Raw genomic sequence first — 56,391 nt, 5'->3', positions numbered from 1 at the left:
AGCCGCTCTGGCGCGGCCGACTGGAGACAGGGATGCTGCTGGTCGCCTTCGGAGCCGCGGCCAAACTCCGGCAAGACCTTTGCCTTGCGGACATGGCGGCGGAACGGTTCCTGCGTTCGGCAGCGCGATCGCTCAGAGATCGCTTGAAGACCGCATAGTCTATTTCAGTTCCGGGGCTGCCGCGGTTTCCCTGTCGCGCAATTCGCGACGGATGATCTTTCCCGTGGTGGTCATGGGCAGGGATCCCACGAACTCGATTTCGCGCGGATATTCATGGGCCGACAGGCCGTCGCGGACAAACCTCCTGATGTCATCCTCCAACGCCTGGCCTGGCTTTTCACCCGGTTTGAGGACGACATAGGCCTTGACGATTTCCGTGCGCAGGGGGTCGGGCTTGCCGATGGCGGCGGCCAGCGCGACGGCGGGATGCTTGAGAAGGCAGTCCTCGATCTCACCGGGACCGATGCGGTAGCTCGCCGAGGTGATCAGATCGTCGTCGCGGCCGACGAAGTGGACATAGCCGTCACCGTCCATCACGCCCTGGTCGCCGGTGATCATCCAGTCCCCGAGAAATTTTTCCCGGGTGCCCTCCGGCTTGTTCCAGTATTCCAGGAACATGACCGGGTCCGGCCGTGCGATGGCGATCTGGCCGAGGGTGTCCGGGGGCAGCGGATTGCCCTCGCCATCGACGATGGCGACCTCGTGGCCGGGGATGGCCTTGCCGATGGCGCCGGACCGGCTGACGCCAATCGCCGCGGCGGAGCCGAGGACCGCGTTGCATTCGGTCTGGCCGTAGAACTCGTTCACCGGAAAGCCGAATTCCTCGGCGAACCAGTCATAGGTTTCCCGTCCCAGGGCCTCGCCGGCGGAGCCGACGCTGCGCCAGTTCAGCTTGTGCCGGCTTCCAGGCGTTTCGACCGAGCGCAGCATTTTCAAGGCCGTCGGCGGTATGAAGGCGTTGCGGATGCCTTCCCGTTCCAGAAGCTGGAAGGCGAATTCCGGATCGAATTTGCGCGCCGCGTGCGAAACCACCGGCACACCGAGGGAAAGGGCGGGAAAGAGCGCGTTCAAAAGCCCGCCGGCCCAGGCCCAGTCGGCCGGCGTCCAGAGCAGGTCGCCCTCTTGGCCCAGGAAGTTCTGGGAGAGTTCAATCCCCGGCATGTGGCCCAGGAGGACCCTGTGACCGTGCAGAACGCCCTTGGGCTGGCCGGTCGTGCCGGAGGTGTAAATCATCAGCGCCGGATCGTCCGGAGAGGTTTTCAGCGTATCGAACCGGTCCGAAGCTGCGGCCAGGAGACCGTCGAAGGAGGCAACGCCCGTTTCCGGTCCGTCCACGGAAACGACGAGGCCGAGGCCTGGCAGGCTGTCACGGATTTCGCTCAGCTTTGCAAGGCCGGCGGTGTCCGTCACCAGGGCGCTGGCGCCGGAATCCTGCAGCCGGTAGCGCAGGGCTTCCAGCCCGAAGAGGGCTGCGAGCGGAACCGCGACCGCACCGATCTTGTAGGCGGCGATATGGGCAATGGCGGTTTGCGGGATCTGGGGGAGGAGAAGCGCAATCCTGTCTCCCGTTCTGACGCCCATCTCCCGGAACGCGTTGGCAAGACGGTTTGCGGCCCGGTTCACGGCCAGGAAGCTCCAGTCCTGCCGGGAGCCATCGGCCAGGATATGACGGATGGCGAGCCGTTCCGGCTCGCGGCTTGCCCAAATGTCGCTGACGGCTTCCGCGATGTTGTAGGTGTCCGGAATGTCCCAGCGGAAACGGGTTCTCAGCGTGTCGTAGTCGCCAGCAGGCAGGAGCATGTATCGGGGTCCGATGCTAAAATTTTAGGCAGCGGAGTGTAGGGCGGTGTTTGCTGCGGTGCAATAGAGCTTGTTTCAGGCCTCGTGGAGGCTTTGAAACACGGTTACTTCCGCGCCAGGGGATGGGTGCTTTCCACCAGCTCGCGTAAGCGCTCGTCCAGGACATGGGTATAGATCTGGGTGGTGGAGATATCCGCATGTCCCAGAAGCTGCTGCACCACGCGCAGGTCCGCGCCGTTTTGCAGGAGGTGCGAAGCGAAGGCATGGCGGAGCACATGCGGCGAGACCTTCGCGGCGTCAAGACCTGCCAGGATCGCCAGATCTTTCAGCTCCCGCCCGAAATGCTGCCGCGTCAGGTGGCCGCTGTCTCCGTGGGAGGGGAACAGCCACGGGCTTCTTTCAAAAGCGCCCTCGGCCTTGCGCAATCCGACATAATCCTTCATGGCGGCCTGGGCGGCAGGGGAAAGCGGAACGAGACGTTCCTTGCCGCCCTTGCCCCTGATTTCGATCAGGCGGGCGTCTCTCAGCGCGGCGGAAACGGGCAGGGACACGAGTTCGGAAACGCGCAGGCCCGTCGCGTACAAGACCTCGATCAGCGTGTACATGCGCTGGGCGCGCAATCGCGCGGCCGGCGTTTTCTGCGGCTTCTCCGACTCGTTTTGCGCGGTGGTGATCAGCCGGTCGACGTCCTCCATGGTGAGCACCTTCGGCAGGCTGCCCCGCTTTTTCGGAGCCGACAACGTTCGCGTCGGGTCGTCCTCCCGGTTGCCTTCTGCATACAGGAATTTATAGAACTGCCTGACTGCGGAGAGACGTCTTGCCTGGGAGCTTTCGGCAAAACCGCGCCGCGTCAGGTCGCTCATATAGGCGGAAATGTGCTCCGAGGTGGCTGCGGCAAGTTTCGTCTTGCCGAGAAAGCCTGAAAAGTCCTCAAGATCCCGGCGGTAGCCGGCAAGCGTGTTTTCCGCCGCGCCCCGTTCGGCGGAGAGCATTTCCAGAAAATTTTCCAGGTCGAAGCCGGTCGCCATTGCACCCTAACGCCCAAAGCCGTCCTTCTTTACGCGGATTGTGATCTCGTGCTTGCGCGGTTCGACGAGGTTCGCCAGGGCGTAGATCGCGCCATACCCGAGGCCACCCAGCAAAATGAGCACGAGCAGCAGGCGGGTCAGTGTCGGCACGGCGTATCTCCGGTCGGCGAATCGATAGCCGGATTGTTCCAATTGCATGGTTGGGGCGCAAGGTGACTCAAGGCGTTGCCTCAGGCAAAGGGTGTTTTGTTGTTGAAGACAAGCTCGACGCTGAGCATCGGCCAGCAGCCGCGATTGTACTCGATGGCGCGGCCGGTGTTGTCCTCGTTGACGGAGCGGGACCGCAGCACCGGGGCCTGGCGGGAAATGTGCAACAGGTCGGCCTCTTCCTCCGTGGCAAAATCTCCGGTGATGCGGGTTTCTGTGCGCAGATAGGACTCGATGCCGGCGGCCGCGTAAGCGCCCAGAATGGAGCCGGTCTTCTCATAGTCCCGGGCGAACTCCGGCATCACCGAGACCGGAAATTCCTTGACGGCGTAATAGTAGGGCGTCGATTGCGCGTGCTGGATGAAGCGGACTTCCGTCACTTCCTCTCCCGACTTGAGGCCGAGGGCTTCGGCGGCGTCCGCGCTGGCCGGCTTACGAACAAGCGACAGGGCGTCCATTCTGGAATCCGCGCCGTTCAAGGCCATGTTGAATGCCTCGGTCTCCCTGACCTCGTAGCGAACCGAGATCGACCTGACGAACACGCCGACACCTTTGCGGGAAACGAGGCGGCCTTCATGTTGCAGCAGGGAAAGAGCCCGCCTCAGGGTCACCCGCGTCACGCCGAACATGGACGCCAGATCGTCTTCCCCGGGCAAACGGGATCCTTCGGGCAACAGGCCGGATTCAACGGCCTCCCCCAGCCGGTCGTAGATCTGCATCCAGATGGACTGTGTGTGTTTGTCCGCATAGGGCTGGCGCGCCAGGCGAAGCAATCGTTGGTCGACGTTCACAAAGTGTCCTTTCCCATGCGCGGTCTTCCTTCGTCGGTCCGGCCCGGGAAGGCGGTCAGTCGAGCGAAGGGCAATGCCGCTTGGTATTAGGACATTCCCGGCGGCTCTCTCAAGCGCGAAGGCCGTGGGCGATCGCGGGGGGCAATCTTCATCGATCTGCCAGATCACTGACACAAATGTATCAAACGCACTTGCTAAATCAGGCGGGTCATCTGCTGTGTATACAGCAAGCCTTGTTCTCATTCCCCCTCGGAGACGACGGAAATGACCGAATTCAATATTAACCGCCGCAATTTCACCATGGGTGCCGCCGGCCTCGCCGCCGCGTCCATTCTTCCCATCCGGGCTTTCGCCAACGACGTGACGATCACGATCTCCAGCCCCTGGGGCTCGGATCGTCCGTTCCAGAAGGTTGTGGATGCCTACAACGCCAAGGGCACGGGCGTGAAGGTCGTCAACCGTTTCGACGGAAACTATGAGCAGATGGCCACAAAGGCCATGGCCTCCATCGCTTCCGGCCACCCGGTGGAAATGATGATCACCGGCTGGAAATTCGGCTATTTCGCCAAACGCACGCTTGGCGCACGCGATTTCTTCGACATCGACGAGGCCAGTGCCGAGGAGATCATTACCCAGTTCAAGCCGTCCGTCCGCTCGCTGGTGAACATCGACAATGCGCTGATCGGCCTGCCCTGGGCCATGTCCACGCCGGTAACCTGGATCAATATGGACCTGTGGCGCGAGGCGGGTCTGGACGAAAACATCCCGCTCGACATCGATCACGCCTGGCTGCTCGAGCAGGCCAACACGATCGAAAAGGCGCTCGGTGGCAAGGGCCATCCGACCTACCGTTCGGCGCTTGACCTGTCCAACAACGAATGGACCTCGCAGGCCTACGTCCAGAACGCGGGCGGCTTCATCCTGGATGGCGAAACGGTTGTCTGCGACAGCCCGGCAGCCATTCGCGGCATGAAGGCCTTCGCAGAACCGGTCAAGTCCGGCGCCTGGAAGAACCTGGACTACGGCGGGCAGGCAAAGGCAATGTTCGCCGGCAATATCGCGATTTGCGCCACGTCCTCGTCGCGTGCTTCGACGGCGGCGGCTTCCGACATCGAGTTCAAGGACGTCATGTTCCCGAGCCTCGACGGAAAGCGCAACATGAACTCCGGGGGCAACTTCCTGGCAGTCTACGCACGCGAGCAGGAACTGGCCCAGGCCTCGATGGACTTTCTCAAGTTCTGCGCGTCCCCCGAAGGTCAGCTGATCTGGTCGGAAGTCGGTTACCTGAACACGTCGGTCCATGACATTCCGCTTCAGCCGCTTCAGACGGCGGCCGTCGCCCAGCTCGAAGCCGGCCTGACGTCGGAGACCATCTGGCCCGGCAAGCGCGGTCTTGAAGGTCAAAGCGTCTGGCGCGAAAAGGTTGCCCGCGTTCTGGAAGGCGTCGACACGCCCGAGCAGGCCATGGCCCAGGCTCAATCCGAACTGTCCCAGCTGATTTCGGCAGGTTGAGCCAATTCGAATGCAGATTGCCCTGCGTGCGACGCTGAAGGTGCTGGCCCCCTATATTCTGGTGGGGCCAGCTATCCTTTTCGTGCTGGTCTTTCTTTACGCACCCGTTGTCTTTTCCGGCGTCCTTTCCGTCTCCGACTGGAACTTCATCAGTCCGGACATGAAATTCGTCGGTCTGGACAATTACCGTGTCATCCTGCGCGATCCCCAGTTTCAAACGGCGCTCCTGAACACAGTTCTTTACTGCGCGGTTCTCATTCCAGCCCAGATCGCAGTGCCTCTGGCTTTGGCGACGCTCATTCTGCGCATCCGGAAACCGTTTCTCGCCAACGCCTACAAGGCGGCGCTTTTTCTGCCGACGATGCTGGCCTATTCCACCGCCGGGATGGCATGGCTTTGGCTGTTCGACCCGACAAACGGGTTTTTCAATACGCTGCTCGGTTGGTTCGGTCTCGCCCCCAGCCGCTGGTATTCCGACCCGTCCCTGGCGTTGTGGTGCGTCGTCATCGTCAGTTTCTGGAAAAATTTCGGCTTGAACATGCTCCTGTTCGCCGCCGCACTCGCCAGCGTGCCGGGGTCGGTCATGGAAGCGGCGAAGCTCGACGGGGCAGGGTCCTGGCGGGCGTTCTGGACCGTCGAACTGCCGTTGATCTCACCCACGTTCTTTTTTGTCGCCGTAACCACGACAATGAGCGTTCTCGACGATATCGCCGCGACGATCGACGTGCTCACGGAAGGCGGTCCCTTCGGTCAGTCGACTAACGTTCTCTATTACATGTTCGAGCGGGGCCTGAGGTTTTTCCAGTTCGGGCAGGCCAGCGCCTCCGCCGTGCTGATCATTCTTCTCGTCCTGATCGTGACCTGGGCGCAAGTCCGGATGTTCGAGAGGAGGGTCCATTATGAAAGCTGACATGCCGGGCGCGGCCGGGCCGGCGCTGTTCTCGCACCTGATTCTCGCCGCCGTCGCGCTCTTTTCCGTGTTTCCGCTGTTCTGGATGGTGACCACGGCTTTCACGCCGAACGATCTCATCTTGAGCAAGGCGTTCCGGTTCTGGCCGGACGATCCCACGCTGAGCAATTTCACGGACGCTTTCCGCCGCTATCCCGTGGGCGCCTGGCTGTGGAATTCGATTGTCGTGGCCGGTCTTGTGACGCTTGGAAAGATGCTGATCGCGGTCCCCGCCGGATTTGCGTTCGCTCACATGCGGTTCAAGTTCCGAAACGTGCTGTTCTGGACCGTCGTTGCCACGCTCACGTTTCCGACAGCCATCGGCATCGTGCCGCTTTACGTCGGGATCTCCCTCATCGGCTGGTACGACACGCTCACCGCGGTCATCGTGCCGTCGATTGCCTATATCGGCTTTTATGTCTTCTTCATGCGCCAGGCGTTCCGGCAATTGCCGGGCGCGATGTTCGAGGCCGCTCGAATGGATGGCGCGGGCCCTTTCCGCCAGCTTCTGCATTTCGGCGTTCCGAATGTGCTGTCGCCGATCGCTTCGCTTTCCGTGATCAGTTTCATGGGCGCGTGGAACATCTATCTCTGGTCCCTGCTGGTGCTCGATTCCCAGGACAAACAAACGCTCGCGGTCGGGATCAAGTATTTCTCCTCGATCGACGACGTGGAGCCGCTTTGGGGGCCCGCGATGGCGGTGGCGCTGCTGTCCGCCCTGCCGACAATCGTCGTCTTCGTTTCCGCGCAGCGCTACGTGATGGCGGCATTCACGGGTCAGGCGGACAGATGAGCAGAATACTCGTCGTCGGAAACACCGGGCTCGACATCCTTTACCGGGTCCCGCGGTTGCCCGGGCCGCATGAGAAGCTTCCCACGGACGGCCTCGTCGTGTCCGGGGGCGGCTCCCCGGCGAATACCGCTCATTGGCTCGCCCGCCTCGGTCACGAGGTGCATTTCGCGACCGTTGTCGGACAGGACCCCCTGTCCCGTTTTGCTCTCGACTGCCTGGCGGGAGCCGGAGTGGATGTCTCTCTCTCTACGAGCGATCCCGAAGGCGGTCTTTCGGTCGCCTCGATCTTCAGCATCGGAGCGGACAAAAGCATGATCTGCGGCGGGCAGCCGGCGTCGGGACGGTTGTGGCATGACCTGATCGAGCGGATCGATTTTTCCCGGTTCGAACATGTCCATGTCTCCCCCGCCGTATTCCGTCTGCTGTTCGCGCAAGGCCGGCCGAACGAACTCTCCGGACGATCTGTTTCCACGGATATGAACGGAACATACGATCCGGAAATGGTCTCCGGTCTGGATTTGTGCTTCACGAATCACGATGAGCTGGCCCGGGCGACGGACAATGCGCCGGTGGAGGACCTCCTGGCGCGGGACGGAGTTGAACGGTCCTACCATCTGGTGGTGACCCGGGCGGGAACCTCCGTCACGAGCTATCGTCCGGACGCCGTGGTGCGTGTGGCGCCGAGGCCGGCGGACATCCAGGACCGGTCGGGCGGAGGCGATGCCTTCTGCGCGGGCTTTCTTCACGGCTATCTGCGAGAGACCAGCGACGAAACCGCGATCGAAACCGGTCTGGCGATGGCGCGGGCGGCGTTTTCAGGCCCCGGCTGCAGGCCGGAGACGCCGCTCGTTCAAAGAACGCTGAGCCGGCTCTCGGTCTCCGGGGCCTGATTTTCGCGGCAGGTTCCTGTCGGGTGTCGACTTGCCGGACATCCCCCGTGTCTTTTTTTGCGAATATGCTAAAACGCGCCCATGACAGGAGATGAAAACAAACGGCCCCTGCCGGAGAGTTCCGCGGGCCGGAGAGCGAAGCATGTGGATGTTGCCCGCCTGGTGCGAAGCCTCGGGGAGCGCTCGATCGTGCTGGTCGGCATCATGGGCTGCGGCAAGTCGACGATCGGCAAGCGTTTGGCGCAGCGTCTGGGGCTTGATTTCGTCGACGCGGATTCCGAGATAGAGCGGGCCGCCAACATGTCGATCGCGGAGATTTTCGCAGCGCATGGCGAACCCTATTTTCGCAGCGGCGAAGAGCGGGTGATTGCCCGGCTCTTGCGCGAGGGGCCTCTGGTTCTGGCCACGGGCGGAGGCGCCTTCATGAGCACGGCGACCCGTGCGGAAATCGCCGCGCACGGTCTGTCCATCTGGCTCAAGGTGGATTTCCAGACGGCCATGGCGCGCGTGCGCAGGCGTACGACCCGTCCCTTGCTGCAAACGCCGGATCCGGAAGGCACGATGCGCAAACTGATGGCCGACCGGGAACCGGTTTATGCCAAGGCGGAATTGACCGTGGTTTCCAAGGAGGTGCCGCATGATGTGGTGGTGGACGAGATCCTCGCCACGCTTGCGGATCATCTGCTTCAAGAGGCGGGGGACTTCGCCCCGCAGACCCTGAGTTCCTGATTCAAGAAACGACACATGACAGACACGGCCGTAACCGAAACAGCTTCCCAATTGCAGAATGTCCGGGTCGACCTGGGTGCGCGCAGCTATGACATCAAGATCGGGCGCGGACTGACCGGCGGCGCCGGCGCCGAGATCGCTTGCGTTCTGCCGGATGCGCGTCTGGCGATCGTCGCCGACGAAACCGTCGCTGCGCTGCATATGGATCGGATTTCGGCGAGCCTCGATGCGGCCGGTCTGCAACACACGGTTCTGACCGTGCCGCCGGGCGAAAGTACCAAGTGTTTCTCCGAATTCGAACGGCTGTGCAACGAGGTGCTTGGCGCAAGGCTCGAGCGGGGCGACGCGGTGGTTGCACTGGGCGGTGGGGTGACGGGCGATCTGGCCGGCTTCGTCGCGGCCAGCGTCCGCCGGGGCATGGCCTTCGTGCAAGTACCGACAACCCTGCTGGCGCAGGTTGACAGCTCGGTCGGTGGCAAGACCGGCATCAACACGCGCTACGGCAAGAACCTGATCGGCGCTTTCTACCAGCCTGCGCTGGTTCTGGCCGATACCGCCATTCTCGACACGCTCCCGCTTCGCGATTTCCGCGCGGGATACGCCGAGGTCGCGAAATACGGCCTTCTGGGCGACGCGGCGTTCTTCGCCTGGCTCGAGCAGAACTGGAAGGCGGTCTTCGACGGCGGGCCGGAGCGCGACGAAGCGGTCGCCCGTTCCTGCCAGGCCAAGGCGGATGTTGTTGCCGCCGACGAACTGGAATCGGGCAAGCGCGCGCTCCTCAATCTCGGCCATACCTTCGGACACGCGCTGGAATCGGCCGTTTCCTATGAAACCGAGCGTCTCGTTCACGGTGAGGGGGTCGCTATCGGCATGATGCTGGCGCACGAATTCTCCGAGCGTCTGGGGCTGGTTGGCGGAGAGACCGTCGAACGCGTGCACAGGCATCTGAGCGATGTCGGCCTGCCGGTCCGGATCCAGGACATTCCGGGGCAGCTGCCGCCTGCCGATACCTTCATGGACATCATCGCACAGGACAAGAAGGTCAGCCGGGGCGCGCTGACCTTCATTCTGACCCGCGGCATCGGCGAGGCCTTTGTCGAAAAGGGCGTCGATCCCGCGCTGGTCGCCGACTTCCTCAAGGAGAAACTTCAGGCATGACGGACACGGCTCTCTGGCTGGCGATCGCCGCCATCATCCTGCTCTTGTTCCTGTCGGGGTTCTTTTCCGGTTCGGAAACCGCGCTGACCGCGGCCTCGCGGGCGCGGATGCACCATCTGGAGAAAAAGGGCGACTGGCGCGCGCGCGTCGTGAGCCGCCTGATCGCCTCGCGCGAGCGGCTGATCGGCGCGCTGCTGCTTGGCAACAATCTTGTCAACATCCTGGCCTCCGCGCTGGCGACCAGCGTGTTTCTGAACCTGTTCGGCGAGGCCGGTGTCGCCCTGGCGACCCTGGTCATGACCGCGCTGGTGCTGATTTTTGCGGAAGTCCTGCCAAAAACCTGGGCGATCTCCAATCCGGAACAGTTCGCGCTGAGGGTGTCTCCGGTGGTACGCGTCGTCGTCGGCGTCTTCGGGCCGGTGGTGGTCGGTGTGGAATGGATCGTTCGAATCCTTCTGCGTCTGGTCGGCGTCAATGTGGGGGACGATACGTCCGGGCTTTCGGCCCATGAGGAATTGCGTGGCGCGGTCGATCTGCAGCACATCGAAGGCGGTCTTGAGAAAGGCGAGCGGGACAGGCTCGGCGGTCTTCTGGATCTCGCGGAGCTCGAGGTTTCCGACGTCATGGTTCACCGGACCAACATGGTCGCGCTCAATGTCGACGAGGAGCCGGCCAAGCTGGTCGACGCGGCGCTGGCCTCGCCCTACACCCGCCTGCCGTTGTGGCGCGAGAAAAGCGACAATTTCGTCGGCGTGCTTCACGCCAAGGATCTTCTGCGCGCCCTTCACGCAGCCGGTGGCGACGCGGGCAAGATCGATATTCTGGACATCGCGGCGCCGGCCTGGTTTGTGCCGGATACGACCAGCCTGCAGGATCAGCTCAATGCCTTTCTGCGGCACAAGGCCCATTTCGCGCTCGTCGTGGACGAATACGGCGAGGTGATGGGGCTGGTGACGCTGGAGGACATTCTTGAGGAGATTGTCGGCGAGATCGCCGACGAGCACGACCTGGACCTCGAAGGCCTCCGGCCGCAGGCCGACGGCTCCATGATCGTGGACGGGTCCGTGCCGATCCGGGACCTCAACAGGGCCGCCGACTGGAGCCTGCCGGACGACGAGGCGACAACGATCGCCGGGCTGGTCATTCACGAGGCGCGCATGATCCCCGAGGAGCGCCAGATCTTCACCTTTCACGGCTTTCGCTTCACGGTGCTGCGCCGGGAAAAGAACCGGATCACCAGGCTCAGGATCATGCCTCTCGGACCGACACGTCCCGTTGCAGGCGCGGAACCGGCCCGCGCGAGCGCTCCCGCGCCGTCTTGACAGCTTCAGGCCGCGCGCGGATCCGGTTCGCTGTCGGAGCGGATTTCCAGGGCAAGCGCGTGGACGCCGTTGGCCAGTTCCTCCGCAAGCAGATCGTTGATCGCCCGGTGGCGCGCCAGACGGTTCATGCCCTCGAAGGCGCTTGAAGCGATCTGCACGCGAAAGTGGGTTTCCCCGCCCTCGCGCCAGCCGCCGTGGCCGGCATGCCGGTCGGACTCGTCAATGACGTTCAGGACCGAAGGGGCGTAAGCGGCGGTCAGCTTGTCGGCGATGGTTTGTCTCATGCTCATGATTTCCACGTAGCCCCGTGTTTTGAAAGGTCAAGTCTGTTCTCGGTACTTTGTGCCTGATACTATTCCGGGCTTCCCGGTTTCAGAAGGCGATCCGGGCAAATTAACTTTGGACACCGAAACAATGCAACGCGCCTCGGCTTGCCCGCTGGCCCAGGGAATTCGATATTCGGCAGGATGAAACTGGATTCAAAAATATTCGACAGCATCCGGGTCAAACCGGACAAGGAGCGGGTTGAGCAGGACCGGCATCCGGTTTGCGATTACCCCGGATGCAATCGGCCGGGCATGCACCGGGCGCCGAAGGGGCGCGACCGGGAGGGCGAGTATTTCAATTTCTGCGTCGACCATGTGCGGGAATACAACAAGTCTTACAATTACTTCGTGGGGATGGAGGACGATGACGTCCGGTCCTACCAGAAGGACAGCCTCACAGGGCACCGGCCGACCTGGAAGATGGGTGTGAACCGGCAGGCGGCGAACGGTCCGGACGGCTTCGACGCCCGTGCGAACATGCGCTCCAACGCGCAGCGGCGGAACGAGCAGGTGCGGCGTCCGCGGCAAAGAAAGCTTCTAACGCTTGAAAAACGGTCCCTGGATGTGCTCAATCTGCCTTACACGGCGCGTGGCGACGAAATCAAAGCGCGTTATAAGGAGCTTGTAAAATTGAACCATCCGGATGCCAATGGCGGCGACAGGTCTTCCGAAGACCGCCTGCGGGAAATCATTCAGGCCTATAACGTCCTGAAGAAAGCCGGATTTCTATAGAGTTCACACCCTGAGCGGATAGATCCCTGTCCGCAGTTTCCAAACGACCCTTCCCGGCAAAGCACCGGGATAGCGGAGGACTGATGACTGAGACGACGACCGCGGCCATGGCCATGCCGGACATTGAGATTTCCGTTGAAGAGGTGTTTGGCTTCAAGTCCAACCTCAAGGTTCCGGCCTTCTCGGCCCCGTCTGAGCATGTGCCGGAACGTGACGAGGACTATCTTTTCGACCGGGCGACCACCCTGGCGATCCTTGCGGGCTTCGCGCACAACCGGCGCGTGATGGTGACCGGCTATCACGGCACGGGCAAATCGACGCACATCGAGCAGGTGGCGGCGCGTCTCAACTGGCCCTGTATCCGCGTCAACCTGGACAGCCATATTTCGCGTATCGACCTTGTCGGCAAGGATGCCATCGTTCTCAAGGACGGCAAGCAGGTCACCGAATTCAAGGACGGTATCCTGCCCTGGGCCTATCAGCACAATGTCGCGCTGGTCTTCGACGAATATGACGCCGGCCGTCCGGACGTGATGTTCGTGATCCAGCGCATTCTCGAATCCTCCGGCCGCCTGACGCTTCTCGACCAGAGCCGGGTGATCCGTCCCCATGCCGCGTTCCGGCTGTTCGCGACCGCCAACACGGTCGGCCTCGGCGATACCTCCGGGCTTTATCACGGCACGCAGCAGATCAACCAGGCCCAGATGGACCGCTGGTCGATCGTCACCACGCTGAACTACCTGCCGCATGACAACGAGGTCGACATCGTCCTGGCCAAGGCGAAACACTTCCAGACCGACGAAGGCCGCAACACCGTTTCCAAGATGGTGCGGCTCGCGGACATGACCCGGAATGCCTTCGTCAATGGCGACCTGTCCACGGTGATGAGCCCGCGCACGGTCATCACCTGGGCCGAAAACGCCGATATTTTCGGCGATGTCGGCTTCTCGTTCCGCCTGACCTTCCTGAACAAATGCGACGACATGGAGCAGTCCCTCGTGGCTGAATTCTATCAGCGCTGTTTCGGGGAAGAGCTTCCGGAATCCGCCGTCAACGTCGTCATGAGCTGAGGGTCGAACCGTGGCGCGGCCGGGCAGCAATTCACTTCCGGGCAACAAGCCCGCTCCAACCACCGAACCGTTCAAGCAGTCGGTGACCGGAACCATGCGGGCCATATCCGGAGAGCCGGAGCTGGAGGTTGTCTTTTCCGGCGATCGCCCGGGCCTGTCCGGGCAATCGGCGCGCCTGCCGGAACCGCCGCGCAAGCTCTCACCGCGCGATGTGGCGGTCACGCGCGGGCTGTCTGATTCCATGGCTCTGCGCATTGCCTGCCACGACAAGGCGGTTCACGCCCGCAACATGCCCCAGGGCCCGGATGCCCGGGCCATTTTCGAAGCCGTGGAGCAGGCCCGCTGCGAGGCCGTCGGCGCCCGGAGAATGCAGGGCGTCGCTGACAATCTGGCGGTGATGCTCGACGACCGGTTCCGCAAGTCCGGCGCGCCGGATATCTCCAGCCGGGAGGAAGCGCCGCTTCAGGACGCGCTCTCGCTGATGGTGCGCGAGCGGCTGACCGGGTCCGAACCTCCGGAAAGCGCGAAGAAGCTCGTCGACATGTGGCGCGGCTGGATCGAGGACAAGGCCGGCGCCGACCTCGACAGGCTCGAGGCGGAGGTCGAGGACCAGACCCAGTTCGCGGAACGCCTGCGGGATGTCCTGAAATCCCTCGACATGGCCGACGAACTCGGCGACCACGACGAGGACACCGATCCGGAACAGAACGAGGATCAGGGCAACAACGACGAAGCGGAAGCCGGCGACGACAACGAAGAAGATGGTGGCGACCAGGAAGCCGCGCCTCAGGAAATGGAACTGTCCGGCGAGGAGCAGGACAGCGGCGATACGGAAGCCGCCGAGGCGGACATGGAGGATTTCGCCGATCAGGACATGGACGAGGAGTCCGAGGAGCCGGGCGACCGGCAGCGTCAGGATCTGCCTTTTTCCAACCGCCCGGAAACGGATTACCGGGTCTTCACTCTCCAGTTCGACGAGACGGTCACAGCGGAAGAGCTGTGCGATACGGCGGAGCTGGACCGGCTGCGCGGCTTTCTGGACAAGCAGCTCACCCATCTGCAGGGGGCGGTCGCACGGCTTGCCAACCGGTTGCAGCGCAAGCTGATGGCGCAGCAGAACCGCTCCTGGGATTTCGATCTCGAGGAAGGGCTTCTGGACACGGCCCGCCTCACCCGGGCGGTCACCGATCCGATGTCGCCGCTGGCCTTCAAGCAGGAACGCGACACGAATTTCCGCGACACCGTGGTAACGCTGCTGCTCGACAATTCCGGGTCCATGCGCGGCAGGCCGATCACGGTCGCCGCCACCTGTGCCGATATCCTGGCCCGCACGCTGGAGCGCTGCGGGGTGAAGGTGGAGATCCTCGGGTTCACCACCAAGGCCTGGAAAGGCGGTCAGTCGCGGGAGAGCTGGATTGGCGCAGGCAAACCGCCGACGCCGGGCCGCCTGAATGACCTGCGCCACATTATCTACAAGTCCGCCGACGCGCCGTGGCGGCGCGCGCGGCGCAATCTCGGCCTGATGATGCGCGAAGGGCTCCTGAAGGAAAACATCGACGGCGAGGCCCTGCTCTGGGCGCATGAGCGCCTGCTGGCGAGACCCGAGCAGCGGCGCATCCTGATGATGATCTCCGACGGTGCGCCTGTCGACGACACGACTCTGTCGGTCAACCCGGGCAATTATCTGGAACGGCATCTGCGCTACGTGATCGAGGAGATCGAGACCCGTTCGCCGGTGGAGCTGATCGCCATAGGCATCGGTCACGACGTGACCCGCTACTACCGTCGGGCCGTCACCATCGTGGATGCGGAGGAGCTCGCGGGCGCCATGACCGATCAGCTGGCCGATCTGTTCGACGACGAAGTGGTGCAACAGCCGTTCAATACGCGCGGTCGCCGCCGCGCGGCGCACAGGTGACGATAAGATCCTGACCGTGGGACGCTCTTTCCTTTGCAGCCGTCTCGGGCGATATCTTGCGGCCGTGATCGGCGCCATCGCCCTTTTCGTGTACCCGGTGAGCGCCTTAGCCGAAAGCATCCTTGCCGACGGCAAGACGGTCCGGGTCCGGACGAGACCGATCGAGACTTTCCGCATCGGCCATGACGACACGCGGTTCGGAAAGCTGACCTTTCTCGGCGGTCTGGAGCTTCTCGCCTCCGACCGGCAGGTGGGCGGCCTCTCCGGCCTGATCAGTCTTGAGGACGGCAACGGTTTTCTCGCCGTGACAGACAACGGGCATTGGGTCGCGGGCGACGTCGAGCAAACGACGGACGGAAAGCCGCTCGGAATTTCGAACCTCAGATACGCTCCGCTCCTGGGCGCCGACGGAAAAACGCTCAAGGCGCGCTGGGGGCACGATACCGAGGCCCTGACCCTGGCGGCGTCGGGCCTTTACGTGAGCGCGGAAAAAAGAAACACGGTCTACCGCTATCCCTGGCCTCTGAAAACCGGCACCGAGAGGATGAAGGGTGAACTGGCGCTGCCTAAGGACATTCGCGATCTGCCGCTCAACAAGGGCCTGGAATCCCTTGCGGCGGCGCCCGCCGGGGGGGCTCTGGCGGGCAAGCTGCTGGCGATTGCGGAGAGCGCGCCGAGCGATCTGCACGATCTGAGCGGTTTCATTCTTGGCCCCGATGGCACGGGCCGTTTCAGGATCCGCCGTCATGACCGGTTCGATGCGACCGACGCCGCGTTTCTGCCGGACGGAGACCTCCTCGTGATGGAGCGCCGCTTCAATCTGATGGACCTGATCGGCCTCCGCCTGCGCCGTTTCGAGGCGGCGGAAATCAAGGCCGGTGCGGTGCTTGAGGGCGAACTGCTTCTGGAGGCCGATTTCGGCTACCAGATCGACAACATGGAAGCGCTTGCCGTGCACCGGACGGAGGCCGGGGAGACGATCCTCACGCTTGTCTCCGACGACAACCGGTCCCTGATGCAGCGGACGCTTTTTTTGCGGTTTCGGTTGAATGAATAGGTAATTTCATTCATCCATGGATTGTGTTCAGGAAGGTGACCCGTATTTAAAAGTTTTTGAGGCATTACTTGTTCCCTAAACAATTCAATGATTGCATTTTCTTCGGTGCGGTTGCCTGCGTTCTGGCAGCCTGTCAGACGGCTGGAGGTAGCTCCAGCAGGTACGAAGTTCTGAAATCCCAAGGTTATAAAACCGGAAGCTTGACCCAAAGCGCTTCCGGATCGGCCGGGTGGTATTTATCAGGTGATGGAAAGCGGATTTTCTGCCAGGCAAGGGGTGGAGTTACCTATGTCGGCGAAACGGGGATGGTGATTCTTATTCCGACTTCCGGCCGAATGCTGAAAGTCGACCGCGAAGCCTATCATAAGCATCAGGGCGTCACCAAAACGGATGCAGCTCAGTTAAGCGATCTCAAGGCTGGCCGTCTCCGTCCGCGCGATGTCGGGCGCTGCACATTTGTGTCGAACTGAACGTATGGTCTTCTGCTGATCGACAAGGCTGCCGATCCACCGCACGCATCATGTGCTTGCCACCGCAAGCCGGGTTGCACCGGTCTCGTCGGGAGCGTCGGTTTCGGGCGCTTTAACCGCTCGTGTGTAAACATAGGTCGACCAGCCGATATTTTCCTCTCGCCGATAATTCAGCTCGCTCAGAAAATGGTCGACCTTGGGTAGGGCCAGTCCAACCGCTCTGACGACGATTGCCGGCGAGAATTTTTCAATCGTGTCGCGAGCTCCGGCCAGGGCCTCCAGCTCGAAACCATCAGCGTCGACCTTGATAAGATCCAGGGATTCGAGGTCGAGTTCGACGGAATCCAGGGGCAGCAACCGTATCGGGCCAGCCTCATCTTTTCGCAGACGTGTCGATGTGCCGGTTTTCCTGTTCGCCGGCAGGCAGCTGGCACGTCCCGGCTCCCCTGCAACGCCGAGATTGTGCAGCTTGACGCAGTCCTGGAGCTGATTGGCCTCAACGATCTTTTCCAGGAGCCGGAACCTGTTTTCGGAAGGTTCGAAAGCATGGATGCGCAGAGCCTCGCGTTCCACGCCCCAGTAAAGACTGTGGTTTCCGATGTTCGCGCCGATGTCCAGGATGACGGCTTCGTCCGGGACATAGCGGTCCAGCGTGCGCAGTTCGTCGAAGTCGAAATAGTTCTTCGACTTGAAAATTTCCCGCTGAATGGGATCGCGCCAGAAGCCCGGCAGGTAGAACATCGCCCCGCTGCCAACAACGAGCTCGGGTGGGTTCTCCCTGAAATACTGGCCGATAAGCGAAAGCTCCTCCCGCATTTCCAAGAACGGGTCGGAATTCATGATCAGGGCATTTATTAGGTTAGAAAACAACGCCGTTTCCAATCCAATATCTTGAAAGCCATTTGGCTTTCGCATGCGCTTGCCCTGTATCCGGTAATTCTAGACCTGTAAAATTTAAGGATATCTAACGGTTGGCGCTAAAGACTGAACTAAATGTTTTACAGGCTCAGTGCGGCACGCTTGAGTGGAAAGGAAACGCTCTGTTTCATCTGGCGGTGCACTGACGGTTTCCGGAAAACTGCTTGGCAAGACGGCGGGGCCTGTTCCAGGCGGGGAGGGATCTATCCGGTTGTCTTGCCAGACCCGACTTCTGCCGGGTCGATGGGTTCCCAAGTTAACAGTCTGTAAATGCAGGGTAATCTGCCTGAAATTGCAGCAGAAGAAACTACTATTTTTGCTTTAAATTTTTTGGAGCGGCCAACATTGTTGCACGCAAGGGGGTGATTCATGGCCGATTCTCTTGCAAGTCTTCTCAGGGTCGTCTCCGGCATAAGCCAGCGTTCCCTGGATCTTCTCGTCTATTGCGGGACCAGTTTCCGCGACCTGCGCCGGCAGATCGGGGAAATCCGGGCGCGGTCGGGCAATCTCTACCGCCTGTTCGAAGTTGCGGTGACGGAGATCAACGGCGCAACGGCTAAGGTCACGGACTGTTCCGCGCAGGCCGAGACGGATATCGGCGATATCAACCGGCAAACGGCGCAGAGCCTCGAGCAGCTTCGCAAGGAGATCGACGCCGCCTCTGTCAACACCCGCGATGTGTTGAAGGCGATCATCGATATCGCTCAGGAGACCCGCTTGCTCTCCCTCAACGCCCGGATCGAGGCGGCCCGCGCCGGCGAGGCCGGCCGCGGGTTTGCCGTAGTGGCGAACGAGGTCGGGCAGTTGGCCGACCGGAGCGCGGCGGCCGCGGAAGAGGCCAACAAACGTCTCGATCTGTCGGCGGTGTCCGACGCGCTGGTCGAGACATCCGAAACCCTGTCCAATCGCCTGTCGGACCTGGGCGGCGGTATGGGCGACAGTCTTGCCGATATCGCGGCTTCGATGGAAACCGTGCGTGGACAGATCGCCGAACTCGACCGGCATCAGCTGTTGCTTGGCGAAATGTTGCAGGAGAGCGATAGGGCGATCGTCCGGGTCGACAACAAGCTGTCCCGGCTGTCCGACCTCACGAAGGCAACCGCGCAGGCCTGCGACACGCCCGCAGCGGCTTTGACCGAGATGGCCCGACTGGGCCGGAAAAGGCATATCGCATTCGACGAGGAGTTCGATCTTCTCGAAGAGATCCGCAAGCGCAAGGTTCTCCGGGTCGGCATCGAGCCGTCCTTTGTCGGCCTGTCCTTTCGGCAGAAACCGGGTGGCCGGCTGGAGGGGCTCGATGTCGACTACGCGGAGGCTTTCGCGACATGGCTCGGGGTGCGCTGCGAGTTCGTCGAGCATCCATGGAGCGATCTGACCGAACTGCTGCATCTCGGGAGAAAGGACGAGGAAGCGCCGGTCGATGTCGTCTGGAGCGCGATGCCGCCGAGCCCCAGCTTTCATCGGGTGGCCTGGTCGGAGACCTATACCTGGCTCCCCTTCGTCCTCTGCCGCCGTGCCGGCGACAGCCGTATCGGGGGCTTGCGGGATCTCGAGGGATTGTCGGTCGGGGTGATCAACGATCCAGGGGCGTTCGATGTTCTGGAGGCTGCCGGTGTGCGCTGGGAGGACAACAGGGAAAAGCCCGGCGGTCACATCCGTCTGGCAAACCTGATCGCCTTCAACGACCAGAGCCGGCTTCACGACGCCCTGGTGGAAGGGGTCGTGGACGGCTTCTGCGTAGACCGGCCGATCTTCCACTGGGCCGCGACCGCGCCCGAGAGCCGTTGGCACGGCAAGATCGACGTGCTGCCGGGGAACCTGCACGGCCAGCCCTATTACTACGCCGCCGTGGTTTCCGCGGCCTCATCCAGTCTCGGCCTGCTCACCCGGATCAATCGCTTCATAGCCGAATTCGCTCGAAAGCCGGAACGGCGCGCCATTGAACTCAAGTGGCAGGGCGAAGAGGTTCTGGGGTCCATCGGGTATAGAGACGAAGAGGGTGGCCTGATCGGTGAAGCGGAGCTCCGCGCTCGTTTGCGACAGCTGGAAACGGCGGCCTAGAAGCAAGTCGCGTTGCAAAACCTTTCCAGTTAATCGCGACTGGCTCTACGACCGGCCACCATTCACAGGGCTCGTGTTCTTGCACCCAACATGAAAAAGGCGCCATGACGGCGCCTTTGTCTGGTGTGTCGGGCGTTTCTGCCCCGGTTTTACGCGGCCGAGCCGCTCGGCGCGGGCTGAAAGAGGCCGAGGACGATCCGGTAGGGCGCCAGCAGGGCCACAGCGACGAGCATTTTCACCAGGAAGTCCCCGGCGGCCAGGGAGATCCACAGCGGGGTCTGGACGTCGCCGCCAATGCCGAGGAAAGGCACCGGGAACGCGAGAGACCCGTCTTCCATGGCGAACAACACGTCGACGAAAGCGAAGCTCGCGGCAAAGGCGATGCCGAAGAACAGGACCGTGTCGATTGCCGAGCCGACCAGAGAAGATGTGATCGGTGCCTTCCACCAGGTCAGCTGGCGCAGCCGGTTGAATATCGTAACATCCAGAAGCTGGGCCACGAGAAAGGCCGTGCCAGAGGCAATCAGAATGCGCGGCGTTGTGAATGTCCCGTCGAGCGACCAGAAGATCAGGGGAATAACGATCGCCAGCAGAAAGCCGGACAGGACCACCTTGCGCGCCGCTTGAGGTCCGAAGCGGCGATTGGTGAGGTCGGTGACCAGAAAGGCGACCGGATAGGTGAAAGCGCCCCATGTCAGCGTGTCGGCGAGGTTGACGCCGCCGATCACGTGCTCGACAGGGAACTGGACGAGGTAGTTGGAGGCCACAACGACAAGCGCCATCGCGAGGATCGCGATGGCGTAATGGCCCACGGAGAAACTCCGGGTCTCTGACATTTTCTGCCCCTGAGGCTTAAGCGGCAGCGGCTTCGGCCTGCTTGCGCTTGATGCTGATTTTGATCTTGCGGGCGGCGTCGGAGAGCTGGTCGTCGGATGCCTTCATGAGGTAGGCGTCCAGACCGCCGCGATGCTCGACGGAGCGCAGCGCATGCGCGCTGACTTTCAGTTTGAAGGTCTCGCCCAGCGTGTCGCTGATCAGGGACACGTTGCACAGGTTCGGCAGGAACCGACGGCGGGACTTGTTGTTAGCGTGCGAGACGTTGTTACCCGTCATCACGTCTTTACCGGAGAGTTCGCAACGGCGTGCCATTTTATCACCTTTTGTTTTCGCGGCTGGGCCGTTACTGTTGGAACCCAGCAAGATCAAACCGGAACCGGCGCGGACCAGGGGTCCGGCGACAACGTCTCCGGCATTTCTCGGAAAAAGTTGCTCCGCTATACTGGCAGAGCGTGCGAACGTCAAGACACCTCGGACGGATTGGCGCGATTCGATGCTTTTATGGGAACAAGCGTCATCCGTTAACCACTGAGTTACCATAATTTAGAATGATTGATGGCGTTCAGCGGCGGTGATTTGTGCTACTGTTACCATACGGAATTTGAGGCGCGGGGGCGCATTTCTCTGCCGGCCTGGCAGTGCGGAGGTTTTAGAAGTGTTTGGTTTGACGTCTTTCGGGCGGCTGATCGCCCTGCCGATGCTCGCGAGCGCCCTGCTGATTTCACCGGCGGAGGCAAAGAAATCGAGTATCGGCGGCCTTTATTCAATCTCCGTCGCCGGCTTCAAGATCGGTCGGGGAACTCTTTCCCTGGTCATGCAAGGCAATGCCTATTCCGCGAAAGTGAATGTCGAACCGGCCGGGATCGGCACGCTTTTTTCCACCGGTAAGGGCGGCGCGGAGGCATCCGGCTGGCTGGTCGGCTCGAAGGTCGTGCCATCGAAATACCGAATGGCTTCCCACGCGGCCAATCTGGACTTCTTCGTAAACCTGAGCCAGGGGTCGGGGAGTATCCGCTCGATGGAGGTGGCGCCGCAGTTCAAGCCGAACCCAGAGCGCATCAAGGTCACCAAGAGCCATACGCGCAACGCCATCGATCCCTTGAGCGCGGCCGTCATGCCGGTGCGGCGGTCGAAGGACAGCCTGGGTCCGAAGGCCTGCTCCCGCAAGCTGCCGATCTTCGACGGCTGGACCCGTTTCGATATCAAGTTGAGCTATCAGGGGACCAAAGAGGTTTCCGGCCGCGGTTACGACGGTCCCGTGGTTGTCTGCAAGGCCCAATGGGTTCCGGTCGCCGGCCATCGGCCCTCCAAGGCTTCGGTCAAATACATGGCCAAGGCCAACATGGAGGTCTGGGTTGCACCCATGGGCCGCAACAATGTGCTGATCCCCTACCGTATCGCGGTCGATACCAAGAACGGCCGGCTACTCGTGGAAGCCTCCAAACTCAACATCGAGGGCGAAGGCAGCGACCAGGCCGCCCGCCGCTAGATCGGCGGACGTCGATTTGCCTCCGATCGAACACTCTCGGCCGGTCGTTGCTTCGGGATCGTTTCCGTCCGCCGGCAGCGGCCGTCGCGCCGCCGGTGTCCGTTTCAAATCCCCAAAGCCCCGAATAGCTGTACTTGCGCCGGTCAGCTACTCTTGTTACAGCGCTGCACAGTCTTACATCCGGACACGGGTCGTGTCTGGAGGCCCCAGGTTCGGAACGTCCGCGGTTTTGGCGGAACCGGCTTGTTTCAGGTGAGCGAGTACATGCACAGCTATTTGGAATTTGAGAAATCCGTCGCGGATATCGAAGGAAAAATCCAGGAACTCCGGGCGTTGGCCGAGGACGGAGAAGCTGTAAATGTCGACGACGAAATCGAGCGGCTGAAAACAAAATCGTCCCAGACCCTGCAGGAAATCTACGCCAAGCTGACGCCCTGGCAGAAGACGCTGGTCGCGCGCCACCCGGACCGGCCGCACGCCGTCGAATACGTCGCGGGCCTCATCGAGGACTTCACGCCGCTTGCCGGTGATCGGAAATTCGCCGAGGACCATGCGCTGATCGCCGGCATCGGCCGGTTCCGAGGTCAATCGGTCGCCGTTCTGGCCCAGGAAAAGGGCCACGACACGGAAACGCGCCTTAAGCACAATTTCGGCATGGTGCGTCCGGAAGGCTACCGCAAGGCGGTCCGGGTCATGGAAATGGCGGAGCGCTTCGCCCTGCCGCTGATCAGCTTTGTCGATACGTCCGGCGCCTACCCCGGCCGTGGCGCCGAAGAACGCGGCCAGTCGGAAGCGATTGCCCGCTCCACCGATGTCGGGCTCGGCCTTGGTATTCCGTCGGTTGCCGTGGTGATCGGCGAAGGCGGCTCCGGCGGCGCGATCGCGGTCGCGACCGCCAACAAGGTCCTGATGATGGAACATGCGATCTATTCCGTCATTTCGCCCGAGGGCGCGGCGTCCATCCTGTGGCGCGACAGCGCCAAGGCGCAGGATGCGGCAACGGCGCTCAAGATCACCGCCCAGGACCTGAAACAGCTTGGTGTCATCGATCTCATCGTCAACGAGCCTGTCGGCGGTGCGCATCGGGCGCGCGAGATCGTGATCGACAACGCGGGCAAGGCAATCGAGGCCGCTCTGAAGGATCTTGAGGGGCTGGCACCCGACGCGTTGCGCAAGCACCGCAGAGAAAAATTCGTCGCGATCGGCAGAAATCTCTCCTGATCCGGGCCGAAAGGCGGCGCTGATCCGGGATTTCCCCCAGTCTTCAGTAAGATGTGGCGATTGAGGCGGCATCTTCGCCATCGTGTGGCCAGAATTGGCCGTCATGTCAGTCCGGGTCGAAATGGCTTCTGTGCCGGGGCGTGCTGCGGTCTTGCCTTTCACCAGAATGTGCTTCGCGGTGACAAGACGGTTTCGGTAACCTATCGTCAACCATCATTCCCTAGCCTTGCGCGGGGGCGATACGCAGGATGGCGAGCAGTCCGCACAAGGTGCCCCGCTCTTGGAGCGCCCCGTTTCGGGTTTGCATCGGTTTCCGTTCAGTTGGGAAAGTAACATGGTCCTCCGGCGCTTCTTGCCAATGCCAACCGGGCTGAAAGCCGCGAAAATCGGCGCCGCGCTTCTTGCCGCGAGCTTCCTTGCCGCCTGCCAGGCGGATGAATTCGGCTATGGACCGAAACACCTGCGGCCGGTCAGTGCGTCAATCAAACGCAAAATGACCGATCTCAACATGAGCTCGACCTCTCCGATCATGATCCGGATCTTCAAGGAAGAGTCGGAACTGGAGGTCTGGAAGCAAACGCGCAGCGGCAAATACAAGCTCCTGGAAGAGTTCGAAATCTGCAAGTGGTCTGGCAAGCTCGGGCCGAAGTTCAAGGAAGGCGACCGGCAGGCCCCGGAAGGCTTTTACGAGATCACGCCGTCCCTGATGAACCCGAACTCGAGCTACCACCTGGCGTTCAATCTGGGCTATCCGAATTCCTACGACCGGTCCCATGGGCGCACCGGGTCCCACCTTATGGTGCACGGCGCCTGTTCCTCGCGCGGCTGCTATGCCATGACCGACGAACAGGTGCAGGACATCTACGCGATGGCGCGCGACAGCTTCAAGGGCGGTCAGCGCTCGTTTCAGGTCCAGGCCTTTCCGTTCAAGATGACCCCGGAGAATCTGGCCCGCCACCGCGACAGTCCTCACCTCGACTTCTGGAAAATGCTCAAGGTGGGCTACGATCACTTCGAGGTTACCCAGACGCCGCCGCAGGTCTCCGTCTGCGAGAAGAAATATGTCTTCGACGCGACCACGCTCGTTGCCGGGGTACCGTTCCGGGCGAGCGCGAAATGTCCGGATTACAAGGTCAGTCCGCGGATTGCTTCGGCGGTTTCCTCCAAGCAGCGCAAGGATAACGAGAAATTCCAGCAGTTGGCCGCCCGTTTCAATGCTCGCGAGGAACGCCAGCAGCGCTGGGAAGAGCGCTCCAACCGCATCGCCGAGGCTCTCGGCGGCGGCGACGGCCTGGCCGCCAAGGCCGAGACCACCGAAACCGCGTCTTCCGGTGCGGCACCGGCCGGGACTTCGCAGGAGCCCGCGGTCGAAACCGCGTCCACGCAGGGGCAGCCACCGCAAAGGCGTCCGGGCACTGCTGTCGAGACCGCTTATGCTGCCCAGGATCAGTCCGGCGGCAGCACCGTCGGCGGATTTTTCAAGCGCTGGGTTCCGTTCGGCACCAAGGCTTCCGAGGACGAGACGCTCGTCGGCCCGATCGAGACGGATGTCGTTCCCGCGGCCAAACCCTGAAGCCTTTCGGGTCGATTGCCCGGCCGGATTGCATCACGCAAGGATCCGGCGGGGTCAGTGTATTTGTCGCTTCGCCGTCCAGGATCGTTTGAACGGTCTTGGCTCGGAGCCACAGCGGCCTGCGGAAAAGGTGCGGGCCGATAGCTTCCTGTTGACCATGGCGTCGTTTGTGGCGGTTAACCGAGCGGCGGCAGGCCCCTGGACACCCCTTCCTGGATAACCGCCGGATCATAGGCCTTGCGCGCGAAGACCTCGCGCACGAGCGGCTCGAAGCTTTCCAGCGGATCGGCCGGGTAGTCCGGATCGAAAGAGCTTTGATCCCAGCGTTCGCAGAAATCGGCGCAGGCCTGAAAGTGCATGTGGTCCTTGAAGCGGTCGCGGGCGTTTTCGTCCCAACCGTAGTGGCGTCCGTAATAGAGCATCTGGAAAATGCCGTGGTGCTCCACCACCCAGGCGACTTCGTCGCGTACGTAGGGCCTGATAACTTCTGCGGAAAAGCGGTCATGGTTTTGCGGGGCAAGGCCGTCGCCGATATCGTGCAGCAATGCTCCGACGATCCAGTCGATATCCGCGCCTTCCCGCCGGGCGCGGGTGGCGGCCTGAAGGCCGTGGTCCTTGCGCGTGATCTTGTAGCCGGACAGGGTGTCTTCTCCCTGGCGGCGCAGTTCCGCCAGAACACGGTCAGCGGTCAGGGCGATGTACGGTTTCTCGGCTTCCGCCAGAAGATCGTAATCCTCCTTGGTGCCGTCTTTCATCTGGGTAAAGGACACTGTTTTCATGGGGCTCTCCGGTTCACTCTGAATTTTGAGGCACTTTTGGGGGGCGTGTCCAGACCACGAAGCGCCCGCCCAAACAGAAAGAACGCCCTCTCCCATCGGGAGAGGTATGTGGAGCGCCTGGGCGATGCTCATTCAGGAACAGGAGGGTTCCCGGATATGCGCTATCGGCCTTATTTCGGCATCAACGCCCAATAATCGAAGTCGAGAATGACCTCGGGCAGATAGTTGCCTTCGTGGTCCTGGCCGGGAAAATCCTCGCAAGAGCGGTTCTTTGTGGCAACCAGGCGCAGGCGGAGCGCGCCGACATCGGACCGGCCTTCGATTTCCGCCTTGTCGAGAACCTCCGACCATGCATAGACCGTGTCGCCCGCGCCCAGGGGGCCGACATGGCGGCCGCCGTTGATGCCGGCGATATGGAAGGCGTTGGCAAGCCCGTTGAAGGACAGTGCGCGGGCTATGGAGATCACATGGCCGCCATAGACCAGCCGGTGACCGAACCGGCTGTTGGCTTCCGTATGCTGGTTGAAATGCACCTTGGCCGTGTTCTGGTAAAGCCGGGTCGCCAACTGGTGCTCGGCTTCTTCCACCGTCATGCCGTCCACATGGTCGATCTTCTCGCCGATCTCGTAGTCGTCGAAGCGGAAACCCGAACCGGCCAGATCGTTGTCCCAGTTGGAGGTGTCCAGGAGCGGCACGGCCGTGCCGAGGGACTGCGGGTCGAGGGCCGCGGGCAACTCGGGCACCACCGGTTCCGGGGCAGGGTTGGAGACAACCTTCTTCTTGACCATCACCCAGCGCACATAATCCAGAACTTCGGTTCCGTTCGCGGTGTAGCCGGTTGAACGGACGTAAACCACGCCGGTCTTGCCGTTGGAATTCTCCTTCTTGCCGATCACTTCCGAGACGGTGGACAGCGTATCGCCGGGATAGACGGGCGCGAGGAAGCGTCCGCCGGCGTAGCCCAGGTTGGCGACGGCGTTGAGCGAAATATCCGGCACGGTCTTGCCGAAGACAATGTGGAAGGTCAGCAGATCGTCGACAGGCGCCTGGGCATAGCCGAGTTCCCTGGCAAAGTCGTCGGAGGACTGGACCGCGAAACGGGAGCCGTAGAGAGCGGTGTAAAGCGCCTGGTCGCCGGCGGTCACTGTGCGTGGCGTCGCATGGCGGATCACTTGCCCGACCTTGAAGTCCTCGAAAAAATTGCCGCGATTGGTCTTGCTCAACGGTGCCTCCCGGTTCTCGTCTTTCAGGACGCGATTAAGCATCTTGCGGTGCACACAGGCAAGTCAGACGTTTTGCCGAGGAGCGGGAAACCGCGGCCTTTCCGGCGCTACTCCGGCAGCGCGCCGCAGAACCCGCCAGCGGGTGCCTTGCCGGAGCCGAGGGCCAGAAGCGGAGGCGCCTTGTAAGGGTTTGGCGGTGTGGCGGCGGCATCGAGGCCGATTATGACCGCAAGTCCAACCACCGCGAGGGTCGCCGTCAGCGCGCGGGTCATGTCTTTGGCTCCAGCTTGAGGAGGGGGCGTAACTTCACGCCATAGACCGATCCGGCGAAGGCGGACGCGAACCAGACCCAGCCGTGCAGGCTGCCCGTGGAAATGCCGGAGAAGAAGGCCCCGACGTTGCAGCCGAAGGCGAGCCGGGACGAATAGCCGAGCAGGAACCCCGCGACAATCGCGGCGATCCAGGCCAGCCCGGGCAGGCGGGGTAGTTTCTGGGAGAGACCGCCGGTTCGCCAGCTTGCGACCAGAAAGGCGCCGAACACGATCCCGATGTTGGTCAAGGAGGTGTAGTCGGTCAGGAGGCTTTGCTTGAGGCGCGCTACCGAGGCGGGCGCCTGCCAGAAGGCGGAGCCGGTAAAGTCGGCGCCGGCGGCGGAGGCCGCTTTCGCCACCCAGAGCCCGAGCCCGTAGACCACGCCCCAGGGCTGGCCGGCGACGATCAGGTTGAAGAGGGCCAGAGCTGCGAGCAGACCGGCGGCGACGATCAGCCGGCGGGGCAGCCTGCGGTGTTCGGGGGTGGCGAGCTTCCACAGGAGAGCCGCGACGGCGGCCAGGCCAAGCAGGGTGACGGCCACGCCCTGCCAGCCGGAAAAACGGATGACGGGCAAGGCTCCCAGGCCGGTCCACCAGAAAAGATGATAGGCGCCCGCGAAGCTGCCGAGCGCGAAAAACGGAAGAGCGACCAGAGAGACGGCGTTGCCCGAACCCGCGTTGACCAGCGTTCCGGAGCCGCAGCCGAGCACGACCTGCATGGCGGCACCGAAGACGAAGGCGCCGGCGATCATTGCGAAACCGACCGGGGCCTGCGCGCCGGAAAGGTCGCCCTGGCTCGCGGCGATGAGGGGGAGGGCGATCAGCGTGACCAGGCCGATGGATAGAAGCTGCGCCCACATGCCGGAGGGATCGCGGCGCAGGATCATTGCCCGCCAGGGGCCAGCGAAGCCGAAGCGCAGGCCTTCCAGCACGATGCCGAAGCCGAGGCCGATGGCGAGCATCAGACCGAAACGGCCGCCAACCAGAAGGGCTGTCGCGAAGACAGCGCTAAGTGCGGCCAGAACGAGAGCGCTGCGGCGCCAGACCGGCGCCGCAGCGGCAATGTGTGTTTCGGTGAGTGTCGTCAATTTAACGTGGAATGCTCTAATTGATGATCTGATTAATCAGGTTCTGCAGAAGACCCGGCGTGTTGGCCATATCGTGGCCGGATTTCGAATATTCGACCATCGAACCCGCGTAAAGCTTCGCGTTCTTGACGCCGGCCAGTTCCGACAGGGCGAACCAGTGGGTCGCCGCCCAATGTCCGGTGTTGCAGAAGGAAACCGTGTCCTTGCCGTCTTCGATCCCGAGCCGGGCCTTCAGCTTCGCGGAATCAATGGTTGTCGAAATGGCCGGAGAGCCTTTCTCGAAAAACGAGGTGTAGACGTGGTTGGCCGCCGTCGGCAGGGTCCCCGGCCGGCTGGCCGCGTCATGGGCTTTTTCACCGTTGAAAAACGCCGCCGGCCGGGCGTCCACCAGAAGCGCTTCCGCCTCGCCTTCCGTCACTGCGGCGACGTCGGCTGTGGTTGCCAGCCAGGTGGGGTCGAAGGTGAGGTCGAGTTCGCTCGGAAAGGCCGATTCCGCGGTGGCGTTCACCGGTAGACCGGCCGCTTTCCAGGACGCGAGGCCGCCATTCAGGATGGACAGATCGGTGAAACCGGTGGACTTCAGGGTCCAGTACACCCGGGCTGCCGACCCGAAATCGGTGTCGGTCTTGCCTTCCGACAGGATCACGATCGGGGTGTCCGGTTCCAGGCCGAGTTCTTCCAGTTCGGCTTCGAGCTTTTCGATATCGACGAGACCGCCCGGGTTGTCCTCAGGCCCCCGGAACATGCGGTAGGGGGCGAAAAGCGCGCCCTCCGCGTGACCGTCCTGGTAACCCGCGTTGCGGATGTCGAGCAGAACCGGTTCCACGCTGTCGAGCGTGGCGGCAAGCTCGGCAGCCTCGACCAGCGGTCCGTAGCTTTCGGCATCGGCGGCGGTCGCAAGACCCGCGACCATGGTCAGAGCGAGAGCAAGGTGTTTCATGGGTGGACCTTTCCTGAGGCGCAGCTTTTCAATTTGGCGTGAATTTTAAGCCGTTCCAGGTCCGGAGACAGGGATGACATTTCAAATTTGGCCGGGCGGCGGGTAATTTGGCCCATGAGCGAGGATGTTTCTGGCAAAGGATTGCGGAGGGGGAAAGGGATAGCACCTTGTGAGCCGGCCAACCCTTTAGTTCTGGTTCATTGCAGGGCTTGATCCACTTCTGCCTCACCGTTTGTCATCCCGGTCTTGACGCTCCGCGCCAAACCGGGACGACAACTTGGGAGCTTGGGTTCGCGATCTCGATGGCGTGCTGTTCAAAGAAAAACTTGCCGGCCAGCCACCGGTCATGCCATGCCGCGACAGCGGTAAGGGCAACAAAAAGCCCGGGACGCTGCCCGGGCTCTTCCGATCTCATGCGCAATTCCGGCTTACGCCGATTCCTTGTTCGCCGCGCGTTCGGCGCGCTTGCGCTCGTGCGGGTCGAGCATGGCCTTGCGTAGGCGGATGGACACCGGCGTCACTTCCACCAGTTCGTCGTCGGCGATGTAGGAAAGGGCGGCTTCCAGGGTCAGCTTCTTCGGCGTGGTGAGCTTGACAGCGTCGTCCTTGCCGGCGGAGCGGATGTTGGTGAGCTGCTTGCCCTTGAGCACGTTGACTTCCAGGTCGTTGCCACGGGTGTGTTCGCCGATGATCATGCCCGGATAGACCTTGGTGCCCGGGTCGATCATCATCGGGCCGCGGTCTTCCAGGTTGAAGAGCGCATAGGCCACTGCCTCGCCGGTGCCGTTGGAGAGCAGCACGCCGGTGTGGCGGCCCTGGATCGGGCCCTTGTAGGGCTCGTAGCCGGAGAACAGGCGGTTGAAGATCGCCGTGCCGCGCGTATCGGACATGAGCTCGGCCTGGTAACCGATCAGGCCACGGGTCGGGGCATGGAACACCAGGCGACTGCGGCCGCCACCGGAGGGTTTCATCTCCAGAAGATCGGCCTTGCGCTCCTGCAATTTCTGCACGACGACGCCGGAATGTTCCTCATCCACGTCAATGATGACTTCCTCGATCGGCTCCAGACGGTTGCCCGCCTCGTCGAACTGGTAGACGACGCGCGGACGGCCGACGCCGAGTTCGAAGCCTTCGCGGCGCATGTTCTCGATCAGGATGGCCAGCAGGAGCTCGCCGCGGCCGGAGACGATGAAGGCATCCGGCTCGGCGGTTTCCTCGACCTTCAGCGCCACGTTGCCTTCCGCTTCCTTCATCAGCCGTTCGCGGATGACACGGGACTGCACCTTGGAGCCTTCCGTACCCGCCAGCGGGCTGTCGTTGACGCGGAAGGTCATGGACAGGGTCGGCGGATCGATCGGCTGGGCCAGAAGCGGCTCGGTGACCGAGGGCGCACACAAGGTGTCGGCGACGGTTGCCTTGGTCAGGCCGGCGATGGCGACGATATCGCCCGCCTCGCCCGTCTCGATCGGCTGGCGCTCCAGCCCGCGGAAGGCGAGGATCTTGGACACGCGGCCGTTTTCGACAACGCTGCCGTCGCGCGACAGCGCCTTGATCGGCATGTTCGGCAGGGCGGTTCCGGAAACGATCCGGCCGGTCAGGATGCGGCCCAGGAAGGGATCGGATTCGATGGTGGTCGCCAGAATACGGAAATCGCCCGGCTCGGCTTCCGGTGGCGAGACCTTGTCGAGCACCATGTCGAACAGCGGGTCCATGTTTTCCTGCGGCCCGTCCGGCTCCAGAGCCATCCATTCCTGTTTGGCGGAGCCGTAGAGGACCGGGAAGTCGAGCTGGTCTTCATTGGCGTCCAGCGCCGCGAAAAGGTCGAACACCTCGTCCAGAACTTCGTCGGCGCGCTGTTCTGGCTTGTCGATCTTGTTGATGGCGACGATTGGCTTCAGGCCCAGCTTCAGCGCCTTGCCGAGCACGAATTTCGTCTGCGGCATCGGGCCTTCGGCGGCATCCACGAGCAGGATCACGCCGTCGACCATGTGCAGAATGCGCTCCACCTCGCCGCCGAAATCGGCGTGGCCCGGGGTGTCAACGATGTTGATGCGGGTGTCTTTCCACACCAGAGACGTAACCTTGGCGAGGATCGTGATCCCGCGTTCGCGCTCGATGTCGTTGGAGTCCATCATCCGTTCTTCTGTCCGCTGATTGTCGCGGAACGCGCCGGACTGTTTCAAAAGAACGTCAATGAGTGTGGTTTTGCCATGGTCAACGTGTGCGATAATGGCAATATTACGAAGCTTCATGAGTGTGCTCCAAACGACAGCGCGGGCCCCGGGGGACCCGCAAACTGTCTGGATCAAGAGATAAATGTCACGCCGGCATCCCGCCGGATTTGGCGCCTTTATACGTGGCGGAAGGCAATTGTGCAACGCACCGCGGCAAGTTCGCATTGACAGCAAAGGACCTGTCTCCTATTTCGTAAGGAAACCTTATGATTTGAGCCTGAAATGAGTGTTCCTCCCCCAAGCCCTGGCGTGACCATGCTGGTGGTCGATCTTGCGCGGCTCCTGCGGCGGCGGTTCGACGCCGAGCTGACAGAGGTCGATACCGGTCTTACGGTCGGCGAAGCGCGCACGCTGTTCTATGTCTGGCGTAATCCGGGACAACGACAGGCCGTGCTTGCCGATACCATGTATGTCGAACCCATGACCCTGGTCGGCTACCTGGATTCCCTGGAAAAGGCGGGCCTCATCAAGCGCCGTCCGGACCCGAACGACAAACGGGCCAAGCTGGTCGAACTCACCCCGGAGGCGGACCCGCTTCTGGAAAGGATCGGGAACGCGTTGCAGTCAGTGCGCACCAAAGCCCTTGAAGACGTCCCGGTCTCCGACAGGCAGATCCTGGAAAACCTGCTGCAGACCATGAAGGACAGTCTTCTTCTGGAGGCCTCCAAAGGACGGCATAAATGAGCGCAGACGGCGCGATCATGAACGCGAAACGCACGTCGCTTCTTGGGGCCGGGCTTGTCGCCATCGGCCCCATTTCCATGGCGATCTACACGCCGGCGATGCCGACGCTCGTGGAGGCTTTCGGCACGACCGGGTCGGCCGTCAAACTGACGTTGACAGCCTATTTCGCGGGCTTCGCGGTCACCCAGCTGATCTGCGGACCGTTTTCCGATGCCTTCGGTCGCAAGCCGGTGACGTTGTTTTTTCTGGGCATCTATCTGGTCTCGAGCGTTTTGGCGACATTCGCGCCTTCCATCGAGTTCATGGTCATCGCGCGCGCCATGCAGGGGGTCGGCGCCGCCGTCGGCGTTTCCATTTCCCGCGCGATCGTCCGCGACCAGTACACCGGGCAGGCGTCGGCGCGGATCATGAACACCATCGCCATGATGCTCGCGCTCGGGCCGGCGATCGCGCCCACCATCGGCGGCATCGTGCTGGAACTGTTCGGCTGGCGGGAAATCTTCTGGTGCATGGTGGTCTACGGTCTGCTTCTCACGGCCGCGGTCGTCGTCTATCAGCAGGAGACCAATCCGAAACCGGGCACGCACCATCTCAATCCGCGCCGGCTTCTCGGCAATTACGCGAGCCTTCTGAAAGATCCGCGCTTTCTGTCGCCGGGCCTTTTGATCGGCTTCGGGCTCGGAAATCTCTATGCCCTTGCCAGTGTCCTGCCCTTCATCCTGATCTACGAAGTCGGTCTCACTCCGTCCCAGTTCGGCATTTCGATGATCCTGCAGTCCGGGTCTTTCATTGCGGGAACGGTTCTGACGGGACGCCTGCTCAAGGTCGTCGATGCCGCCAAGCTGATGCCTTACGGCATGGCGCTCTGGGTCGTTGCTTCGTCTGTCATGTGTTATTCCGCGTTTGCTCTGGAACCGACTGTTCTGAGCATCATGGGGCCGGTGGCGCTTTTTGCCTTTGCCCTGGCCATGATCTTGCCGGCAACCTTTACCGAATCCATGGCCCCGTTCCCGCATATTGCCGGTGCGGCGTCGTCAATGCTCGGGTTCCTGCAATTCGGTGGCGGCATCGCCGGCAGCCTGATAATCGCGGTTCTCGGCGATCCGATGATCGGCTTCGCAACCGTGCTTCCGGCCATGCCGATCCTCGGGATTATCAGTTACCATGTCTTCAAGGCCCGGATTTCATCCATCGCCGCGGCGGAATAGTGCTTGCGCGGAAAAACGCTTCTCCGACGCTTTCTGCCGCTTGACGCTCGGAGGCTGAGCGGGCATCAGTGCGGGCTTCACTGAGAAGGGACCCGCGATGGCGAAAGCCGCTGAATACCGCCTGCCGACCACCCGTCCGCATGTCATGGGCATCTTGAACGTCACACCGGATTCCTTTTCCGACGGTGGCCGGTTCAACGCGGCGGATGCCGCCCTGGCGCACGCGCGGACGATGATCGCGGACGGGGCGGATATTCTTGACATCGGTGGGGAGAGCACGCGGCCGGGCTCCGAACCGGTCGCGTTGGACGAGGAATGGGCACGCCTCGATCCGGTGCTGGACGACGTTATCGATCTCGGCGTTCCTGTCTCCATCGATACCTACAAGGCGGAAATCGCGCGCCGGGCCTGTGCCGCCGGGGCCGTCATCGTCAACGACGTCTGGGGACTCCAGAAGGATCCGGCGATGGCAGGGGTGGTGGCCGACGCCGGGGTTCACGTGGTGATGATGCACAATCGCCTGGACGTGGATGCGGACCTCGACATCCTGAGCGATATCGACCGGTTTTTCGAAACGTCCATGCGGCTGGCGGACGACGCCGGCATCGCCAAAGACCGGCAGATCCTCGATCCCGGGTTCGGGTTCGGCAAGACGCTTGACCAGAACTTCAGAATCCTGAACCGCTTCGATACCTTGAAGAAACACGGATTGCCCCTGCTCGCCGGCGCGTCGCGCAAGCGCATGGTCGGCGCCATTGTCGACGGCACGGCCGGCGACCGTCTTCACGGGTCGCTGGCGGCGCATCTGATTGCTCTTTTCAAAGGGGCGGTGGTCGTCAGGACACACGATGTAGGTCCACATGCCGACAGCGTGCGTATGCTGGAGGCAACTCTCCTCGAACGGGTCCCCGTCTGATATGAACTCCGCAAAACCGTCTCTCAATGCGCCCACCCGCTGCGCGCTCGGGCTTGGATCCAATCTGGGCGACCCCAAACGAAATCTGGACGAGGCGGTCCGCCGCCTGGAAGAGTCGAACGGCATCACCGTCGTGGCGCGGTCGTCGGACTATCGAACGCCGCCCTGGGGGCCGGTTCCCCAGGACGACTACCTCAATATCTGTCTCGTCGTGGACACGACCCTTTCCGCGCACGACCTGCTGAAGCGGTGCCTGGAGGTCGAACTCGAGCTCGGCCGGGTGCGGGATATCCGCTGGGGACCGCGCATCATCGACATCGATCTCCTGATCCATGGCGTCGCGAAGGTCGAGGAGCCGGACCTGGAGGTGCCGCACCCGCGCATGGCGGAGCGGGCCTTCGTGCTGATCCCGCTTGCCGAGATCTGGCCGGACGCGCCGCTCGGCGACGGCCGCACGGCAGCGCAAGCGCTTGAAACCTGCCCTGACCGGGACGGGGTGGTGAAACTGGACGGCGACCCGGCCCTTTGAGCCGGATTGACCGGCCGCATCAGCGCGCCATCCTTTCAGCATTGCGCCGCCGCCCGGCTTCTTTGGGAAATTTCAACCAAATAAAAGTTTAATCGCTTTGAGGTGCCGTCCACGGGCGGCCTGCGATCGCCTGTGGCCCGACGGGCGGAACCGGCTCAGGGGGCGGGTTCCCCTGGATTTTTCGCCAAGGTAACGGAAGTCAGAGCGGTGAGTGTAATTTATGCAGTTTTTTCAGTCGCTTGATGTATTCTCGGAGGGGCGGATACATGCTCTCTGAAGTTCGCCGTTTTTACCTTGGCGCTCTCAAGTCCGACGAGCTGAACACAAGGTTCGGCGGTCCCCTGTTCGTTTTTCTTCTGTTTTCGACGTCGCTGTTCCTGTTCGGGTCCTGGGTTCACGACGACGGCGGAGCCTTTACCTTCGCCGAAACGTTCCGTCTTGCCGAGCGGGAGGATTTCGCGGCCTTTTACCGCGCGGGCCAAATGGCCGGCCTGGGGCAGGCGGCGGACGCCTATGACTTTTTCAAGTTTTCGGAGCTGTTTTCGGAAGGCAACAAGTATCTGTTTTTCCTGAATCCGCCGCACGCCCTTTTGTTCTTCGAGCCGTTGTCCCTTCTCAGTTACCCGGCGGCGAAGGGTGTCTTCATGGCGCTCGGCCTGATCTGCCTGATGCTCTCGGTATACGTGATCCGGCTTCACCTCGGCTTCTGGCCCTATGTGTTCTTGCTCCTGTCCGCGGGCACGTTCTACTCGTTCCAGCTGCTGCAACTTGCGCCGATCACGACCTTCCTTCTGCTTTTCGCTCTGCTGTTCAGCCGCCGGCATCCGGTGCTGAGCGGTCTTGCGCTGGCCGTGCTGACGATCAAGCCGCAATACGGCCTTCTGGCGCCAATCTTTCTGATCGCGAGACGGGACTGGCATGCGTTCGCGGTGGCGGCTCTCGGCAGTCTGGTCCTGATGGTTCTTTCCCTTGTCATCTACGGCCTGCCGGTGTGGCAGGCGTTTCTCGAATCGATGACCGGCGGTGTGCATTCCGTGCAGTTTCAGGTCTTGCACAACATCATGATCACGGCAGGCAACGCGCTCGGCAAGTTCGGGGCGGGAACGGACGTGAGAATGGCCTTGCAGATGCTGATCCTGTTTGCAATGGCCGGAACGGTCTGGATTTTCGCCAGGAAGTTTCCAAGGGAAAAGGCGGTTGCATTTTCCCTGATGGCCATGTGCCTGGCGGCGCCGTCGTTCTTCTTCTACGACTGGCTCTTCTACGCCATGGCGCTCCTGTTGCTGCTCAAGGTCAAACCGTCATGGCCGCTGCCGCTTCAGGCGGGGGCCGGGCTTCTCTGGATCGCCCCGGTCGTGCATGACATGATCTATCAATACAATGAGCCAGTCGCGTTTTATTTTTCCGGGAGTATCTGGTTCCTGGCCGCCGTCGTCCTGGTCCTGTTCTGGGTCTATCTGCGCGACGAACAGACCGTGGACGATACGCCGGTTATCGGAGAAAAGGCATTTTCCTGAGACAGGCGATCTGTCAGCAGAGCCCCATGAAACTGTCCATGTGAAAGCGGGCCGTATCGGCGTGCTGGCTGTGTTCGGCGCCAACCGGACAGGCGCGCCGTGCCAGGCAGCCGGACCGGCACTCCAGGCCCGCGCCGGAGGCCAGGTGGGTGCGGCACTCCGCGACGCGATAGCCATCCTTGAGAGAAATCGCATCCACGGGGCAGGCCGTGAGACAGGGTTTGTCCGCGCAGTCTTCGCAGGGGCCGGTCCCCGAGCTTCCACCGGAGACACGTGCGGCGGACAAAAACACGGCGCGAAAACCGGCCCAGGGGCCGAAGTCGCGATGGGCCAGAACGCCCAGCGGGCTTTGCGAAAAGCCTCCGCATTTCATGGCCCATTGCTGGAAAGGGTAATAGGGCGGCCCGTCGAAGGGAAACAGGGGCTGAAAGCCGTGCGCGTCGGCAAGACCGGTCAGAACGCGCCTTGTATAGCGGTCGAGGGGGTCCGGACGCCTGTCCGTGTATTCCGGGCTTTGGGTAAGTCTCGGCCAGATCGTCGGGCCGGTGCTGCCGATCAGGAGCAGGCTGTGAACCGGCCGGCCGCTCGGAAGCGGCGGGACGTCGTGTCCCGCGTCAGGTTCGAAGCCGCCGAGACAGAAAAAACCGGCGGCTTCAAGGTCCTGTTTCAGTCCCTTCACCGCCGGTCCGGTCATGTCAGTCGTTCTCAACCAAGCCGGTCGCGCTTGGCGAGCGTGCGCAGGCGCAGGGCGTTGAGCTTGATGAAGCCGGCGGCGTCCTTCTGGTCGTAGGCGCCTTCGTCGTCCTCGAAGGTCACCAGTTCCTCCGAGTAGAGCGAATAGGGCGAAGACCGCCCGGCGACCATGACGTTGCCCTTGTAAAGCTTCAGGGTCACGGTGCCGGTGACATGCTCCTGGCTCTTGTCGATCAGCGCCTGCAGCATCTCGCGCTCCGGCGAGAACCAGAACCCGTTATAGATCAGTTCCGCGTAGCGCGGCATCAGTTCATCCTTCAGGTGGGACGCGCCACGGTCAAGCGTGATGGATTCCATCGTCCGGTGGGCGGTCAGAAGAATGGTGCCACCCGGCGTTTCGTAAACGCCGCGGCTCTTCATGCCGACAAAGCGGTTTTCCACCATGTCGAGCCGGCCGATGCCGTTGTCCCGGCCGTAGTCGTTGAGCTTGGCGAACAGCGTCGCCGGGCTCATCCGCTCGCCGTTGAGCGAAACCGCGTCGCCCTTCTCGAAGCCGATCTCGATTTCGGTCACCGCGTCAGGAGCTTCGGTCGGGTCGACGGTACGCTGATAGACGTATGCGGGTGCTTCCTCGGCCGGGTCTTCCAGGACTTTGCCTTCCGAAGACGAGTGCAGCATGTTGGCGTCGACGGAGAAGGGCGCTTCGCCCTGTTTGTCCTTCGGCACCGGGATCTGGTTCTTTTCGGCGAAATCGAGCAGGTCGGTCCGGGATTTGAATGTCCAGTCCCGCCAGGGGGCGATCACCTTGATGTCCGGATTGAGTGCGTAAGCGGAGAGTTCGAAGCGGACCTGGTCGTTGCCCTTGCCGGTCGCGCCGTGGGCAATGGCGTCGGCGCCGGTTTCCTCGGCGATCTCGATCAGCCGCTTGGAAATCAGCGGGCGTGCGATGGAGGTGCCGAGCAGATAGACGCCTTCATAAACCGCGTTGGCGCGGAACATCGGGAACACGAAGTCGCGGATGAACTCCTCGCGAAGGTCGTCGATGTAGATCTCCTTGATGCCGAGCATTTCCGCTTTGCGGCGCGCCGGTTCCAGTTCCTCGCCCTGGCCGAGATCGGCCGTGAAGGTCACCACTTCGCAGCCCAGTTCGGTCTGCAGCCATTTCAGAATGATGGAGGTGTCGAGGCCGCCGGAATAGGCCAGAACGACTTTTTTGACGTCGCCGTAGGTCATGGAGGAAAGGTCCAGTTCGTTGTTCTCGCGGTCTTGCCGCGTCGTTGGAATTTTGCGGCAATTTAGCCGGTTCTTTACCGGGCGCAAGCCCCTCTGACCCTTCCGGCCGTCAATAAGATCCGACGGAATTCCCGAGGTGCCACCCGACGGAGCCGGTCCGTCCGGCGGGCGGCCCGGAACGGAGGCCGGACTGCGTTGTTGCGACTCGGTGAAGGCTCTGAAAACGAAGCCGGCAAGGGAACAGCTCGAGAAACTTCCGGTTGACTGAGGCCATGCTGCAAGTTTTAACAATAAGTAAACGCCGATCGGGGCGATGGGAGGTGGAAGTGGGGCTGATCGATTTCGAACTGGATGCCTACGATTATGCGACCTTCGCGTTACTGATCGTCCTGGTTCTGGTGTTTTTCTATGCGATGATCACCCTCGGCGGCCTGCCAGGCAAACTTGCCGAACGGCGCAACCACCCTCATGCGGAGTCGGTGAAACTGGGGGGCTGGATCGGTCTGTTCACGGTCTTTCCGTGGATACATGCGCTGATCTGGGCCTATCACGACTCCATGACCGTCGACGTCCGCAAGTTTCCGGGTGGCCCGAAACCGGCCGCGGGGGACGAGCCGACGGAACGGCTGGAGGTTCAGCGCGTTCCGGCAGATCAGGCACCTGCGGAGCCGGCATCGGCGGCGGTGCTCGAAAAGGACACCCCTCCCGCCGAAAACAAGCCCGGTGAAGACAGGGATGGGGTCTCCGCATGACAATCGCGCTGCTTATCCTCGTCTTTTACGCCCTCATCATGTGGCTGGTGTTCTACAAATACCGGTTGTTGAAGTTCAACATCGCCTGGGGCGTCGTCACCTTCTGGGTGGGTTTTCACGTTCTCTTCCTGCTGGTCGTCTTCCTCAGGTTCTACACGCCGTTCTCGATTGACGGGCACGTTATCCGGCAGACCGTTCAGATTGCGCCCCGGCTGCCTCATCCGACCCTTCTGGAAGAGGTCTTCGTTGCCCAGAACGAAAAGGTGAAGAAAGGCGCCAAGCTCTACCAGTTCGACAAGACGCTCTATGCGGCTCAACTGGCCGAAGCCCAGGCCAACCTGCAAACCGCGCGGCAGAACGCGCTGATCCTTCAGCAAGATATCGATCTCGCCCGGGATTCGCTCGATCAGGCCCGGGCGTCGGAAAGCTATGCCGCAACCCAGGTCAAGCGTTACACGGATCTCGTGCCCAAGGGTGGGGCCCGGCAGGAAACGCTCGACAAATGGGTCTCCGACCTGAGCGCCGCCACGGCCGAGGTCGCCGAAGCCGAGGCGAACCTGCGGAAGGCGCAATTCGCGGCCGACGCCAAGATAGATGGCGTCAACGCGCAGGTTGCTGCCTCGCAGGCGCAGGTCGATCAGGCACAGTTCTACCTCGATCAGACGACGATCTACGCGCCGGAGGACGGCACGATCATTTCCCAGCAGGCGCGTCCGGGGCTTGTGGTCGGCGGTTTCCGGATCGCCTCGATCGCGGCTTTCGTCGCCGATGCCGACCCCTATTTTCTGGCGACCTTCTATCAGGAGCACCTGAAGTTCGTGGAGGCAGGCCAACCGGTGGAAGTGGCGCTGGATATCTATCCGGGGCGGGTTTTCGCCGGCAAGGTCAAGGCGATCTGGGAAGGCACCGGACAGGGGCAGATCGTGCCGCACGGCCGGGTGCCGGAGTTCCTGTTCATGAGCCCTCAGGGCCGTTTCGCGGTCGAGATCGACCTCGACGACGATCCGGCGCTGGAAAAGCGCTATCCGGGTGGCGCCCATGGCGCGGTCGCGATTTACACCGGTGGCGGCGGCGACTGGGTCGCGGTGCTCAGGCGGATGAATCTCAGGCTCTATTCCTGGGCCAACTTCATCGTTCCTTTCGATGTCTAAGCGGGGGGAAGGGCAAATGGCCCAGGTGCGGCGGATTGGGCTCGGTTTGGCGCTGGGGAGCGCGCTGCTCCTGACCGGCTGCATGGTCGGCCCTGACTTCGAACGCCCGGAGGCACCCGTTCTGGACAGTTGGAGCGCGGGCGCCAATCTGCCGGTGGACAGCCGCACCGGCTTCACCACGCGTAGCGTGCAGTCCGTTCCCTGGTGGCATGTCTTCAACGACGTCACCCTGAACGGCCTGATTGCGGAAGCCTACCGGCAGAATGTCGGCCTGCAGGCGGCCGGCGTGCGCGTCTACCAGGCGCGCGCGCAGCTCGGCATCGCCAAGGGGGAGCTTTTTCCGCAGGTCCAGGAGATCAAGGGCGGCTCAAAGAGCATCCGCTTCAGCGCCAAGGATCCCTTCATTCGAGACCTGGAACGGGTCGGTCTCATCAACGACCACATCACGAGGGTTTCGGCCGGCTTCGACGCCGCCTGGGAAATCGATGTCTGGGGCAAGATCCGGCGCGATGTGCAGTCGGCAAGCGCCAATCTGAAGGCCAATCTGGCGTCTTACGACGATGCGCTGGTGACGCTGACCGGCGATATCGCGGCGACGTATATCGCCGTGCGCGAGCTTCAGCAGCTCATTTCCGCCACGCGCAGGAATGCCGCGCTTCAGAAAAAGTCGTTGAACCTGACGAAGCTGCGTCTCGAAAACGGGGCCGCGACCAAACTCGATGTGAATGAGGCGACGGCACTCTATAATTCCACGCTGGCCAATCTTCCCGGTTACGAGGCGGAGCTGGCCCAGGCTTATAACGCGCTCAGCGTGCTGCTGAGCGAGCCTCCCGGCGGCATGAAAGCCCGGCTGGGCAAAGAGGCCCGTTTTCCCCGGGTTCCGGCGGAAGTGGCGGTCGGCGTTCCCGCCGAGATGCTGCGCCGGCGTCCGGATATCCGCCGCGCGGAATATGTGGCCGCCGCCCAGTCCGCGCAGATCGGCGTCGCCAAGGCCGATCTCCTGCCGGCTTTCACGATTTCCGGCGCGATCGGCGTCCGGGCCGACGATTTCTCCAATCTCTTCAACAACGGTACCACGGCCGGTTTCATCAATCCGGGATTTTCCTGGAATTTCCTGAATTACGGCCGGATCCAGAACAATGTCCGGGTGCAGGACGCGAAGTTTCAGGAAACGCTGCTCAACTACAAGAGCACGGTCCTTTCCGCCTATGCGGAAGTCGAAAACGCGCTGACGGCCTTCCTGCGGTCCAAGCAGCAGGCGCTCTATCTGCGCCGCTCCGTCACAGCGTCGCGTGCGTCCATCTCCGAAGTCGAGGCGCAATATGAGGACGGCACGGCCTCTTACAACCGGGTGGTCGAGGCGCAGCGGAGCTTGCTGGTCGCCGAGGAGCGGCTGATTGCGGCAGAAGCCAATGTGCTCACCAACCTGATCGCGATCTACAAGGGGCTCGGAGGTGGCTGGGTGCCGGAAAATGTCGACGGGCTGATTTCGGAAGAAACCCGCCGGCAGATGGCGGAACGGACCCGCTGGGGCAGGTTGCTCGAGAAGCCGGACGGGGAGGCCGGGTGATTTTTCCGGTCTTTCCCATTTTCAAGCTTGCCGGGCACTGTGTGGACTCGCCGCTTGCGCCCGTCTCCCCCTTGAGGGGGAGATGTCCGTGAAACGGACAGAGGGGCGCGCGGCGGTGCGACAGAGAGAAAAGCTGAATGAAATCGAGAGGGTGATCCCCCCTCTGTCAGCTAAAGCTGACATCTTCCCCGCAAGGGGGGAGACGGGAGCAAGCGGCAAGGCCACCCGCTCTCACATGCCGTACTTCGCCAGGAACAGATCGACGCTTTCCTCGATGATCTTTTTCACCTCGTCGCGTTCCGGAATGCCACCGGAATAGATGTAGGGGAAAAACCCTCGAGACTTGATCAGTCCGAGGAACTGTTCGGCGGCGACCGCCGGGTCGTCGGCCTTGAGCTTGCCCTCTTCCACGGCGCGCTCGATGAATTCGGAAAAAATGCAAAGCTTGGTCATCCGCTCGTTCATGTCGGCCGCCATTTCGGGGTCGCGGATGTTTTCGCCGATGACCATGCGGGCGAGGTTCATGAAGCAGGGGTTGACCATGAGCTCGCCTTCGGCCCAACCGAGCCTCAGAAGGGCGTCCCTGATCGGCAGGTCCGGATCGTAGGGAAGGTCGAGCGCGGAATTGACCTGATCGGCAAGGTACTGGTTGATTGCCCGAAACAGGGCTTCCTTGCTCTCGAAATGATTGTAGACCGTCCGCTTGGAGACCTGCGCGCGCTCGGAAATCCGGTCCATGCTGGCTCCCGCATATCCCTTTTCCTGAAATTCCGCGACGGCCGCTTCGATGATCTGTTTTCTTTTTTGATCGGATACGGACATTTTCAGTTCACGACGGCCTCGTTTCATTGCCTCTTTACGGTAAGCACGGTCCTTTTCTCCCAAAAATCGCGCCCTATGTAAACTAGGGCGTTTACAGACGCGCATCATGAGAATACACTGCACAGTGTAGTTTACATCCTTTAGCCAGATCAGGCCAGCCAAAGGGGACATCTCCTCATGTCTGTTACACTCAAAATAAACGGGGAAACGCGCACGCTCGAGGCCGATCCCGAGAGCCCGCTTCTGTGGGCCCTGCGCGACGAGCTCAAGATGACGGGAACCAAGTTCGGGTGCGGCATCGCCGCCTGCGGAGCCTGCACGGTTCACTGGGACGGCATGCCGATCCGTTCCTGCCAGACCATGGTCGGCGATGTGGAAGGCGCCGAAATCACCACGATCGAAGGCGTTGATGGCAAGGCGGCGACCGCGGTCCAGGCCGCCTGGGCCGAACTGGACGTGCCGCAATGCGGCTATTGCCAGTCCGGACAGATCATGGCGGCAACGGCGCTGTTGAGCGAAACGCCCAAACCGACCGATGAAGACATCGACGCAGCCATGGACGGCAACGTCTGCCGCTGCGCCACCTATGCCCGTATCCGCAAGGCCATTCACCTTGCCGCCGACAAGATGGAGGCGTAATCCATGTTGCATTTTCTGCAAAAGCCGCTTGAAGCCGCGCAGCCGACACGGCGGAGCTTCCTGAAACTGTCGGCCGGAACCGTCGGCGGGCTGGTGCTTGCCATGAACCTGCCCAGGAGCGCCGGCGCCGCCGCCGGTAGCGGTGACTTCGTGCAGCCGTTCGTTCATATCCGCCCGGACAACACGGTCGTCGTGCTGTCCAAGCATCTCGACAAGGGACAGGGGGTCGCGACGGGTCTTTCGACGCTTGTCGCGGACGAACTCGATGCCGCCCGTGACCAGGTCAGGGTCGAATTCGCACCGTCCGATCCGAAGGTCTACGCCAACACCCTGTTCGGTGTGCAGGGCACAGGCGGGTCGACCGCCATGGCGAACTCCTTCATGCAGTACCGGGCGGCCGGAGCGGCGGCCAAGGCCATGATTGTTGCCGCGGCGGCCAGGGAGTGGGGCGTTCCGGCGGACGAAATCAGTGTTTCGCAGGGCGCCGTCACCCATCCTTCGGGCAAGACCGCGACCCTCGGCGAGCTTGCCGGACTTGCCGCCAACGAGGAGGTTCCCGCCGAGCCGGTTCTGAAAACGCCGGACCAGTGGGTCTATATCGGCAAGTCGTTCCCCCGCCTCGACGTGAAGAACAAGACGGTCGGCGCGCCGAACACCTACACGATGGACTTCCAGCGCGACGATCTTCTGGTGGCGACCGTTGCCCGCGCACCGCGCTTTGGTGGCAAGGTGAAATCCTTCGACGCGGCGGAAGCGAAAAAGGTTCCCGGTGTCGTGGAGGTCCTGCAGATCCCGAACGGCGTAGCCGTGCTTGCCCGCTCCACCTGGCCGGCGATCAAGGGGCGCAGTCTTCTGGAAATCGACTGGGACGACAGCGAAGCCGAAACCCGCTCCAGCGACGCGATGGTCGCCGAGTTGAAGGAAATGACCGCCAGGCCGGGTATCAAGGTGCGCGAGGACGGCGACGTGGACGCCGCCCTGGCGTCCTCGGCAAAGGTCCTTGAGGTCGATTTCGAGTTTCCGTTCCTTGCCCACGGCGCCATGGAGCCGCTCGACATCGCCTTGATGTTCGATGGCGACACCGCGGAATTCTGGTTCGGCTCGCAGCTCCAGACCGTCGACCACAACGTGGCGGCGGCTGTCCTCGGCATTCCTTTCGAGAAGGTGACGATCAACACGCTCTGGGCAGGCGGCTCCTTCGGGCGCCGGGCTCAGGGAGACAGCCATCCGGTGGCGGAGGTCGCGACGCTGGCCAAGGCCATGCAGGCGGCCGGCATGACGCCCGCTCCGGTCAAGATCGTCTGGACGCGTGAGGACGACATGGCCGGCGGCTACTACCGGCCGATGTCGGCGCACAAGATCAGGGCCGGCCTCGACGAGAACGGCAATGTGACCGCGTTCAAGTACAACATCGCCGCCAAATCCATCGTGAAAGGCACGCCGTTCGAGGCTTTCCTGATGAAGGATGGTGTCGACCACAACATGACGGAGGGCGCGCACGACACCAGCTACGCGTTTCCGCTCATGAACATGGATCAGGCCTATCAGGAAACGAAGGTGCCGGTCCTGTGGTGGCGCTCGGTGGGGCACACGCATACCGCCTATGTCATGGAGACCATGATAGACCGCCTGGCGAAGGAAGCCGGCAAGGATCCGGTCGCCTACCGGCTGGAGATGATCGAGAACGATCCGCGCAAGGTGGGTGTCCTGAAACTGGCGGCCGAAAAGGCCGGCTGGGACACGCCGTTGCCGGACGGCCGCTACCGGGGCGTCGCGGTGCATAAGTCCTTCGGGTCCTATGTGGCGGAAGTCGCGGAAATCTCCTTCCGCGACGACGGCACCGTGAAGGTGGAGAAGGTCGTGGCGGCGGTCGACTGCGGTACGCCCATCAACCCGGACAACATCCGGGCCCAGGTGGAAGGTGGCGTCGGCTACGGTCTCGGGGCGATCCTGCGCAACCAGGTGACGCTTGCCGACGGTGTGGTCGAGGAAACCAACTTCGACACCTATGAGCCGATCCGCATGTCGGACATGCCGGTTGTCGAGGTGCACATCGTTCCGTCGAACGAGCCGCCCACGGGCATCGGCGAGCCGGGCACCCCGCCGATCGGTCCTGCGGTTGCCAACGCCATCGCGGCCGCCAAGGGCGACTGGCCGACCAGCCTGCCGCTCTCCAAGACCGGTCTCGTGTGACCGGCTGCCACCACGAAAAACAGGAAAGGCCGCCTTCGGGCGGCCTTAGATTGCTGACAAACCTCGCGAAGTCATTCCGGCCGGCGCGCCGCGAAGCGGTGTCGCGTGAGCCGGAATCCAGACATCAGCGCGAGCGGCAGCGAGCTCCAATTCTTGTATCTATTTGTTAAAATTAGAGTATTGAGCGCCTTCGGCGCGAAATATGTCTGGGTTCCGGATCTGCACGCAGCTCCGCTGCATTTGTCCGGAATGACCGTCTGAGGGGTTGTCAGCAGCCTGAGGCCGCCTTCGGGCGGCCTTTCAGGTTTTCGGAGAGAGCGGCAAACCGGGCCTTGTTCTTCGAGACTAAGCCGGCCTGTTTTCTCAGGAGAAGACCGCGTTCCGAATGTCTCTGCCTGTCAGCTTCGCCGCCAAACCGCTCAGCCCTGCGCCGCCATAGCGTCCCGTTCCTTCTTGCGCATGCGTTCGGAGGCCGATTTCAGCTGGCCGCAGGCGGCGAAGATGTCGCGGCCGCGGGGCGTGCGGATGGGGGAGGCGTAGCCGGCGCGGTTGACGATGTCGGCGAATTCCTCGATCCGCTCCCAGTCGGAGCATTCGTAATCGGTGCCCGGCCAGGGATTGAACGGGATCAGGTTGATCTTGGCCGGAATGCCCTTCAGCAGGCGAACGAGGTCGAGGGCGTCCTGGTTGCTGTCGTTTATGCCCTTCAGCATGACATATTCGAAGGTGATCCGCTTGGCGTTGGACAGGCCCGGATAGTTGCGGCACGCATCGAGCAGCGCTTTCAGGTTCCACTTCTTGTTGATCGGCACCAGAACGTCGCGCAGCTCGTCGTTCACCGCATGCAGCGAGATTGCCAGCATGCAGCCGATCTCGTCGCCGGTGCGGAAGATTTCCGGCACGACGCCGGAGGTCGACAGGGTGATGCGGCGCTTGGAGAGCGACAGGCCGTCGCCGTCGGACGCGATCAGCAGCGCCTTCTTGACGTTGTCGAAATTGTAGAGCGGTTCGCCCATGCCCATCATGACGATGTTGGTGACCAGACGGCCCTCGGACGGGACGATGGCGCCCTGGGGCGTGTCCGCGTTCGGGAAATCGCCCAGCCGGTCGCGGGCGATCAGGATCTGCGACAGGATTTCCTCCGCGGTCAGATTGCGGACCATCTTCTGGGTGCCGGTGTGGCAGAAGGTGCAGGTCAGCGTGCAGCCGACCTGGGAGGAGACGCAGAGCGTGCCGCGGCCTTCCTCGGGAATATAGACGGTCTCGACCTCGACCGGGCGCCCGGCGCCGCGCGCGGGAAAGCGGAACAGCCACTTGCGCGTGCCGTCCACGGATATCTGTTCGGAGACGATTTCCGGGCGGGCGATGGTGAAGGCATCGTCGAGTTTCTGACGCAGATCCTTGGCGATATTGGTCATCTGGGCGAAGTCGGACACACCGCGCACATAGAACCAGTGCCAGAGCTGGGAGGCGCGCATGCGCCACTGCTTCTGAGGAACGCCGATGGTGCCGAGCGCCTCGCCCAGCTCCTCGCGGGAGAGGCCGATCAGGGTCGGTTTGTCCTCGCCCGGCTGCAGGGCGGCCGCCGGAACCGTTACCGTTTGCGCATTGGGATTGTCCCGCGCGATGTCGAGGCTTATGGCCATGTCGTGATCCGTTTAGTCTTCCGGTCCCCCAAATGGGCGTCGAATCGGGCGACACACGGGCCGGGCAACCTGTCTTGCAGGTGAAAACTCAAGCGGCTCTAAAACCACATCCAGTACGGAAAATCAAGGTTTCGAAGTGCAGGACACCCCTGCCTTCGCGTCTCCGCGCGATGGTCATGATGCGAAAAGGCCGGAAGGGCACTGCGGCCCAACCGGCTGAAAGTCCACGCGAATGGAGAAGAACGCCCGTTATTTACAGGCGTTGGCCGCGCTCTGAATGGCGGCTGTGACGCCGGACAGCGAGAACTTGTAGGTGGTCCGGGTGCCGCGGCTGGACTGGCCGTTCACGGTCATTTCCCGGCCCGCCTTCATGGCGGCGACAAGCTGGGCTTCCGTCGCCGCGTTTTCCACCCAGGCGCCGTCATTGTTGGTGAACAGCGTGAAACCCTTGCCGTCGACATCGACGGTCACGGAGGACTTGTCCTTGAACGGGTAACCGACCAGCAGGCTCGGTTCGGAACTGACGCCTTCCGCCGGACGCGAGGTCACGAAAAAGAACACATCCCCGTGGTTCCGGTCGCCAGGCAGCGACTGGGTCGGCTTGGTCAGCGCATAGCAGACCTTGCCGCCGCCACCCGACAGCGCGTAGGCGGCCCAGTCGTTGTGCTGCTTCAGAAGCGTCGGGGTTTGCGCGAAAGCCACTGCACTCGAAACGGCTAGACCTGCAAGGGCCAGAACCAGCGATTTTGCTTTCATCATCTCCACACCGTTTGGCTATGTGTTTCTGTCAAATTCAATTCAATTGCCGACTGACATATAAACCTTGCTTTAATGATAACTTAAAGGGGGTTACGAAAGGGTTGAAACCCGGAGCCGGCAAATTCCATTTTCATGTTTTTATGACTGAGACCGTCAGGATTGGGTCGCGAACCTACCGCTGTTGCGGTTAAACGCGGCGAGAGTGTGGCGATTCAGGCAGCTGGGCCTTTAGAAACGAGAAATTCCGTTCACCCAGATGGCGGGTTCCCGGCAGAAACGGGCGTCCCGGTGAAACTTGTCGCGCGCGGTTCCCGCTTGGCCGTTCATTTGTGTTTGCGGCTACCCGATCGTAACGCTAAACATTTTCCTTGTTGCAGAAACCCTTTCGCTTTGCTGCCAAACTGATAAAAAATGAGACGCACAAGGGAGATCGCTGGCCGTTGCCGCAACCGCAGTACTATTCCGGTCTCATCGTCAAGGTCGCAGCCGAGCGGGACAAGTCCGCTTTCGTGGAGCTTTTCGATTACTTCGCACCGCGCCTGAAAGGCTTCTTGATGAAACAGGGAGCCGACGACGCGGCCGCGGAGGAGATTGCCCAGGACGTCATGGTAACGTTGTGGCGCAAGGCTGAGCTTTTCGATCCGGAAAAATCATCCGCCAGCACATGGCTTTACCGCATTGCCCGCAACCGCCGTATCGACCGGTTGCGGCGGCAAAAGACGGCGGAACTCGATCCGGACGATCCTTCCCTGCAGCCGACGCCGCTGCCCGACGTTGCCGACGAGATGGACGCCCGCCTGCGCGAGAAGCGCGTTCGCGCCGCGCTGGAGAAACTGCCGGACGAGCAGAAGGAGGTCGTGCGGCTGGCCTTCTTTTCCGGCAAGTCGCACAGCGAGATCGCCGACGACACCGGTCTGCCGCTCGGCACCGTGAAGTCGCGTATCAGGCTTGCATTCGGCCGCTTGCGCCAGCTGATAGAATCCGATGAAGCGGTCGACGTGGGTTAGCGCAGGCCTGGCCGCGGCGCTGATCCTGTGCAGCGCCGGACGATCCGCGGCGGCGGATCCCTTGCCGGCCGGGTTCGTCTATCTGCGGGATATCGTTCCGGACATTCGCCAGGACATACGCTATGCCGGACGGAAGAACTTCCTGCGCAAGCGGGTTCCAGGCTACGCAGCCGGCGAATGCGTGTTGACGGAAGCAGCCGCGAAAGCGCTGGGCAAGGTCCAGAACGCCGCGGTCGGCGCGGGATACTCCCTGGTTGTCTTCGACTGTTACCGGCCACGGCGCGCGGTCGAAGCCATGGTTGCCTGGGTCGGCGCGGGGCGGGAGCGGGATCCGGACTTCTACCCGAACGTGCCGCGCTCGGAGCTGATCCGGCAAGGCTATATCGGCGCGAAAAGCAGTCACTCCAGAGGATCGACCGTCGATCTCGCCCTGGAACCCCTGACGGAGGAGCTTCCTTCAGGAGCGGATAACCCGGTTTGCCGTACCAAAGACCCGGGGACGCTCGATTTCGGCACCCCGTTCGACTGTTTCGATCCCGCCAGCCGCACGGCCTCTCCAGCGGTCCCGAAAGCGGCCCGGGACCTGCGCCGCACGCTGCTCGATCTGATGGCCCGGGGCGGGTTCCGGAATTATGCCGGCGAATGGTGGCATTTCACGCTCAGGAACGAGCCTTATCCGGACCGGTCCTTCGATTTCACGATCGAGCGGCGATGATGTTCCGCGCCAGACCTGTTTGACAGGCCGTTCGCTCAACTGTCCTAATCCGCGAAAATCGGCACGAATTCCGAAAGCGCCGTGTCGGTGTATTTCGAGCCAACGAAAACCGAGCCGATTTCGAGCTCCATCCAGGAAACGTCCCGAGGAGAGTTGAAGGTGAAACGGCTGGCGCGCATGTCGTCCCGCAGGCTGATCGGCTGACTGCTGCCGTCCGACAGGTGGAGCGTCGCCGTGCGCACCCGGGCGTTCTTGGTGTAGATGTCCCGGTTCTTGGCGTAGCCGTTGACGATCTCAAAGCCGGAAAGCGCGCGCGATCGGCCGAAGGAGATCATCAGCTTTTGTCCAGCACCGTTGCCGGAAACGCCCTCCACCCAGGCGGTTGAGGCATCCCGGTCGAGCAGGTTGCCCGGGCCGTATCGGTTGCCGTATTGCGGATCGAGAATGGAACTCGCACAGACCTGAAGGCCATCGCTTGCCGAATGGCAAAGCCTGCCCGCGTAACGGGGCTCCGGCAACTGCTCCGGTTCCTGCCGCAGGGCGGCGATCTGGCCTGTTGGGGCCGGCGGCTGCGCGGGAGGCTGCGGATTCGAGGCCTGGGACCCGTCGCCGGATTGACCGCCGAAATAGAATTCGCCGATCAGGGCCTCGTTGAGCCAGGGAAGCTGGCGCTCGCCGGTCGAGGTGTAAACGCTTTCGCGCACCTTGCCCATCAGATGGCGGACTTCCAGATCCGGCGTGTCGATCAATCGGGCCAGGGCTTCGGTAAAGGGGCTGTTTTGTCCCGCGCCGTCCTGGGCGACGTCGCCGGGCGAGGTCGCGAAGGCAATCATCATGCCGGCCGCGTTGGCCTCAAGCCGCGCCAGACCTCTCGACGCGCCCCTGGACAGGGAGCGCGGCAGCGGGTTGTTCCGGCAGGCATCGAGAAAGACGAGCTTCAGACGCGCGCCGGACACGGTCATGATGTCGATCAGATCGTCCGCTCTCAGCGCCTGCGCCGCCAGATCGGTGGCGGCTTCGATGTCCGCGTCCACCGGCAGCAGCCAGTTCTGGCCGTTCACCTGGACGCCGTGGCCGGCATAAAACGTGAGCGCGACATCCGCGTCCTGCGCCTGGCGGCCGAATCGGGTCAGGCCTTCGCGGAAGTCCCTGCGGGTGCCGTCGATAATCTCAACGACATCGAAGCCGAGACCGGAAAGCTTGGCGGAAATCAGTCTGGCGTCGTTGGCCGGATTGCGCAACGCGGGCATGGAGGTATAGGCGCCGTTACCGATCACCAGGGCGACCTTGGCCGCCGCCCGGGCGGTGCCTGGCAGGGCGAGGGTCAGCAGAACCGCCAATACGGCGAATATTTTCGGAATTCCGGTCATCCGAAGCCTCCAGCAATGTCCGGCAAGAAAACCGTCATGCCTTCGTGAAGGCAAGCCCAATCTTCACGTGCCGGGCACCTTGCGTCCCGTGCGCATGACCGGGCCGCCGCTGACGTGTTTCGGGCGTTCGATCTTCGGTCCGCCGGCGGTGATCGATCGTTCGGCATAGCGGCCTAGCGCGCGGTGCCGGTCGTACATGACGATGGCGCCGGCCATGGCGACGTTGATGCAGAACTTGGTCGGGATTTTCACCACGTGGTCGCAGCGCTCCAGCATTTCCGGCGACAGGGAGCCGCGTTCCGGGCCGAGTACATAGGCAGCCTGGAGCGGGTGGCCGAAGCTCGGCAGGTCGATGCTGTCGTCTGTCAGTTCAATGCCGACGAGCTGGCAGCCCTTGGGAAGATCCATGGTGTCGACCGAGTCCCAGGTGAACACGGGAAGGTGGCCGGGGCTTTTCGAGGTGTCGGAGGGCGGCGCCTTGCGGATTTTCTGGTCCGCGTCGACGGTGAAAAAGAAACTCGCGCCGAACGCATGGGCCGAGCGCATCAGGGTTCCAAGGTTCATCCGCTTCGAGAGGCCTTCCGCCCCGACTGCAAAATATCCGCGCATCGTGTTCCAAATGTTGTCCGATGAAGGCGGTGTGATGCCGTTCTCCCGCGTTCCCGTCAAGAGGCGGATGATCTCGAACCGGCTTTCGCATGGTGCCCTCGGGTCCGCAACCTAAAGCCAATGCCGCATGGCATCAGTCGTCGTCCGGCGTCGGCGGGCGGCGCGAAAGCCAGATCACGTAGCCGATGCCGCCTGCGAGAAGCAGTGCCATCGCATACCATGTAAGGGCATATTGCAGGTGGTTGTTTCGGAAATCGATGACGGTCAGTCCGCCTCGGGGGAAGGCACCGGGGGCGCGCGTGTGGTCGGCGTCCACGAAAAAGGGCGCCGTGTCTCCGAGGCCGGCCTGACGGGAGAAGGCCCGGGTGTCCCGGGAGTACCAGCGGTTCTCTTCCGGGGCGTTCTTTTCCAGCAGGGTTCCTCCAGGTTCACTAATGCGCAGCAGGCCCGTGACGATTACGCCTTTCCTGTCCGTGCCATCGTCCCTGTCCGCAGAGGTCCGGTATGCGGCGGGAACGAAGCCCCGGTTGATCCAGAGGATCTCGCCGTTGTTTCGCTCCAGAGGCTGCATCATCCAGAAACCGGAGCCAAGTTCCGTCAGTGCCTTGACGAAAAGGGACTTTCCGCCGAGAAGCCGGCCTTCAGCGCTGACCCGCATGTAGGCATGGCTTGCGGCCGAAACGTCCGGCCATTGGCTCTTTGCAGGTGCCGGGACGGGCTCACCGAAGGCTCTCGTTTCGACGGCGTGGATCAGTTCGGTCTTCCAGTCCAGGCGCCGAAGCTGCCAGTTGCCCAGGAGAACAAGGCAGACGAGCAGCACTACCGAGGCACCAAGCAGGACCCAGTTCAAGAAGACGCGCTTTCGCCAGTCCGTCATGTGTCCAGAGCTTCCGGCTGTTCTTTGCTTGGGACCGCCCGGGGCGCTTCCGTTCAGGGAAGCGCCTTTACCCGCTCGATCTGGTCGTGCGACGGCATCATGTTCTCGTCGAGGTGGAACATTACCCAGATCGATCCCGACAGCACAATGACCACGAGAAGGACGGTAAAGCTCAGGGACATCGCCAGCCAACCTTCTTCGGCACGCGAATTCATGTGCAGGAAAAAGTAGATATGGACAATCATCTGGCCGGCGCCGAGGATGAACACGATCGCGACCGTGAGCAGGCGATCATCCAGGACATCGTTCATGACGAGCCAGAACGGAATGATCGTCAGCACGACCGACAGGCCGAAACCGATCATGTAGGTCCTGAAGCTCCCGTGACCGCCTTCGCCGTGGCCTTCGCCGTGCTCAAGAGAGGTGTTTGAAGACGCGCTCATACGAGAACTCCGGCCAGGTAAACAAAGGAAAAGACGCCGATCCAGATCAGGTCGAGGAAGTGCCAGAACATGGACAGGCACATCATCCTGCGCTTGTTCTCATGGGTCAGGCCGTGCCTGCCGAGTTGCACCAGCAGGACCACCAGCCAGATGCAGCCCGCGGTGACGTGCAGCCCGTGGGTGCCGACGAGCGTGAAGAAAGACGACAGGAAAGCGCTGGCCATGGGCGTGGCGCCGATATGCCAGAGGTGACTGAACTCAAGGATTTCGAGCCCGAGAAACGCTAGCCCGAAGAGCCCGGTCACGACAAGCCAGAGCAGTGTGCCCCTCAGATCGCCCTTGTCCATGCGCAAGACGGAAAAGCCGTAGGTGATGGACGAGAACAGAAGCATGAAGGTCGACAGCAGGATCATGTCGAGTTCGAACAGATCCGCGGGCGAGGGACCGGCCGCGTAGTTGCGGCCGAGTACGGCGTAGGTGGCAAAGAGCGTGCCGAAGATCAGGCAGTCGCTCATCAGGTAGATCCAGAAACCTAGCATGGTTCCGGTTTCGTGGTGATGTTCGCCGTCGTCGTGCGCGGCCTGCCGGACGTAGAAGTCCTGCGGTTCCAGAACGGTTTCGGTACTCATTTCGAGACGGCCTCCGCGGCAAGCAGTTTGGTCCTGTCACCTTCGATGCCGGCGACTTCGTCCGGTTGAACGTAGTAGTCGCGGTCATAGTTGAAAGTGTGATCGATGCCGTAGCCGATTGAGAACACGAAGGTTACGGCTGCCAGCCACCAGATGTGCCAGATGAGAGCGAAGCCCAGGACCGTGATGATGCCGGCAAGGACGATTCCCGTGCTGGTGTATCTGGGCATGTGGATCGGTTCGAAGCCTTCCAGCGGCCGCTGGTATCCCGCCTGCTTCATGTGCCACCAGGCGTCGATCCGGTGGACCTTCGGCGTGAACGCGAAGTTGTAGTAGGGCGGCGGTGAAGAGGTCGACCATTCCAGCGTGCGGCCGTTCCAGGGGTCGCCCGTTGTGTCGCGCAGGGCCTCGCGGTTGCGGATGCTGACCGCGATCTGGATCAGGAAGGCGGCAATGCCGAAGGCTATGAACAGGGCACCGGCCAGGGCGACCACGAAATAGGCCGAATAGATCGTACCCTCGAACTGACTGAGGCGGCGGGTGACCCCCATGAGGCCGAGCACGTAGAGCGGCATGAAGGCCAGATAGAAACCGATCAGCCAGCACCAGAAGGACACCTTGCCCCAGAACGGTTCAAGGCGGAAACCGAATGCCTTCGGAAACCAGTAGGTCATGGCGGCGAAGACGCCGAAGACCACGCCGCCAATGATCACGTTGTGGAAGTGGGCGATCAGAAACAGGCTGTTGTGGAGCACATAGTCGGCCGGCGGCACCGCCAGCATCACGCCCGACATGCCGCCGATCACGAATGTCAGCATGAAGCCGAGGGTCCAGTACATGGGGACCTCGAACCTGATCCTGCCCTTGTAGATGGTGAACAGCCAGTTGAACATCTTCGCGCCGGTCGGGATCGAGATCACCATGGTGGTGATGCCGAAGAAGGAATTCACGTTGGCGCCGGCGCCCATGGTGAAGAAGTGGTGCAGCCAGACGATGTAGGACAAAATCATGATGACCGCGGTCGCATAGACCATGGAGGTGTAGCCGAACAGGCGCTTGCCGCTGAAGGTGGCCACGATCTCCGAAAACACCCCGAAAATCGGCAGAATGAGGATGTAAACCTCCGGATGGCCCCAGATCCAGATGAGGTTCACATACATCATCGGATTTCCGCCGAGGTCGTTGGTGAAGAAGTGCGTGCCGAGGTAACGGTCGAGGCTCAGCAGCACCAGGGTTGCCGTCAGGATCGGAAAGGTCGCGACGATCAGGATGTTGGTGCACAATGTCGTCCAGCAGAAGACCGGCATTTTCATGTAGGCCATGCCCGGGGCGCGCATCTTGACGATGGTCACGATGAGGTTGATCCCCGACAGCGTGGTGCCGATGCCCGCGATCTGCAGCGCCCAGATGTAATAGTCGACGCCGACGCTTGGACTGAACTGAATGCCGGAGAGTGGCGGGTAGGCGAGCCAGCCTGCGGTGGAGAATTCGCCGACGAAGAGCGACATCATCACGAGCACGGCGCCGGAAGTGGTCAGCCAGAAGCTGAAATTGTTCAGGAACGGGAAGGCGACGTCCCGGGCGCCGATCTGCAGCGGCATCACAAAGTTCATCAGCCCGGTGACGAAGGGCATGGCCACGAAAAAGATCATGATCATGCCGTGAGCCGTGAAGATCTGGTCATAGTGGTGCGGTTCCAGGTACCCGGTGCCGCCGCTTGCGGTCCAGGCCTGCTGAACGCGCATGAGCAGGGCATCCGCGAACCCCCGCACGAACATGACCAGCGCCAGCACCATGTACATGATACCGATCTTCTTGTGGTCGATGCTGGTGAACCACTCCTTCCAGAGATATCCCCACAGCCTGAAGTACGTCAGCGCGCCGAGCACCGCGAGGCCGCCGATGACGACGCCTATGAAGGTCACCAGAACGACCGGTTCGTGAAACGGGAAAATGTCCCAGCCCAGTTTCCCCACGAGGGGATCCCAGCGTGAATAGTCAGCTGCCGCCATTATGTCCTCAAACTGAAATTTCGGGAGAAATGCGGGCCCGCGGGGCTGTTCGCGCCTGCGGGAGACACCGCGTTGTCATTCGTCGGTCTTCGACCCCGCGCCGCTGCCGGGAACGGTCGCACCGGAGCCGGCCGGCCGCCGCAGCAGACTGGCAAGATCGGCACCGGCGAGCGACAGTTCCCCGGGAAAGTCCCCGGCTTGCGCGATTTCGCGACTGTCGCGGATCCTGCTCAGCATACCCGTCGGGTTGCTCGAACTGCAGATTCCCGCGAAGACCTCGCGTAGATAGAGGCCCTCCAGGCCTCCTCCTCCCAATGCGTCGACCATCATCATGTCGTTCTGACACAGGTCGTTGGAATCGACGCACAAATTGATAACCGCGTTCCAGAGTTCCGGATCGACGGAGCTGTAGTAACTGACCGGATCAGCGATGCTGGCTTCGTCAAGTTCCAGAAAGGCCGCGCGGTCGAGCGGCCGGTCGCCTTCCCGTACCGTGGCGATCCAGTTCTGGAAGCCGTCCTCGTCGACACTGTGGAACTTGAACCGCATGTGCGAGAAACCCGCGCCGCTGTAGTTTGCCGAGAAGCCGTCGTAGACGCCCTCCTCGTTCATCACCGCGTTCAACTCGGTTTGCATGCCCGCCATCGCGTAGATCTGTCCGGCGAGGGCGGGGACGAAAAACGAGTTCATGACGGTTGACGAGGTGATTTCGAACTTCAACGGCCTGTCGACGGGAGCCGCAAGCTCGTTGACCGACGCCACGCCCTGTTCGGGGTAGATGAACAGCCACTTCCAGTCCATGGCCACGACCTGAACGACCAGCGGCGTGTGATCCTCCTCGATTTCCTTTTCCGCCGAAATGCGCTGGAGCGGCGAATAGGGGTTCAGCCGGTGCGTCGCGACCCAGGTAAGCCCGGCGAGGCACAGGATGATTGCCATGGGAACCGACCAGATAACGATTTCCAGGCTCGTGGAGTGGTGCCAGTCGGGC

At 62.1% G+C, this 56,391-nt stretch carries 55 protein-coding genes (2 of these 55 running past the window's edge); 29 read left to right on the top strand and 26 right to left on the bottom strand.

The features are described 5' to 3' along the window. Positions 1-158, top strand: partial view of a GNAT family N-acetyltransferase gene (locus JF539_RS27285; RefSeq protein ID WP_207144384.1) — the final stretch only. 970 nt of this gene lie to the left of the window's left edge; 158 of the gene's 1,128 nt are visible here — the last part of the coding sequence; its start codon lies beyond the left edge, outside the window; the stop codon is at positions 156-158. A gap of 1 nt (position 159) precedes the next feature. Here the strand turns inward: JF539_RS27285 and JF539_RS27280 are convergent, their stop codons facing one another. The 4 genes from JF539_RS27280 to JF539_RS27265 form a co-directional block, all read right to left on the bottom strand. Further along, positions 160-1,800 (bottom strand): AMP-binding protein, encoded by a 1,641-nt coding sequence (locus tag JF539_RS27280; protein ID WP_207144383.1) that lies wholly within the window; start codon positions 1,798-1,800, stop codon positions 160-162. A gap of 104 nt (positions 1,801-1,904) precedes the next feature. Further along, positions 1,905-2,828, bottom strand: a complete 924-nt coding sequence (gene xerD / locus JF539_RS27275) for a site-specific tyrosine recombinase XerD (protein WP_207144382.1) — start codon at positions 2,826-2,828, stop codon at positions 1,905-1,907. A 6-nt stretch (positions 2,829-2,834) separates the two neighbouring features. Then, entirely contained in the window at positions 2,835-3,026 is a 192-nt protein-coding gene (locus JF539_RS27270) for a hypothetical protein (RefSeq protein WP_207144420.1), read from the bottom strand. 32 nt (positions 3,027-3,058) lie between these two features. After that, positions 3,059-3,826: a GntR family transcriptional regulator gene (locus tag JF539_RS27265; protein ID WP_207144381.1), complete on the bottom strand. Its 768-nt coding sequence runs from the start codon at positions 3,824-3,826 to the stop codon at positions 3,059-3,061. Positions 3,827-4,090: 264 nt separating this feature from the next. On the opposite strand from JF539_RS27265, the gene JF539_RS27260 reads away from it, so the two are divergent. The 7 genes from JF539_RS27260 (at position 4,091) to JF539_RS27230 (ending at position 11,179) form a co-directional block, all read left to right on the top strand. Further along, positions 4,091-5,338, top strand: a complete 1,248-nt coding sequence (locus tag JF539_RS27260) for an extracellular solute-binding protein (RefSeq protein ID WP_207144380.1) — start codon at positions 4,091-4,093, stop codon at positions 5,336-5,338. Between the two features lie 10 nt (positions 5,339-5,348). Beyond that, a complete protein-coding gene (locus tag JF539_RS27255; protein ID WP_207144379.1) occupies positions 5,349-6,248 on the top strand; it encodes a carbohydrate ABC transporter permease in 900 nt (299 codons plus the stop codon). Beyond that, positions 6,238-7,080: a carbohydrate ABC transporter permease gene (locus JF539_RS27250; protein WP_207144378.1), complete on the top strand. Its 843-nt coding sequence runs from the start codon at positions 6,238-6,240 to the stop codon at positions 7,078-7,080. Before JF539_RS27255 ends, JF539_RS27250 begins: the two co-directional genes overlap by 11 nt. Next, complete coding sequence (locus JF539_RS27245; RefSeq protein ID WP_207144377.1) at positions 7,077-7,970, top strand: carbohydrate kinase family protein; 894 nt, start codon at positions 7,077-7,079, stop codon at positions 7,968-7,970. Before JF539_RS27250 ends, JF539_RS27245 begins: the two co-directional genes overlap by 4 nt. An 81-nt stretch (positions 7,971-8,051) precedes the next feature. Next, positions 8,052-8,699 (top strand): shikimate kinase, encoded by a 648-nt coding sequence (locus tag JF539_RS27820; RefSeq protein WP_207144376.1) that lies wholly within the window; start codon positions 8,052-8,054, stop codon positions 8,697-8,699. A 15-nt stretch (positions 8,700-8,714) separates the two neighbouring features. After that, a complete protein-coding gene (gene aroB, locus JF539_RS27815; protein WP_207144375.1) occupies positions 8,715-9,857 on the top strand; it encodes a 3-dehydroquinate synthase in 1,143 nt (380 codons plus the stop codon). Next, positions 9,854-11,179, top strand: a complete 1,326-nt coding sequence (locus tag JF539_RS27230) for an HlyC/CorC family transporter (protein ID WP_207144374.1) — start codon at positions 9,854-9,856, stop codon at positions 11,177-11,179. The genes aroB and JF539_RS27230 overlap by 4 nt, the downstream gene beginning before the upstream one ends. 5 nt (positions 11,180-11,184) lie before the next feature. Here the strand turns inward: JF539_RS27230 and JF539_RS27225 are convergent, their stop codons facing one another. Further along, positions 11,185-11,469 (bottom strand): BolA family protein, encoded by a 285-nt coding sequence (locus JF539_RS27225; RefSeq protein ID WP_207144373.1) that lies wholly within the window; start codon positions 11,467-11,469, stop codon positions 11,185-11,187. Between the two features lie 177 nt (positions 11,470-11,646). On the opposite strand from JF539_RS27225, the gene JF539_RS27220 reads away from it, so the two are divergent. The 5 genes from JF539_RS27220 (at position 11,647) to JF539_RS27200 (ending at position 16,752) form a co-directional block, all read left to right on the top strand. Then, positions 11,647-12,237 carry a DnaJ domain-containing protein gene (locus JF539_RS27220; RefSeq protein ID WP_207144372.1) on the top strand — a complete coding sequence of 197 codons (591 nt, stop codon included), beginning with the start codon at positions 11,647-11,649 and terminating at the stop codon, positions 12,235-12,237. 83 nt (positions 12,238-12,320) lie between these two features. Further along, the gene (gene cobS / locus JF539_RS27215; RefSeq protein ID WP_207144371.1) at positions 12,321-13,307 is read left to right on the top strand and encodes a cobaltochelatase subunit CobS; all 987 of its coding nucleotides are present in this window, start codon (positions 12,321-12,323) and stop codon (positions 13,305-13,307) included. Positions 13,308-13,317: 10 nt separating this feature from the next. Further along, positions 13,318-15,225 (top strand): cobaltochelatase subunit CobT, encoded by a 1,908-nt coding sequence (gene cobT, locus JF539_RS27210; RefSeq protein ID WP_207144370.1) that lies wholly within the window; start codon positions 13,318-13,320, stop codon positions 15,223-15,225. Positions 15,226-15,241: 16 nt separating this feature from the next. Then, positions 15,242-16,282, top strand: coding sequence for an esterase-like activity of phytase family protein (locus tag JF539_RS27205; RefSeq protein WP_207144369.1), 1,041 nt, complete (start codon positions 15,242-15,244; stop codon positions 16,280-16,282). A gap of 68 nt (positions 16,283-16,350) precedes the next feature. Next, positions 16,351-16,752 (top strand): hypothetical protein, encoded by a 402-nt coding sequence (locus JF539_RS27200; RefSeq protein ID WP_207144368.1) that lies wholly within the window; start codon positions 16,351-16,353, stop codon positions 16,750-16,752. A gap of 48 nt (positions 16,753-16,800) precedes the next feature. Here the strand turns inward: JF539_RS27200 and JF539_RS27195 are convergent, their stop codons facing one another. Continuing rightward, the gene (locus JF539_RS27195) at positions 16,801-17,622 is read right to left on the bottom strand and encodes an FkbM family methyltransferase (protein ID WP_207144367.1); all 822 of its coding nucleotides are present in this window, start codon (positions 17,620-17,622) and stop codon (positions 16,801-16,803) included. Positions 17,623-18,039: 417 nt separating this feature from the next. Between JF539_RS27195 and JF539_RS28090 the strand changes: the two genes are divergently transcribed. Continuing rightward, positions 18,040-19,731: a methyl-accepting chemotaxis protein gene (locus JF539_RS28090; RefSeq protein WP_207144366.1), complete on the top strand. Its 1,692-nt coding sequence runs from the start codon at positions 18,040-18,042 to the stop codon at positions 19,729-19,731. 149 nt (positions 19,732-19,880) lie between these two features. On the opposite strand, the gene JF539_RS27185 is transcribed toward JF539_RS28090, so the two are convergent. Together JF539_RS27185 and rpmB are read right to left on the bottom strand one after the other, a co-directional pair. Next, positions 19,881-20,567 (bottom strand): queuosine precursor transporter, encoded by a 687-nt coding sequence (locus JF539_RS27185; RefSeq protein WP_207144365.1) that lies wholly within the window; start codon positions 20,565-20,567, stop codon positions 19,881-19,883. A gap of 16 nt (positions 20,568-20,583) precedes the next feature. Then, complete coding sequence (rpmB, locus tag JF539_RS27180; protein WP_207144364.1) at positions 20,584-20,880, bottom strand: 50S ribosomal protein L28; 297 nt, start codon at positions 20,878-20,880, stop codon at positions 20,584-20,586. A 343-nt stretch (positions 20,881-21,223) separates the two neighbouring features. Between rpmB and JF539_RS27175 the strand changes: the two genes are divergently transcribed. The 3 genes from JF539_RS27175 (at position 21,224) to JF539_RS27165 (ending at position 24,851) form a co-directional block, all read left to right on the top strand. Continuing rightward, complete coding sequence (locus JF539_RS27175; protein ID WP_209017631.1) at positions 21,224-22,057, top strand: DUF3108 domain-containing protein; 834 nt, start codon at positions 21,224-21,226, stop codon at positions 22,055-22,057. Between the two features lie 264 nt (positions 22,058-22,321). After that, positions 22,322-23,278: an acetyl-CoA carboxylase carboxyltransferase subunit alpha gene (locus JF539_RS27170; RefSeq protein ID WP_207144363.1), complete on the top strand. Its 957-nt coding sequence runs from the start codon at positions 22,322-22,324 to the stop codon at positions 23,276-23,278. A 334-nt stretch (positions 23,279-23,612) separates the two neighbouring features. Then, positions 23,613-24,851 (top strand): L,D-transpeptidase family protein, encoded by a 1,239-nt coding sequence (locus tag JF539_RS27165; RefSeq protein ID WP_207144362.1) that lies wholly within the window; start codon positions 23,613-23,615, stop codon positions 24,849-24,851. 176 nt (positions 24,852-25,027) lie between these two features. Here the strand turns inward: JF539_RS27165 and JF539_RS27160 are convergent, their stop codons facing one another. The 6 genes from JF539_RS27160 to typA all read right to left on the bottom strand — a co-directional run bounded on the left by JF539_RS27160 (position 25,028) and on the right by typA (position 31,444). Next, the gene (locus JF539_RS27160) at positions 25,028-25,630 is read right to left on the bottom strand and encodes an HD domain-containing protein (RefSeq protein WP_207144361.1); all 603 of its coding nucleotides are present in this window, start codon (positions 25,628-25,630) and stop codon (positions 25,028-25,030) included. Between the two features lie 170 nt (positions 25,631-25,800). Beyond that, positions 25,801-26,853, bottom strand: a complete 1,053-nt coding sequence (locus JF539_RS27155; protein ID WP_207144360.1) for a MaoC family dehydratase — start codon at positions 26,851-26,853, stop codon at positions 25,801-25,803. A gap of 107 nt (positions 26,854-26,960) precedes the next feature. Next, positions 26,961-27,125: a hypothetical protein gene (locus JF539_RS27150; RefSeq protein WP_207144359.1), complete on the bottom strand. Its 165-nt coding sequence runs from the start codon at positions 27,123-27,125 to the stop codon at positions 26,961-26,963. Beyond that, on the bottom strand, positions 27,122-28,252 hold the full coding sequence (locus JF539_RS27145) for a YeeE/YedE family protein (RefSeq protein WP_207144358.1): 1,131 nt from the start codon (positions 28,250-28,252) through the stop codon (positions 27,122-27,124). The genes JF539_RS27150 and JF539_RS27145 overlap by 4 nt, the downstream gene beginning before the upstream one ends. A gap of 16 nt (positions 28,253-28,268) precedes the next feature. Continuing rightward, the gene (locus JF539_RS27140) at positions 28,269-29,192 is read right to left on the bottom strand and encodes a sulfurtransferase (protein WP_207144357.1); all 924 of its coding nucleotides are present in this window, start codon (positions 29,190-29,192) and stop codon (positions 28,269-28,271) included. A gap of 428 nt (positions 29,193-29,620) precedes the next feature. Continuing rightward, positions 29,621-31,444 carry a translational GTPase TypA gene (typA, locus tag JF539_RS27135; protein WP_207144356.1) on the bottom strand — a complete coding sequence of 608 codons (1,824 nt, stop codon included), beginning with the start codon at positions 31,442-31,444 and terminating at the stop codon, positions 29,621-29,623. A 204-nt stretch (positions 31,445-31,648) separates the two neighbouring features. Between typA and JF539_RS27130 the strand changes: the two genes are divergently transcribed. The 5 genes from JF539_RS27130 (at position 31,649) to JF539_RS27110 (ending at position 36,280) form a co-directional block, all read left to right on the top strand. Beyond that, positions 31,649-32,110 (top strand): MarR family winged helix-turn-helix transcriptional regulator, encoded by a 462-nt coding sequence (locus tag JF539_RS27130; protein ID WP_207144355.1) that lies wholly within the window; start codon positions 31,649-31,651, stop codon positions 32,108-32,110. Next, entirely contained in the window at positions 32,107-33,318 is a 1,212-nt protein-coding gene (locus JF539_RS27125; protein WP_207144354.1) for a multidrug effflux MFS transporter, read from the top strand. Before JF539_RS27130 ends, JF539_RS27125 begins: the two co-directional genes overlap by 4 nt. 97 nt (positions 33,319-33,415) lie before the next feature. Continuing rightward, positions 33,416-34,234 carry a dihydropteroate synthase gene (folP, locus tag JF539_RS27120; RefSeq protein ID WP_209017630.1) on the top strand — a complete coding sequence of 273 codons (819 nt, stop codon included), beginning with the start codon at positions 33,416-33,418 and terminating at the stop codon, positions 34,232-34,234. Position 34,235: 1 nt separating this feature from the next. Next, the gene (gene folK, locus JF539_RS27115) at positions 34,236-34,763 is read left to right on the top strand and encodes a 2-amino-4-hydroxy-6-hydroxymethyldihydropteridine diphosphokinase (RefSeq protein WP_207144353.1); all 528 of its coding nucleotides are present in this window, start codon (positions 34,236-34,238) and stop codon (positions 34,761-34,763) included. Positions 34,764-35,029: 266 nt separating this feature from the next. Further along, on the top strand, positions 35,030-36,280 hold the full coding sequence (locus JF539_RS27110) for a glycosyltransferase family 87 protein (RefSeq protein WP_207144352.1): 1,251 nt from the start codon (positions 35,030-35,032) through the stop codon (positions 36,278-36,280). A gap of 13 nt (positions 36,281-36,293) precedes the next feature. Here the strand turns inward: JF539_RS27110 and JF539_RS27105 are convergent, their stop codons facing one another. Together JF539_RS27105 and JF539_RS27100 are read right to left on the bottom strand one after the other, a co-directional pair. Then, positions 36,294-36,974: a hypothetical protein gene (locus JF539_RS27105; RefSeq protein WP_207144351.1), complete on the bottom strand. Its 681-nt coding sequence runs from the start codon at positions 36,972-36,974 to the stop codon at positions 36,294-36,296. 11 nt (positions 36,975-36,985) lie between these two features. Beyond that, positions 36,986-38,206: an argininosuccinate synthase gene (locus JF539_RS27100; RefSeq protein ID WP_207144350.1), complete on the bottom strand. Its 1,221-nt coding sequence runs from the start codon at positions 38,204-38,206 to the stop codon at positions 36,986-36,988. 326 nt (positions 38,207-38,532) lie between these two features. Here JF539_RS27100 and JF539_RS27095 point away from each other — a divergent pair, with 326 nt between their 5' ends. The 3 genes from JF539_RS27095 to JF539_RS27085 are packed head-to-tail and all read left to right on the top strand — an operon-like array spanning position 38,533 to position 41,679. Further along, a complete protein-coding gene (locus JF539_RS27095) occupies positions 38,533-38,958 on the top strand; it encodes a DUF3302 domain-containing protein (RefSeq protein WP_207144349.1) in 426 nt (141 codons plus the stop codon). Then, positions 38,955-40,109 carry an HlyD family secretion protein gene (locus JF539_RS27090; protein WP_207144348.1) on the top strand — a complete coding sequence of 385 codons (1,155 nt, stop codon included), beginning with the start codon at positions 38,955-38,957 and terminating at the stop codon, positions 40,107-40,109. Before JF539_RS27095 ends, JF539_RS27090 begins: the two co-directional genes overlap by 4 nt. Before the next feature lie 16 nt (positions 40,110-40,125). Further along, positions 40,126-41,679: an efflux transporter outer membrane subunit gene (locus JF539_RS27085; RefSeq protein ID WP_207144347.1), complete on the top strand. Its 1,554-nt coding sequence runs from the start codon at positions 40,126-40,128 to the stop codon at positions 41,677-41,679. Between the two features lie 231 nt (positions 41,680-41,910). Here the strand turns inward: JF539_RS27085 and JF539_RS27080 are convergent, their stop codons facing one another. Continuing rightward, the gene (locus JF539_RS27080) at positions 41,911-42,501 is read right to left on the bottom strand and encodes a TetR/AcrR family transcriptional regulator (protein ID WP_207144346.1); all 591 of its coding nucleotides are present in this window, start codon (positions 42,499-42,501) and stop codon (positions 41,911-41,913) included. Between the two features lie 177 nt (positions 42,502-42,678). Between JF539_RS27080 and JF539_RS27075 the strand changes: the two genes are divergently transcribed. Next, complete coding sequence (locus tag JF539_RS27075; RefSeq protein WP_207144345.1) at positions 42,679-43,140, top strand: (2Fe-2S)-binding protein; 462 nt, start codon at positions 42,679-42,681, stop codon at positions 43,138-43,140. Positions 43,141-43,143: 3 nt separating this feature from the next. Continuing rightward, a complete protein-coding gene (locus JF539_RS27070) occupies positions 43,144-45,333 on the top strand; it encodes a xanthine dehydrogenase family protein molybdopterin-binding subunit (RefSeq protein WP_207144344.1) in 2,190 nt (729 codons plus the stop codon). Between the two features lie 419 nt (positions 45,334-45,752). Here the strand turns inward: JF539_RS27070 and rlmN are convergent, their stop codons facing one another. Together rlmN and JF539_RS27060 are read right to left on the bottom strand one after the other, a co-directional pair. Then, positions 45,753-46,979 (bottom strand): 23S rRNA (adenine(2503)-C(2))-methyltransferase RlmN, encoded by a 1,227-nt coding sequence (rlmN, locus tag JF539_RS27065; protein WP_207144343.1) that lies wholly within the window; start codon positions 46,977-46,979, stop codon positions 45,753-45,755. Positions 46,980-47,228: 249 nt separating this feature from the next. After that, positions 47,229-47,738, bottom strand: coding sequence for an invasion associated locus B family protein (locus tag JF539_RS27060; protein WP_207144342.1), 510 nt, complete (start codon positions 47,736-47,738; stop codon positions 47,229-47,231). 440 nt (positions 47,739-48,178) lie between these two features. Here JF539_RS27060 and JF539_RS27055 point away from each other — a divergent pair, with 440 nt between their 5' ends. Both JF539_RS27055 and JF539_RS27050 read left to right on the top strand, forming a co-directional pair. Continuing rightward, positions 48,179-48,745, top strand: a complete 567-nt coding sequence (locus JF539_RS27055; RefSeq protein WP_207144341.1) for a sigma-70 family RNA polymerase sigma factor — start codon at positions 48,179-48,181, stop codon at positions 48,743-48,745. Next, entirely contained in the window at positions 48,723-49,460 is a 738-nt protein-coding gene (locus JF539_RS27050; protein ID WP_207144340.1) for a M15 family metallopeptidase, read from the top strand. Before JF539_RS27055 ends, JF539_RS27050 begins: the two co-directional genes overlap by 23 nt. A 44-nt stretch (positions 49,461-49,504) precedes the next feature. On the opposite strand, the gene JF539_RS27045 is transcribed toward JF539_RS27050, so the two are convergent. The 7 genes from JF539_RS27045 to cyoA form a co-directional block, all read right to left on the bottom strand. After that, complete coding sequence (locus tag JF539_RS27045; protein WP_207144339.1) at positions 49,505-50,830, bottom strand: NADase-type glycan-binding domain-containing protein; 1,326 nt, start codon at positions 50,828-50,830, stop codon at positions 49,505-49,507. A gap of 63 nt (positions 50,831-50,893) precedes the next feature. Further along, positions 50,894-51,439, bottom strand: a complete 546-nt coding sequence (locus tag JF539_RS27040; protein WP_207144338.1) for an RNA methyltransferase — start codon at positions 51,437-51,439, stop codon at positions 50,894-50,896. A gap of 133 nt (positions 51,440-51,572) precedes the next feature. Continuing rightward, positions 51,573-52,316 (bottom strand): SURF1 family protein, encoded by a 744-nt coding sequence (locus JF539_RS27035; protein ID WP_207144337.1) that lies wholly within the window; start codon positions 52,314-52,316, stop codon positions 51,573-51,575. Positions 52,317-52,369: 53 nt separating this feature from the next. Next, positions 52,370-52,759, bottom strand: a complete 390-nt coding sequence (cyoD, locus tag JF539_RS27030; RefSeq protein WP_207144336.1) for a cytochrome o ubiquinol oxidase subunit IV — start codon at positions 52,757-52,759, stop codon at positions 52,370-52,372. After that, positions 52,756-53,388: a cytochrome o ubiquinol oxidase subunit III gene (gene cyoC, locus JF539_RS27025; protein ID WP_207144335.1), complete on the bottom strand. Its 633-nt coding sequence runs from the start codon at positions 53,386-53,388 to the stop codon at positions 52,756-52,758. Before cyoC ends, cyoD begins: the two co-directional genes overlap by 4 nt. Beyond that, the gene (gene cyoB / locus JF539_RS27020; protein WP_207144334.1) at positions 53,385-55,400 is read right to left on the bottom strand and encodes a cytochrome o ubiquinol oxidase subunit I; all 2,016 of its coding nucleotides are present in this window, start codon (positions 55,398-55,400) and stop codon (positions 53,385-53,387) included. Before cyoB ends, cyoC begins: the two co-directional genes overlap by 4 nt. A 75-nt stretch (positions 55,401-55,475) precedes the next feature. Next, positions 55,476-56,391: the 3' portion of a ubiquinol oxidase subunit II gene (gene cyoA / locus JF539_RS27015; RefSeq protein ID WP_207144333.1), read on the bottom strand. 218 nt of this gene lie beyond the right edge of the window; 916 of the gene's 1,134 nt are visible here — the last part of the coding sequence; its start codon lies off the right edge, out of view; it ends in the stop codon at positions 55,476-55,478.

The organism is Roseibium aggregatum (assembly GCF_017309185.1).
Classification (GTDB): domain Bacteria; phylum Pseudomonadota; class Alphaproteobacteria; order Rhizobiales; family Stappiaceae; genus Roseibium; species Roseibium aggregatum_B.
This window is presented reverse-complemented; position numbering and strand designations above follow the sequence as displayed.

Bases quoted from the DNA above. Each gene is read 5' to 3' on its own strand.
- JF539_RS27280 (WP_207144383.1), bottom strand. From the start codon at position 1,800: ATGCTCCTGCCTGCTGGCGACTACGACACGCTGAGAACCCGTTTCCGC.
- xerD (WP_207144382.1), bottom strand. From the start codon at position 2,828: ATGGCGACCGGCTTCGACCTGGAAAATTTTCTGGAAATGCTCTCCGCC.
- JF539_RS27270 (WP_207144420.1), bottom strand. From the start codon at position 3,026: ATGCAATTGGAACAATCCGGCTATCGATTCGCCGACCGGAGATACGCC.
- JF539_RS27260 (WP_207144380.1), top strand. From the start codon at position 4,091: ATGACCGAATTCAATATTAACCGCCGCAATTTCACCATGGGTGCCGCC.
- JF539_RS27255 (WP_207144379.1), top strand. From the start codon at position 5,349: ATGCAGATTGCCCTGCGTGCGACGCTGAAGGTGCTGGCCCCCTATATT.
- JF539_RS27250 (WP_207144378.1), top strand. From the start codon at position 6,238: ATGAAAGCTGACATGCCGGGCGCGGCCGGGCCGGCGCTGTTCTCGCAC.
- JF539_RS27245 (WP_207144377.1), top strand. From the start codon at position 7,077: ATGAGCAGAATACTCGTCGTCGGAAACACCGGGCTCGACATCCTTTAC.
- JF539_RS27820 (WP_207144376.1), top strand. From the start codon at position 8,052: ATGACAGGAGATGAAAACAAACGGCCCCTGCCGGAGAGTTCCGCGGGC.
- aroB (WP_207144375.1), top strand. From the start codon at position 8,715: ATGACAGACACGGCCGTAACCGAAACAGCTTCCCAATTGCAGAATGTC.
- JF539_RS27230 (WP_207144374.1), top strand. From the start codon at position 9,854: ATGACGGACACGGCTCTCTGGCTGGCGATCGCCGCCATCATCCTGCTC.
- JF539_RS27225 (WP_207144373.1), bottom strand. From the start codon at position 11,469: ATGAGCATGAGACAAACCATCGCCGACAAGCTGACCGCCGCTTACGCC.
- JF539_RS27220 (WP_207144372.1), top strand. From the start codon at position 11,647: ATGAAACTGGATTCAAAAATATTCGACAGCATCCGGGTCAAACCGGAC.
- cobS (WP_207144371.1), top strand. From the start codon at position 12,321: ATGACTGAGACGACGACCGCGGCCATGGCCATGCCGGACATTGAGATT.
- JF539_RS28090 (WP_207144366.1), top strand. From the start codon at position 18,040: ATGGCCGATTCTCTTGCAAGTCTTCTCAGGGTCGTCTCCGGCATAAGC.
- JF539_RS27185 (WP_207144365.1), bottom strand. From the start codon at position 20,567: ATGTCAGAGACCCGGAGTTTCTCCGTGGGCCATTACGCCATCGCGATC.
- rpmB (WP_207144364.1), bottom strand. From the start codon at position 20,880: ATGGCACGCCGTTGCGAACTCTCCGGTAAAGACGTGATGACGGGTAAC.
- JF539_RS27170 (WP_207144363.1), top strand. From the start codon at position 22,322: ATGCACAGCTATTTGGAATTTGAGAAATCCGTCGCGGATATCGAAGGA.
- JF539_RS27165 (WP_207144362.1), top strand. From the start codon at position 23,613: ATGGTCCTCCGGCGCTTCTTGCCAATGCCAACCGGGCTGAAAGCCGCG.
- JF539_RS27160 (WP_207144361.1), bottom strand. From the start codon at position 25,630: ATGAAAACAGTGTCCTTTACCCAGATGAAAGACGGCACCAAGGAGGAT.
- JF539_RS27150 (WP_207144359.1), bottom strand. From the start codon at position 27,125: ATGACCCGCGCGCTGACGGCGACCCTCGCGGTGGTTGGACTTGCGGTC.
- JF539_RS27140 (WP_207144357.1), bottom strand. From the start codon at position 29,192: ATGAAACACCTTGCTCTCGCTCTGACCATGGTCGCGGGTCTTGCGACC.
- typA (WP_207144356.1), bottom strand. From the start codon at position 31,444: ATGAAGCTTCGTAATATTGCCATTATCGCACACGTTGACCATGGCAAA.
- JF539_RS27130 (WP_207144355.1), top strand. From the start codon at position 31,649: ATGAGTGTTCCTCCCCCAAGCCCTGGCGTGACCATGCTGGTGGTCGAT.
- JF539_RS27125 (WP_207144354.1), top strand. From the start codon at position 32,107: ATGAGCGCAGACGGCGCGATCATGAACGCGAAACGCACGTCGCTTCTT.
- folP (WP_209017630.1), top strand. From the start codon at position 33,416: ATGGCGAAAGCCGCTGAATACCGCCTGCCGACCACCCGTCCGCATGTC.
- folK (WP_207144353.1), top strand. From the start codon at position 34,236: ATGAACTCCGCAAAACCGTCTCTCAATGCGCCCACCCGCTGCGCGCTC.
- JF539_RS27110 (WP_207144352.1), top strand. From the start codon at position 35,030: ATGCTCTCTGAAGTTCGCCGTTTTTACCTTGGCGCTCTCAAGTCCGAC.
- JF539_RS27105 (WP_207144351.1), bottom strand. From the start codon at position 36,974: ATGACCGGACCGGCGGTGAAGGGACTGAAACAGGACCTTGAAGCCGCC.
- JF539_RS27100 (WP_207144350.1), bottom strand. From the start codon at position 38,206: ATGACCTACGGCGACGTCAAAAAAGTCGTTCTGGCCTATTCCGGCGGC.
- JF539_RS27090 (WP_207144348.1), top strand. From the start codon at position 38,955: ATGACAATCGCGCTGCTTATCCTCGTCTTTTACGCCCTCATCATGTGG.
- JF539_RS27085 (WP_207144347.1), top strand. From the start codon at position 40,126: ATGGCCCAGGTGCGGCGGATTGGGCTCGGTTTGGCGCTGGGGAGCGCG.
- JF539_RS27080 (WP_207144346.1), bottom strand. From the start codon at position 42,501: ATGTCCGTATCCGATCAAAAAAGAAAACAGATCATCGAAGCGGCCGTC.
- JF539_RS27075 (WP_207144345.1), top strand. From the start codon at position 42,679: ATGTCTGTTACACTCAAAATAAACGGGGAAACGCGCACGCTCGAGGCC.
- JF539_RS27070 (WP_207144344.1), top strand. From the start codon at position 43,144: ATGTTGCATTTTCTGCAAAAGCCGCTTGAAGCCGCGCAGCCGACACGG.
- rlmN (WP_207144343.1), bottom strand. From the start codon at position 46,979: ATGGCCATAAGCCTCGACATCGCGCGGGACAATCCCAATGCGCAAACG.
- JF539_RS27060 (WP_207144342.1), bottom strand. From the start codon at position 47,738: ATGATGAAAGCAAAATCGCTGGTTCTGGCCCTTGCAGGTCTAGCCGTT.
- JF539_RS27050 (WP_207144340.1), top strand. From the start codon at position 48,723: ATGAAGCGGTCGACGTGGGTTAGCGCAGGCCTGGCCGCGGCGCTGATC.
- JF539_RS27045 (WP_207144339.1), bottom strand. From the start codon at position 50,830: ATGACCGGAATTCCGAAAATATTCGCCGTATTGGCGGTTCTGCTGACC.
- JF539_RS27040 (WP_207144338.1), bottom strand. From the start codon at position 51,439: ATGCGCGGATATTTTGCAGTCGGGGCGGAAGGCCTCTCGAAGCGGATG.
- JF539_RS27035 (WP_207144337.1), bottom strand. From the start codon at position 52,316: ATGACGGACTGGCGAAAGCGCGTCTTCTTGAACTGGGTCCTGCTTGGT.
- cyoD (WP_207144336.1), bottom strand. From the start codon at position 52,759: ATGAGCGCGTCTTCAAACACCTCTCTTGAGCACGGCGAAGGCCACGGC.
- cyoC (WP_207144335.1), bottom strand. From the start codon at position 53,388: ATGAGTACCGAAACCGTTCTGGAACCGCAGGACTTCTACGTCCGGCAG.
- cyoB (WP_207144334.1), bottom strand. From the start codon at position 55,400: ATGGCGGCAGCTGACTATTCACGCTGGGATCCCCTCGTGGGGAAACTG.